This is a genomic window from Coleofasciculus sp. H7-1 (genome assembly GCF_057473865.1).
Map to the genome: position 1 here is coordinate 27774 of NZ_JBYCCT010000071.1, position 57671 is coordinate 85444.

Genomic DNA, 57671 nt, shown 5'->3' on the forward strand with positions numbered 1-57671 from the left:
AACAGATGTGTAGGCTGGGTTTCGTGAACTCAACCCAGCACTGGTGCAGTTTGTTGGGTTTCGCTATCGCTCTACCATTCCCTACGCTTTTTCAAGGGTTTCAGGAGTTTTGGATAGTCTTTCAGCGCTCTGAGGAGGGGAGAGGCAACAGATGTGTAGGCTGGGTTTCGTGAACTCAACCCAGCACTGGTGCAGTTTGTTGGGTTTCGCTATCGCTCTACCATTCCCTACGCTTTTTCAAGGGTTTCAGGAGTTTTGGATAGTCTTTCAGCGCTCCTACTCTCTTAGAGTTTCACTTTTCACTTTCTTCTACTTAGTCCTCAGTCCTCAGTCCTCAGTCCTCAGTCCTTACTCCTCAGTCCTCAGTCCTTACTCCTCAGTCCTCAGTCCTTACTCCTCAGTCCTCAGTCCTCAGTCCTGATTAAGCGGTTTTGAAAAAGCGGATAATTTCGCGGACGTGGTCGAGAAATTGTCCGTCTGCTGTAAGTTGAGCGATCGCATTTTTCGCTTCTCTGGATAAGCGCTCGTGATCGCCTTGGTTTGTGGCTCGCAGTTCTTCGATTGTGGCATTCAGGCGGGCTAATTCTTTGCGAGTCTCATCGAATGAGCGCTGTTGAGTGGCGACAAAAGAGTATGCTTCTTCAGGATTCATTTGCGCTTCTAATTGCCTGACGGCAGACTCTAAATTATCAAAGCGATTGCGGAGTTCCCAAATATCTTGGCGGGGATACTGGAATTCTTGGCGAATCATCGACAAGCGGGCGGCTAAATATTCGTAGGTTCGCACGGCGGGACGCAAAGCCGTTAATAGTAAAGCGGCACCGGAACTGACGTATCCAACGGCACTGATGCCCGTTGCGGCTAGAGTATAAAGACCGGCAGCAGAGAGAAAATGGAGGGCGATCGCTACCCAAAATGACCGATTTGCGATAACTTTGGCATACTTAACTTGCTTCTCGTCAATCGCAATTCCTTTTTCTGTTGACAGTGCTGCTTCTGCGATGACTTCTTTAGCGTCAAAATGGATATTCCACGGAACTGTCACAATCACCAGCAGCCACCAAAAACTCGCCGCACCAATTACCCAATCGATAAAGTTACCCGCTGGCACATTTACCCCTTGCAATACGCCAAAAGCCACCAGCACCAAAACCACCAGTCCCACGCTGAAACCAATAAAGTTGAAATACATCTCAGTCATCTCTGCTGTCGAGGAATTGCCTCAATCCTGGCTGGTGATAGCTGTGGCAATAGAGCGATTTGTGCTAGTTTGGCAACTTTCACATGAGGCTTGATTTTTAAACCGCAAAGACGCAAAGAACGCAAAGGAAAGAAAGAAAACGATGGGACAGGATAATAGAAATTTATTAAATATTAATGGCTCAAAATTGGTTTATTGAATCAACCAAGTGCGCCAAGTCGGTTCAGTGTTTGTGCTAGTAGATCGAGGAATCGCCAGACGCCAAGTTTTGCCTTCGATTTGGCGTTGCAAGTAGACATCAAAGTGGTTTTGTTGTTGAGTTATCTGATGGCTGGGACGTTGCAGGGTAAAGTTGTAGGTGCCTTGGATGTGGTAGGCGGGTAACTTTTGAATCAATAAAGGTTCCTCGTGAGTAACTCGTATTTGAGCGATTTCAAAGCTGGAGGGTTGCTGGAATAACTGCTGACTCAGCTGCTTTTGGGTTTGACTGACTTGAAGCGCGATCGCTTTCTGCACCAGTTGACCACTTGGTGCTGCTACACCAACGCCGCAAGCTGTCAGCAGTCCCAGCAAAATCACTATCAAAATAATTCGCAGCATAGCGTTTAACTTCTCCTCTATTTCCTACGGATCGCAGCCGGAACGATAGGATAGGCTGTGTGCGTTCTTCGAGTTCTAAATCCATCATGTCAAAAAAGACCCTTGGCTTAGATGACCAGCTTTACGATTACCTACTTTCTTCATCGTTGCGAGAACCAGAGATTCTGCGCCGTCTGCGGGAAGAAACTGCAAATCATCCCTACGCAATGATGCAGATTTCCCCAGAACAAGGGCAATTTATGGCGCTGTTGGTTCAGCTAATGGGGGCAAAGAAAACGCTGGAAGTGGGTGTCTTTACTGGCTACAGTTCTTTGTGCGTGGCTTTGGCACTTCCCCCAGATGGCAAGATTATTGCTTGCGATGTCAGTGAAGAGTTCACCTCGGTAGCGCGGCGCTATTGGCAGGAAGCTGGCGTGGCGGACAAGATCGATCTGCGATTAGCACCGGCGCTGGAAACGCTAGATCAATTGTTGGCACAAGGACAAGCAGAACCGTTTGACTTTGCCTTCATTGATGCCGATAAGGGCAATTATGACGGGTATTATGAGCGATCGCTCCAGCTACTTCGTCCCGGTGGCTTGATTGCAATTGATAATGTTTTGTGGAGTGGACGAGTTGCCGATCCTCAAGTTCAGGATAACAGCACCCAGGCAATTCGAGCTTTTAATCAAAAATTACACCATGATGAACGGGTTTCTCTGAGTCTTGTTCCCATAGCAGATGGATTGACCTTAGCGGTTAAGCGATAAGGAGATCGAAGATACTTCGCAAGAAGAATGCTGATGACAGATGAGAAACTTGCTCACTTTAGTGAGCAAGCTAATCTAGATAACTATTTCGCGTATCTACACCCATTTCAACGGTTTAAAATCAATATCCAGTTGAGCTAAAGCTAACTTTAAGCTCCCTGATTCTAATGTTTTGTCTTATTTCAAAACATTGAATTATTGTTTCTGTGGTACCTTCTTTCAATCCATTCCAGCATATCAACTTCACAACCAAAAGTTGCAGAGCTGCCGCTGAAAGGATCGTAGGCTTCCCACCAGATATTCCCAAAGCGGTCGGAACGCTTCCAAACTTTTAGTTCTGGCTCCTTAGTAAAGAATGTAACTAAATGCTGCCAAATACTATTCAGAATAGAAAATACTTTGGTTTCCTTGACAGGCTGCTCCTCTTGAATGTAAAGAGCTTCTAGCCTTTCTCTATCAAAACAATTTTCTGAAGTTTTCATAATAAATCTCTTCGGATTCAAGGTAGAATGAATTTCGGATTGTGCTGCACAAAAGTACGCTTGACAAACTTATTTGCTTAGCAAGGTTCTCGGCATTGATTCCGCCGCAACTGATGAATATTAATTTCAGAGTACAGTTGAAGATTAGAAGGTTACTTCCTCCAGTAGAATCACCTGAATGGGTGATGTGGAACTAGAGAAAAACCTGGAAAATACCGACCAAGCCAACCAAAAATTCTAGATTGCACAACCTAAATTCGCTGACAAATTAAATGTAACTTTTGGTTATTTGATAGACAAAGCAATATTTGCATAGCTTCTATGAATAAAATTCATATATAAAGATGAAATGATTTAACTGGGTTTGCGACAATGCATACACCGCTTGCATAACCGCCATGAATGAAATCAATAGAAGCCGGATGAAGCTTTCCCAGATTCGTGCTTTAGTCGCAGTGGCAGACTACGGCAACTTCAGCTTATCAGCCTTGCAGTTGGAGGTATCGCAGTCAGCAGTCAGTCATGCGATAGCGAGTCTTGAAGAAGAATTGGGAGTCGTATTACTGGCTCGCGGTCGTTATGGAGCGCGTCTCACCCCAGTCGGAGAGGGAGTTACGGCTCATGGTCGTAAATTGCTACAACTTTTAGAAGCAATGGAGAAGGAAGCCAATTTAGAAAAAGGCTTACAGGGTGGAAACGTGCGGGTTGCCTGTTTTCGGAGTGTGGCGACTCATATTCTCCCAACAGCGATCGCTCGATTTCGCAGTTGCTTCCCCAATATTACTGTGAGCATCGTTGATGGTGATGACTACTCGCGTGTAGGAGATGCTTTGCGTGCAGGTTATGCCGATATTGGCTTTATCTATTTACCTGCAGGCACATGAATTTGAAACTTGGGAAATTTTGCGGGATGATTATGTTCTCCTACTCCCGCCAAAAACTAATTTAAGAAGTGCCAAAATTACCTGGAAGCAGTTAGCCACTTATCCTTTAATTATTAGTTCTGGCATTCCCTGCAATGAGTGGATTCGCAAATATTTGTCAATTGCAGAATACCCGCTCAACATTGCTTATGAAATTAAAGAAGACTCCACCATCGTCAGCATGGTTTCCCAAGGTTTAGGGGCGGCAATTCTCCCTCGTCTGGCTGCCGAACCTGTACCCGCTGGGGTGCGCGTGTGCAGCTTGCCAGCACCTCTAGAGCGGGTAATTGGGGTAGCGCTTCTAGCAAATGCCCTTCATACTCCAGCCGTCTATGCATTTCTAGATGCTATCCGGAATACAGGACGCTTTGCGGCTAAAGCAGCGGTTTGATTTAAGTTAAGGGGAGAGTGCGAGCGAAGTTTAAGTGAGAACCATTTTAGGTGGCTCTGGTCTGATAGCCGACTCAAAGTGCTGCTTAGAATCCCTTACGATTTGCTGAGTGATAGGCATTTCATCCCATGTCCGGTCTTCAAGTAATCGCCCAGCTTTCTTTTTATTAGTTCCGCCCCATTGTTTGAAAAAGAAAGGCACTTCAGCCTTTTGACATTGATCGCGGATATCAATAACCCATGCTGGGTCTATATGTCTAGCTTTGGGTCCCGACTCACCTCCGACAATGACCCAATCTATTCCTGTCAAATTGAGGTCATGTAATGGTCCTAAAAGGGGTTCAAGAGAGAGAAACTTGATTTTTGCTCCACTTTGACGCAGGTGATCGATCCGAAATATGTAGTTCTGATTTTCAACACTCACTCCCATCCAAATATTAGGCATCCAAGGGAGTTCATCGCTTATTTCTATAAGTCGCTCTGATCTTTTAGTTAAAATTTGAAAACGATGCCAATGAGCTTTTTGCATCACTTCAAAAACTTTCCTAATAAACTCAATGGACACATCCCTATGAAATAAATCACTCATTGAGTTTACAAATATAGTTCTCGGCTTCTTCCAGTGTACTGGCAACTCCAATGTATGTTCATGTAATGTGACCTTAAAACCATTTTTATAATTGGGTTGCCCCATTGCTTGAAGACGCAACGCCATTCTCTCAGCGTAACAGTGACTGCACCCAGGACTTATCTTTGTACAGCCTGTTAGAGGATTCCAAGTAACCTCAGTCCATTCAATATGTGATTTTGTGTTCATTTATTCTCTCCTCAATATATCTTGAGCGATTTTAATGGCGGTCGGTGTTCCCCGTTGATTGCTAGATGCAAAACATAGAAGATATAGAGGGTTATTCTTAGAAGTAAATAAAAGTCTTGGATTATCTGCAACTCCCGCAAATATAGTCTTTAAGCGTTCAATAAAATAACTTTTTAACGAATCAAAATTTGCCTTTTTCACTATGACTGTTTCTTCTCCAAATAATCCTACTCTTCTTTCTTCTGCATAAAACAAGTTGTACCAATCGTCTGTACCAATTATTATATCTATTTTCTTGCGGCATGAATCATTAATTTTGCCGTCTTTTTTAAGAAGTCTATTGAGTGCTATACCTATTGGAAAAAGATACCAGAGATCAATAGCTTGTGTTCGGGCAATAGCTTCAACTGTCTGCCAAGGAACTTGCATCCCATAAGGATCTAAAAATAAAACAGCACGCTCACTTTTTTCAAGCCAATTCTGGCTATCACAAATTTCTCTGATAAACAAGTTTGCATCTGAATTCTTTAATAAAATATCTCTGTTGGGAAAGTCCAGTTTTAAGGTTTCTAGCTCTTCAAATCTTTTTTTATCTCTTTCCACAAAGATATATTTTGTAAATTCGGGATTGACTTGAAGCGCAATTCGTGCAGAACCTTGTAAGTTTTTCTTTGATTCTTCTTCAAAAGTCCCGGTGAATAGCGATAATTGTGATTGCTGTTCTGATTGCTCATTCTGCTTAAGCGTTAGCCATCCAGTTCCTGCAAAGGCATCTATGTACATATATTGCTTGAACTTCTGATTCCTCATAATTGTTGTATATGCTTTGAGGTATTTGCGTACACGTTCCAATTTGTCAGTTGTCCAATTACCACCAAACATCTCTAACTCCATCAATTAGTTTCTTTCTTAAATTAATGCTCTACTAAAGCAAAATAGTACAGCGATGTATTTGGCGAAACTCTGTTGTAGCCAGATGTCAATTGTAGATACTGGCAAAGACAGCTAAAGTGATCGCTTGAGCCATTCTATACCCAGAAAGTAGCGATCGCTTCCCAACCAAACACCTATTCCTACCGGAGGCTAAATAGCACCGCGACACCGCCTAGTGCAACTAAAACGCCTAAGATAGCTCGAAAACTGACAACATTACCCATCCAAATCGCTAGAGGTAAAATAAACAAAGGGCTAGTAGAACTTAGCGTTTGGGCAATTCCGGCGGGGGCGAATTTCAGAGAAGTTTGTTGCAGCCAGATGCCGAGATAGGTGCTGAATAAGGCGGTTATGGCGATGACTTCCACGATGCACCAAGATTGGAACGGTTTAAGCCAGCCGTTGACTTCTCATGCAAAAATTTGTAATCCAATTAAAAAAAATTGTTAAAAATAGCATCCCTGTTTTTTGAATTGGTCATCCTGATGTAAATTTTACCGAAAGGCATACCCCTAAGTTCAGGCTGCACACTTCTTTTGGCGGATATTTCTCGCTTAGCAAACATTGTATAGATTTACTTCAGCGGGATGCCAAAGATGTTAGCAATGTGACCATACTATTCTTTAACAATTGGTAGGATTCAGCAAGAAAGAAAATATTGAGGAGACTGCTATGAACTATACCTTTGAAATTTTAGGGGTATCTCCCATTCTTTATTTCTTCAACCATCAACAGGAAATTATTCAAGCAGAGCCACATAGAGCCGAATACTTAGGAAGCCCTAAATGCACGCTGGATGCTTTTCTGGAATCAGTCGAAACGGTTCCACCCAAGCGAGGCTGGAATTTAGAAGAGGTTTTGGATACGATCATAGACTTTTGGCTGAATAATTCTGACAATATCCAATATTGGAACAAGCGCCTTAAGGATGCTGGCAAAGAGAATTTGGTAGTCGCAAGAGTTGCCGATATAAAGGCATTACGGGCGGAGTTTGACTCCTTATTGGGTCAAAATTTTTAACTTATTCAGCATAATCGCACCTAGACGTAGGCGCGAGTCAGTATTACTCGCGCTAACTGCTTGCGGCAGCGCCAACAAAGGTCGCATCATTGAGGCATTCATGGGGAACAAACAGCGAAGAAAGCCCAGACGTTACGCTTGCCCGACAGGTCGGCGCTTCGCGATCGCACTCTAACATGGGGCACGATTGGTCAGTCCTTAAAAATTGCCACCCATCTACTATTTCTGAAATAATACAAGTGTACTAAACTAGGTTTTACCTAACCAAAGACAGAACCTGAGATACTCAAGTCTTGGAGACAGCCGTCACAAAAGGTTTTGAAGCAAGAGCGAAAGCAACTCACCTGCATGAAGTTTGCACCGCACGATTAACATCAAAACTACTTTTGTTGTATCAGTGCCAGAATTTTATCCACAAACAGTTGATGATCGACAACTGGTTTAGAAATGTATTCATCGGCACCACTTTGCTGGAGGAAATTTTCGCGATCGCCTTCCATTGCATTAGCTGTCACCAGAATAATCGGTAGATTGGCAGTTTGGGGGTCAGCTTTTAATATTTGGGTGATTTTTATGCCATCCACTGATTTACCTTGGTAAAAACTGTTTGTTAAGGAAACATCCATCAAAATAATGTCAGCCTCCTTAGATTGGGCAATTTGAATTACTTCTTCTACATTTTCAGTATGTTTGACTTGCAAACCGGCTCGCTTTGTCAGGATTTTAGAAAAAACCCGAACATTAATCGGCTCGTCTTCTACAATCAAAACGGTTTTCATCGAGTTTTTCCCTTCAATAGCGTTTTTTTGCAGAGTCGTGGTCGTGGCTTTTTGGTTCAAGCCTATTATGAAAAATTCTTTCTTACGTTGGCATTTATCGCCTAATTTGTCATCAATCGCAATATGCAATTTTTCTGTTGTCAATAAATGGAAATAGAACTTATGGCAAAACAACTGAACCGACTTTCGACTGGACAGTTTTTCTAGACAGGATTACACGCAAAGATGCAACCGTCATATTTTGAAGATGCCCTTGAATATGCCATGAGCGCGATCGCGCCCTCGTGCCTTACCAAAGTCCGCGACAGTTTAAATCCCAGTTCGTGGGATTAACGCCAGATCGTCCCTCCTGTAGGTTTGCCGGAGTTGTCGGGGGATGCGAGTCACGCCAGGTAAAGAAACCACCCCCCAGGATTCCTTAATTAATACAAATGTACTAAACTGGTGGCAACACAAGAGGGCAAAAGCTGAAAGGCAAGCAGCCACCAGAGAGCCTTCACAATAGAAATGGAAGACCTTGATTTCAACTCAGGGCGGTAAAAGCCCGCCCTATGCCTGCAACATAAAAGTATTATTGTGGCAACAATGCCTTGATTTGCTCCACAAACAGTTGATGATCGACAACTGGTTTAGAAATATAGCCATCGGCACCACTCTGTTTGAGGAAATTTTCGCGATCGCCCTCCATCGCGTGAGCCGTAACCAGGATAATAGGCAAACTAGCAGTTTGCGGGTCAGCCTTCAACATCTGCGTGATTTTTATGCCGTCAACCGACTTACCCTGGTAAACACTATGTGCCAGGGAAACATCCATCAAAATAATGTCAGCCTCACCGGATTGGGCAATTTGCATTACCTCTTCCACGTTTTCGGTATGCTTAACTGCCAAACCGCCCCGCTTGCTCAGAATCTTAGAAAAAACCCGAGCATTAATCGGATCGTCTTCTACAATCAAAACGGTTTTCATCAAGTTTTTCCTTTCAATGGCGCTCTTTGGAAGAGTCGTGGTCATAGCTGCGGTTCCATACTACTGTGAAAGGTTCTTTGTCACGTTGCCATTTGTGACGCTATCGGTCATCAATCTCCAGATGCAAAAAAATTTTACGTTTTCAGGAAATAGGGAATAAAACTCATGGCGAAACAACTGAACCTTTTGGCAACCGGACAGATCATCCCCACGCCTTTACACGCGGAGATGCAACGGTCTTATCTTGAATATGCCATGAGTGTGATCGTCGGGCGTGCATTACCCGATGTCCGCGACGGTTTAAAGCCGGTGCATCGGCGCATCTTGTATGCGATGCACGAACTCGGACTGACGCCAGACCGCCCCTACCGCAAGTGCGCTAGGGTGGTTGGGGATGTTTTGGGCAAATATCACCCACATGGCGACCAGGCGGTTTATGACGCCTTAGTGCGTCTGGTGCAAGAATTTTCCAGCCGCTATCCCCTCCTCGGCGGTCATGGCAACTTTGGGTCGGTGGATAATGACCCACCTGCGGCGATGCGTTACACGGAAACGCGACTGGCTGCAATTAGTCATGAAGCGCTTCTGAGTGAAATTGGCGAAGCCACAGTTGACTTCATCGGCAACTTTGACAATTCCCAACAGGAACCAACCGTACTGCCAGCTCAGCTGCCAGTGTTGTTACTCAACGGGTGCGCTGGAATTGCCGTCGGCATGGCAACGAATGTGCCGCCGCACAACTTGGGTGAGGTGGTGGATGGTTTAATTGCCCTGATCGAGCGACCCGATCTCCCAGACGAGAAGCTATGGAAGCTAGTTCCGGGGCCAGATTTCCCCACGGGAGGCGAAATTGTCGGGACAGAGGGAATTCGGGAAGCTTACAACACGGGTCGCGGTAGCATCACCGTGCGGGGAGTCGCCAAGATTGAGGAAATCGCGGCAAGTCGGGGACGACACAAGCGGACGGCAATTGTGGTGACGGAATTGCCTTTCCAGGTGAATAAGGCGGGTTGGATTGAGAAGGTAGCGGAACTGGTCAATCAGGGTCGAATCGAAGGGATCGCGGATCTACGGGATGAAAGCGATCGCGAAGGAATGCGCGTGGTGGTGGAACTGAAACGAGACACCAATCCTCACCATGTCCTCGATCAACTCTATAGACAAACAGCGCTGTGTACCAATTTTGGCGCGATCCTGTTGGCGTTGGTAGATGGGCAACCGCGTCAGCTCACGTTGCGCCAGCTGTTGGAGGAATTTCTCAAGTTCCGAGAACAGACGCTGACTCGGCAGTATACCTACGAATTGGGTGAGGCAGAACGACGCATTCACGTTGTGGAAGGGTTGCTGGCGTCTTTAACCGAGTTGGATGCGGTGATTGAAATTCTCCGGAATGCTCCTGATGGTAGCACCGCCAAGTTAAGGCTACAAGAACGGTTGAATATCAGTGAGGTTCAGGCGGATGCTATTTTGTCAATGCCCCTGCGACGCCTCACTGGCTTGGAACGGCAAAATTTACAAGCTGAGTTTAAGGAGTTGTCAGAGAGAATTCATCTGTTGCAACTCCTGCTGAGCGATCGCGGCGAACTCCTAAAAGCTTTGAAAAAAGATTTGCGATCGCTCAAACGCAAATTTACCGATCCGCGTCGCAGCAAGATCCTGACTGGGGCGAAAGAATTAAAGACTCAGCCACCAGAAAAAAAACCAGACTCAAAAGGCAAAACTCACAAGTCAGAAGCCAAAAACTCTACTCAACCCGCACTCCTCACTCCTGGGCACTTAGAAGAAGAGGCAGTTCTGGAGTTTACCCAGCGCGGATATGTCCGGCGCTTACCTAAAAATGGGAATAAATCCGCGTCTGGGAAAGGCGATGGCGGCAGTCGTCCGGATGATTTTGTCGTCAAAACTCAGCACACTTGCACCCAAGCCGAGTTAGTGGTAGTCAGCAGCGGCGGCAAAGCTTACCCTATCAAGGTTGGTGAGATTCCAGCAACCGGGAAGCAATCGCGGGGAACGCCGCTGATTGGCTTGCTGTCCAACTCAGCTCAAACTGCGGCAGAAACGATTGTCTCCAACTTTTTCCTGCCTGAAGATCCGCAAAGTGCCGATTTAATTTTGCTTAGCGAACAGGGGAGAATCAAGCGCCTGCCTCTGGTAGAACTGGCTAACCTCACCAGTCGCGGCATCACGCTCATGAAGCTGAAAGAAGACGATCGGTTAAAGTACGTCAATCTGGCTAGAACCGGCGAACAGCTCGTCTTGGCGACTGGGGGTGGGCGTTTGCTGCGGCTTCAAGTCAACGATGACCATCTACCCTTGATGGGACGCACGACGATGGGGGTGCAGGCGATGCGGCTGCGGCGTTCCGAGCAACTGGTAGGAGCTTTAACGCTGGGTGATGATGAAAACATTTTAATCGTTTCCCAGTTGGGGTATGCCAAACGCCTGCCGATGAGTACGATCCGACTGGCAAATCTCGGCGATCTTGGCACTCAGTCACTGCATTTTACAAGCAAAACCGATGCTATGGCAGCGATGGTCGCGGCTCCAGCAAAGTCGAAGATAATCTTGCTGACAAGCGCCCAGCGAAAGCCCGTGCAAATGCCGGTGGATTCGATGCAGTTGCGGGGTAAAGATGGGACGGGCGATCGCTTGATCGAACTCAACCCGGACGAAAAAATTATTACTGTCGTCCTTTGTTCGTAGTTCGGGGTTCGGGGTTTATGGGAAAGGGCGATGAATCCCGAACTCGGAGCAATTCAGGACTCGCCGCACATCACCACATCTATGAGGGCAACCACAGGGGGATTGAACCGACAAGAACGCTATATGTATAAGCTTTGCGTAAGTCCTGCAATTAATTCTTTTCCATCACAAAATTCCCTATTGCTTTGGTTCTCAGATTCTCCTGAGAGTGTTGTGCTGCAAGTCAGTGATTGAAAATAGATTCAGTAGTGGGTATTAATAGCCGTGGCACAAGTTGTTATAGAAAACGTTTACAAAAGCTTTTCCGCTCGTCAAGGGGAAGTTGTCGCAGCGATCGCGCCAGAACCTCTGCTGACGCCAGTGGATGACGGGTCCCTGGTTGTAGATGATAAACCTTCGCCTCCATCTGGAGCTACGAATGTCTTGCGACGGATTAACCTGACGGTGCAAGATGGCGAGTTTATGGTGTTGGTTGGTCCTTCCGGTTGTGGCAAAAGTACGCTGTTGCGGCTGATTGCGGGGCTGGAAGAATTGACGGGGGGCAATATCCGGGTGGGGGACACTCTAGTGAACGATTTGCCGCCAAAGGAACGAGACATCGCAATGGTGTTTCAAAACTACGCCCTCTATCCCCACATGACGGTGTATGACAATATTGCCTTTGGACTGCGGCGCACGGGGCGTACAGGAGTGGGGGCGCAGAGGAGTGGGGGCGCAGAGGAGGGGCATCCTGCACTCAACCCACAGTCCTCCTTGCCCATTTGGGCGGAGAATCTGTTAGTGGAAATGACGCGATCGCTTCCAAAAGGTCTTCGCTATCTGCCTGCGCGAGAAAAAGCGATTAATGAGCAGGTGCGAACGGTTGCTCAATTGTTGCAAATTGAGCCGCTCTTAAACAGGTTGCCAAAACAACTATCGGGAGGACAAAAGCAACGAGTCGCATTGGGACGAGCGATCGCTCGCAATCCTCAAGTATTTTTAATGGATGAACCCCTCTCAAACTTAGATGCCAAACTTCGGGCAGAAACTCGCGCCCAAATTGTTAAATTGCAGCGACAGCTTGGCACAACAACCATTTACGTCACCCATGACCAAACGGAAGCGATGACAATGGGCGATCGCATTGCTGTGATGAATCACGGGAAAATCCAGCAAATCGCTGCACCGTTGGAACTTTACAACCACCCAGCCAACCGTTTTGTCGCAGAATTCATTGGTTCGCCGCCAATGAATTTTTTGCCGGTGCAGGTGAAAGCACCGCTACTTATTACCCATTCTCAATTTCGGCTCACTCTCCCCGATATTTGGGCGTCAGCACTGCAAAAATACGATGGGCAATCCCTGACTTTAGGCATCCGTCCCGAACACTTAATCATTGGCGTTCCCGCCCCCAAAAATCTACAGGTGCGAGTAGATTTGGTGGAAGCACTAGGTAACGAAACTTATTTATCTGTCACTTTGCTGGAGTCAGCGATCGCGTATTCCTTACAAGTACGGATTCCACCAGACAAAGCGGTGCGAATAGGCGATCGCTTGTGGTTATCGCTGATGCCTGAGAAAATCCATTTCTTCGATCCGCAGACTGGCATCGCAATTCCCTCTTGTTAGTTAATTACCTGAAATAAAAGCATGACAACTCTCAATGCCCGCAATTTATCTCTAGATGATATTCATCGTCTTTTCGGCTTCCATAAACAGTACAACGGCTCCTTCACACCCTTATTATCTCTAGAACCACTAACAGAGTTTGAGCAGCAGGAACTTGTGCAAATTCGGAATGACTTTGAGCGATACCTGACAGCAGGAAAAGTTTCAGAAGGACAGGTAAAGCTTCTTACCGTTGCTCCATTACTGCGATTAGCTGGCTTCTATCGCTACCCTATTCAGATTACCTTAGAAGAAAACATCGCAGATATCAATATCACCGATGAAGACACCATCATTACAGGACGGTTTGATATTTTAGCAGTCAATAAAACTCCCCAGACAACAGCTAACGTATCTTTTTGGGTTTTGGTAATTGAAGCTAAAAATAGTCAGGTTGAGGCTTTCACTGGTTTACCTCAACTGCTTACCTATGCCTATAAAAGTTTAGAACATCAAACATCAGTTTGGGGGTTGACAACAAATGGACTGCGATATCAATGGGTGTATATCCAGCGGGGAAATCCCCCGACTTATCTGCTAATGCCAGAGTTGAACTTGATTGATTCTGAGCGTTTAATCCAATTACTACAAGTTCTCAAAGCTATCTGTAAGGTAATAGGCTAGTCAGTATTTATCTAATACTAGGACAGCAGAGCGGCGTGTCCTAACAATAACTTTAGAGAGCCGCATCCATCTTTACAATGGCTGTTTTTGTAAGCTTCCTATAACTTCTAACAGTTCGCTAGGTTTGTCAATCAAAAAATCTGGGTGATGTTTGGCTAAAACTTCTTTTGAATTAAAACCCCAACTGACTGAAATTACTTTTATCCGACTTTTTCTTGCCGCTTCGATATCTCTTGTTTCATCTCCAACATAAACCATATCACTAATTTGAATATTTTGTTTCTTTGAAAAATTATTAATTACTTTGTGCTTTCCAAAAATTGTTGGGGCTGAATAAATAAAATCAAATAATTCTATAAAATTATTCTCCTTCAAAAAAAGCGTAACATTCTCTTTAGAGTTAGACGTGATAATTCCTAATTGATTACCTTGAGCTTTAAGCTCGGTAAAAGTTTCTTTAATCCCTGGGAAAGGTTTTAAATCTTGAATCTGATTATTTAATCTTATTCTAACTTTCCTAAGTAAAAATGGTAATTTAAAGATGGAAACGCCAGAGAATTGAATAATTTCTCTAGAACTTAAATTTTTAATCTTTTCGATATCTTCTAGACTGGCTGGCTGATATCCGAATTCTACAGCTAAACGATTAGTAATATTCACGACGGCATCGAGGCTATCAGCAATTGTGCCATCAAAATCAAAAATTATGACTTTTAGGGTCATCGTTTTGGGTGTATCTCAACTTGGGATGAATTTTGTCTAGTGTAGTGCCTACTTGCTCACACTATTTCATGCATCAGGTGAAGCATTTGAATCCAAATTTGCCCTAGCATTGCGCCGCAACATCTCCGGTTTTATCCGCCGTAGCGCTGAGGCGGGAAACCGACGATCCCACTCTTCATCGGAAATTTCCGCTAATTCGGTCAGAATCGGAGCTACATTTCCAGAATAAGGCTGAAACTCGGCAACATCCGTAGGCTGAGAAAAACGCTGATTCCAAGGGCAAACATCCTGGCAGATATCGCAACCGGCAACCCAGCCTTGCATCGGAGATGGAATAGCCTGTACTCCGTCCCGCTTCGCTAACGGCATCGCTTCGCTTAGCGCATCTGGTAACTTTTCAGCCCGATTCTCAATTGTGTGGTAAGCGATGCACCGATTGGCGTCTACGACAAAGGGCTGGGTAATTGCACCCGTGGGACAAGCATCTATACAACGAGTACAAGTGCCACAGTGTTCAGTATGGGGCAAGTCAGGCGTTAAGTCGAGGTTGGTCAATACTTCCCCTAAAAATACCCAAGAACCATACTCTCGCGTAATGACATTTCCATTCTTGGCAATCCAGCCAATTCCAGCTTGCTGTGCCCAAACTTTATCTTGCACGGGGCCAGTATCAGCATAGTAACGCGCAGAGATGCCTTCTCCCTGCTCTTGCAGCCAAGTGGTGAGTGCTTTCAGCTTTTTATGGAGAATTTTGTGATAATCCCGTCCCCAGCCATAGCGGGAGATTTTGGCGTATTCGCTGCCATTCGGACGCTGGTGAGGCGTGTAATAGTTGAGGGCAATACAAATTAGCGATCGCACTTCTGGCATTACTAGATGGATATCTTGCCGCTTAGGATTCGCCATCCATTCCATATCCGCCTGATAGCCTTGTGCCAGCCACGCCTGCAACCGCTGTACTTCCACCTCTGCCCCATCTACAGCCGCGATTCCCGCCTTGTGGAATCCCAATTCCAAGGCTTTTTGTTTCACTTCGCTACTACTGACGGGTACTTTCACAGGCAACGATGGCGAACTGGCAAGTCAGCGCAACGCGCGATCGCATCTGACCCGAATCATTATAGTTTCTCGGATTTCGGTTTGGGAAAGTTTAATTAAAGTTTGTAAATCAATATTGAAACCAGTCAAGGCGCAAAACCGGGAAATTTCTGAAGAATCCCTCCATAAGCGCAGGTGTAAACCTGCTTTTTTGTTTAATATTGATCGGTGTGATTTGCCGGAAATGCCATGACACCAGCTGACGACCTACTTTTAACTTCCGAATCTGAATCCACCACCGAGCTGACAATTGCCGGAATAACAGAGCCTGTCGTGCTACGCTATTTTGAAACGATGAATGCAGGCGACTTTGAGGCAACTGCTGCTTTGTTTGCAGAGGATGGGGCAATGAATCCCCCGTTTGAGTCGCCCATTGTGGGGCATGATGCGATCGCATCCTACCTGCAAGCAGAAGCCAAGGGAATGACTCTCTCTCCCCGTGAAGGAATTAGCGCAACTTTAGAGGATGGTGACACGCAGATTCAGGTTAGCGGTAAAGTCCAGACTCCCGTTTTTGGAGTCAATGTCTCTTGGATATTTATCCTCAACCAAAAGCAGGAAATTGTCTACACCAAAATCAAACTTTTGGCATCTCCTCAAGAGTTACTAAATTTACGACGCTAAGCCTTTTAAAATAATCAAGCTTGCCTACAGCCCCCCAAACCACTCATAACCTTGGTCTTCCCAATAACCCTTAGCGGGTGACAAATTGCTGACTAGCATAATGTGAGTCACCCACTTACTCTGCTTGTAGCCAAGTTTAATTGGTGAAGCCAACCGTAGAGGCGCACCATTATCAACTGATAAAGGTTGACCATTTTTTTGATAAGCCATTAAGGTTTGGGGATGCAGGGCTGAAGCAATATCCCAGCTTTCGTAGTAGCCATCAGCAGACTTAAAGTAAACGTAGCGGACATTTGCTTTCGGTTGCACCAAAGCCACTAAATCCTGCAAGCGTATACCACCCCATTGTACAATTGCCGCCCAACCCTCGACGCAAATATGGCGAATTGTCATCGAAGTTAGGGGCATTTTTTGAATATCTGCCATGCTTAATTGCAGCGGGTTGTTAACATCACCGTCAATCGTTAAACTAAACTTTTCCGGGTCAATTTGTGGGGTTAAGTCAAACGTATTGATTAGCAGCGCATCTGGCTGAATTGCACTGGCAGGAAATTCAGGAACAGGCTTTTGAGGGTTTAATAGTAAAGTTTCAACACTTTGGTTGAGGGGTTCAAAGGTTTTACCGGCGATGTCTTCAAAAAGACTTGAACCGCAACTACTCAGAAGTAAACCCATGCCAGAAATTCCAGATAACTGAATCAGTTGGCGGCGGGTTAATAGGCGACGGGGAACTTGAATCGGATGCATAAAATACTTTACCAAAACATTGATTCGAGCAGACGGGAACCTCCTACTTTTAGCCCCAGTAAGGAGTGGGCGATCGCAAAAATCACCACCGTCGGTACTGTCATAAAGTGAACTACCCGCAGTGCCTGCCAACTACCAAATATATCAACAATCCAATGAAATTGTGCTGGCTTATACATCCCAAGACCGCTCAGTATGGCAAGCAGTAAGATAGGAATAATAGCAGTATAAACTAATCGATGCCATGCATAAGTCTGGCGTTTTGGGTTCTGACTTACTTGCAGCGCTTTCAGGTCATTGGAACCAATAAATCGACGCTTCCAACGCTTGGTGATAAAAATATATAATCCATACCAAAGCAAATTTAACGCAAATAGCCACATGGCAGCAAAATGCCAATGTCTACCTCCACCTAGCCAACCACCTAGTACAAACAAAGGCGGAAAATGCCAACCACTACGTCCACCAAAAACTGGATTCGCATTGTAAATTTGGAGTCCGCTGGTAATCATGAATAGCAAGCTAATGATATTAATCCAATGAAATATCTTGGCAAGAATTGCTTGATTTGGTAGGCGACGAGTTGGAGTTCGGGCGGGAGTAGAAGAAGTCATAGATATTAATCAGTTAGGATTTTTTGAATGATTTTATAGGGGTAGAGGTGGAAATAGAGGGGCTAGCCAAAGCTGTACCTGTACATCCCAACCAAGGAGAATAGCGATCGCACCCGCTGCCACCAATACGCCACCCACTCGCTGCAAAACTGTACTATAGGAGCGTAAGCTTAGCAATTTGCGGCTGAGATAGCGACCTCCGTAAGCGATCGCCAGCAGCGGTAACGCCGCCCCTACACCATAGGCAACCAGCATCGCAAAGGAACCTGCAACCTGATGTTTGACAGCCGCCAAAACTAGAATACTAGCCAGAACTGGTCCCGCACAGGGAGTCCAAAGCAGACCCAACTGGGTTCCCAGCCAGAATTCTCCGAATAATCCTACCCGTGCGGGTTCTGGCATCCAATTGCCCAGATGTAAGTAAGCAAACAGGCGGTAACTCCATTGGGGGAAAATAGATAGCACACCCATGACTAGGAGTAAAGCGATCGCTACATTGCGTAGTACGCTAGCTAATCCGGCAAACCAGCTTGCCGTCACCCCCAGTAAACTACCCGCTACCGCAAAACCCGCTATCAATCCAGCCATTAAAGCAACGGGACCGTAGCGATGTGAAAAGAGCGATCGCCCCAACAGCACTGGCAGAATCGGCAACACGCAGGGTGAAAGCACGGTCAAAATTCCCCCCAGCAAGGCAAGACCAATCGATAGGGTAGAAACACTCATCGATCTACCCTAATAGTTGGCGAATAGTCTGTTCAGTTTCCTCATAAGCGCCTTCCCCAATATGGTCGTAGCGCCCAAAACCCTGACGATCTGCCAAAAATAGGTGAGGCCAATATTGGTTGTTGTAAGCGTTCCAGGTTTTGAACTCGTTATCTAGGGGAACCGGATAAGCGATTTTGTGTTGCTTTAGCGCTCTTTTGACATTGTTTGCATCCCGTTCAAAGGGAAACTCAGGCGTATGAATGCCAATTACCTTGAGTCCTTGAGCTGCATATTCCTGATGCCAACGGGTAATATACGGTAGGGTGCGCTGGCAGTTGATGCAAGCAAAAGTCCAGAACTGCACCAGCACAACTTTGCCTTTGAGGTCTGAAGTTTTCACAGGATCAGAATTAATCCACTGACTAATTCCCTGAAACTCAGGTAAAGCCTTATCCGCTGTAGGTAAGGCAGCAACAGCATCGGGAGTTGACGCAGCGCTTCTCGTAGAAGTCAACAAGGTAGAGGTATCGGTTTTTCTGGAACTTTTGAGGGTTGTCGTTGCTAAACCCGCTCCCACAACTCCCAACCCAAAATACCAAAGTAACTGGCGTCGCCGTAGCAAGTTCTTGTCCATCAAACACTCTCCCCTAGTTACTATTGGAAAAAATGGGTAGAGTGCTACTAGGGCTTGCTGGTCTTGGATGCTTGCATCATCGCATCACCTTGTTTGATCATCGCGTCACCCTGTTTGAGCATGGCAGCATCATTTTTCATCATGCCCTCACCTTTTTTCATCATGCCCTCACCTTTTTTCACCATGCCTTCGCTTTCTTTTTTCATCATGGCGTTGGTATCGGTTTTTAGCATGGCGTTGCCTTTATTCATCATGGCTTTACCTTCTTTCATCATGGCATCGCCATCTTTTTTCATCATGGCGTCATCTTTTTTCATCATGGCATCGCCATCTTTTTTCATCATGGCGTCATCTTTTTTCATCATGGCATCGCCATCTTTTTTCATCATGGCATCACCAGGCTGACTGCTATCGGCAGCAGGAGAAGCACCAGGAGCAGCCTGATTGTTGCTGGCAGGAGTGCTGGAACAAGCAGTTAGGCTAGCAGTCAGGGTCAAACTAGCGATCGCGCAAAATACTTTCCAATTCATAGTTTTTTTCCAATTTTTAGGTAAGCTGACTTAGCGAAACATCACCACGCCATCAAGACTTTATTATGGTGATTGTATTTAGCTAAAATCTTAAAGCAACATGAGAGCAGCATTAGAACTTGGTTCTGGAATTGAATTTCCCTTGACGCTATCTAGCCCTTCAGATCCCCGACTTCTTGGAGAAGTCGGGGATCTCGACTTCTTGGAGAAGTCGGGGATCTCGACTTCAAGAATCATTTTGGACTGCTATATAACAATCGATTTGAACTGCGATCGCTTGGCTTAGGTAATGGATAATCGGTAATATAGCAATCCTTTTAGGATTTTTATAGCAATCCTAAATTATTCATGAAAATGATTGCTATAAAATCCTCTTCTTTCTCTTTTTCGCTTGTCTTTGGCAGTTCGTTTAAAAAATATCTACCTAATCAAATATTTAATTCAAATTTGTTTTAATCAATTATTATTAGTAATTAAGTAGGTAGACCTAATTAAACTAAAAATTTTATGTAGGTTGAACCTTGGGAACGTAGGCGCGTTCATGCCGTAAGGCTTTAGCCTTCAAGGGAGAGTAACCCAACCAAAACAAGGGAGGCGTTGGGTTGAGCCTTTAAGCTCTACCCAAGCTACAAATCTTACCCTCTACCCATCCTACAAATAATTAAGTCCGTCTACTTATTAATAATTTGTGTTTGAAATTATTAATATTAACTCCAGATCGCCCAGGCTAGCCTAGCTGAATTGCCTGTAACAGTTGAGAAACCCAGGCTATCTAGCTTAATCGGGAAAGCTCTATTGAAGACTGATGAATCTAACTTTTGGGCACCCTGATGGGATAAAAGACCATCAATCCCAACGTGCTATGCTTTTGTGGCTTCTGGCAAACTCGCTTCTAACTTCAAACAGTTGCGACCGTTTACTTGTAAGCGATACTCTACCCGATCCATTAACCTGTTCATAATCAGCCACCCATAACCGCTTTCCTGTTTATCATCAGGGTTGGGCGGGAGATAAGTTGATAAGTCAAATCCCTGACCGTGATCCCAAATTTCTAGAGCAATATCCCGATTTTTTAACTCTAGGCGAATTAGCACGGGCAAATTTGGTTGCTCCTTATGAGCATGACGCACCACGTTCGAGTATGCTTCCACCAAAGCCAATCGCAAGCGATTCGATTGACGAGGCCAATCCACCGAGTCGGTCAGTTCGACTTCCAAACATCCCAGAAGCCAGCTTTCAACAATTGTTAAAAACTTCAAATCACTTGGTACGTGCAGCTCCGTTTTCATGTACTTAAAGAACCTCCAGAGAGAGTATGGTTTGGTCGTCTTCCTGAACGTTATTGGTGTGTTCTCGAATCCGCGCTAGTAAGTTAGTCAAATCGAAAGGCACTGGCTCAAGGCATACGAGTTTCCAAAGCCCATCTTGTGTCAGCATACTACTCGTACCTTCAAAGCTGCCAGTGTTACCCTCTGCCGTCGGCGCGATTTGCGAAGCAGTATACCGAAGGCTACTTTCTTGGGTGACAGTCGCCTCGGTAATCCCGTCACTCGTCAGTAGCAGAATTTCACCTGAATTTAAGGTCAGTTGCCCCTGCTTGGCTTTCCAGATGGGTAAAATCCCCAAAGGGATGCCGCGAGTCTTGAGAAAATTCGGTTCCAGCGCCGAGTCTGAAGTAGGTGCCGCTCTTTGTTGCACGACTTCCCGATTCGACCAGACTAAGGGATAGATGTGACCGGCGTTGGCATACACTAGCTCTTGAGTGGCTGGGGTATAACGAGCCAGCACCATCGTGATAAAGCAGTTGGTACTGACTAGATCGTTGGACATAATGCTGTTAAGATTCCGCATGACGACATCTGGCTCCGGAGAAATTTCCTGAGCTAGTTCCCGACGCAGAATCGAAATTGCACTTGCCATAAATAGAGCCGCTGGGACGCCTTTACCAGAGACATCTCCGACTCCTATCCAAACATCGCCTTGGGGATGGACGTACACTTCAAAAAAATCACCCCCTACTTCTCTGGCGGCGACGCAGCAGGCTTGCACCTGCATCCCGTCTACTTCAGGCCAACTTTGGCGGAGGAGGTTGTTTTGAATTTGACGAGCAACTTCTAGTTCGGCACGCATTTGCTGAGCCTGCTGCTGCGTGCGCTGGTAGAGTTTCGCCTGAGAAAGTGCCAAAGCGGCTTGTTCGGCGACGCCTTCTATCAGCTGAACTTCTTCGGGTGCCCAGAGGCGATCGCTATTTTCTTGATAGAGGCAGAGAACCGATAGCACCTGCTGCTGGAAGATCAGCGGCACCCCCAACTGAGTGTAGCTTGTTCCCCCTTGTTCGCCTTGAGCGAGTTGGATCTTACGACTTTCCAGGGCTGCTTGCAGTAAAGAGTCTGAGTCGTGTTGGGGCAATGGGGGTTCCGGATTCTCGGCTTGGGCATTGGGATCTGGGTAGAAAAAAACTTCGCTTGTCAAGCGATCGCTCTCCACGGGTCGCAAAATGCAACAGCTAGCCTCAAAAGCTTGACCAATGGTATTGGCAACTGTTTGCAGCATACTCTGGTAATCCAGCGACTCCCGAATTGCCGTTGTCACTGCATTGAAGAGTTCTTCTCGGCGCAAGGCGCGGCGCAGTTCGTTCGTCCTTTGCTTTAGCACTCGGTAAGTTTCCGAGGCTTGTTGAACCACTGCTTTCAGGTTCTCCGGGTTCCAGGGTTTGGTGATGTATTTGAACACCTGACCGGAGTTAATCGCATCCACCAAATCTTCGACATCAGTGTAGCCGGTTAGGAGAATCCGAATGGTATCGGGAAAGCGCTCAACTGTTTTACTTAAGAATTCGGTTCCATTCATTTGGGGCATGCGCTGGTCGGAAATAATTACAGCCATTTCCCCTTCCGTGTCCAAAACTTGGATGGCGCTGAAGGCACTGTCGGCTTTGAAGACGCGAAAATCTCGCCGAAATGTCCGATAGAGTAAATCTAGGTTGTCATGCTCGTCATCAACCACCATCAGTTTGAGTTTGCTCCCTTCTGCCTGACTCATCGGCCCACTCCGCTTCCCGCTTAATTAGATCATCGACAGCTTGAGGGGAATTTCACCGCTCATCCCTTGCCTTGATACCGCCAACCGGATCAAACTCCGGTAATCGCTTTTATTTCTTGAGATGCTGTTGATTGATGATTCGATAGAATAACAGCTTTGAGGGCATTGTGAGGTACGCCCGTTAATAAGGTTATTACTCGATCAACTGACTGCGGGTAAAATCCCAGTGCCAGGATACAGAGGTGAGCATAGCTGCTTTTGTTGTGGCAGCTACAGAGGGTTCACCGATGTCAAGCAGAAGTCAACTCATAGCGATCGCCCGCTCCACAGAAGAGCGGTGTTTATCCGACTAAGCCAGAGCGTAGGGCACGCACCGCCGCTTGGGTGCGGTCATCGGCACACAGCTTGTTCAAAATATTCCGGACGTGGGTTTTGACGGTTCCTACAGTGATGTAGAGCTTTTCAGCGATCGCTGCATTGCTGCACCCTTCGACAATTAGTTGCAAAACTTCTAATTCCCGTTCCGTCAGCGGATAAGCTTCAATTAGCTGGCTGTATTCCGGTTCGGTGGCATTGATAATCACCGTTTTGGATACGGTTGCTTGATCCAATCCTGTCTGACTAGCTCTAGTCTGCTGCAAGACAACCCGGGCGATCGCTGGATCGATCCAGCCGTTGCCTTCGTGCGTCACTTGCAACGCTTCCAGCAACTTATCAAAACTAATGTTTTTCATGCAGTAGGAATCTGCACCCGCTGCAAATGCCGCCAGTACTGCTTCTTCGTCATCCTGTAAAGTCAACACCAATATCTTGGTGTGACCCCCATCCTCCGAAGCCGCCTGCCATTCCCTAAACGTCCTCGTCAATTCAATTCCGTCCATATCGGGCAGACCAATATCGACAATCGCCACATCTGGCTTGGTCGTTTCCAGTAATTTCAGACCTTCAGTGGCATTGGCAGCCTCGCCCACAAATTCAATTTCTCCACGCTGTTGCAGCGCTGTCCGGATGCCGACCCTAGTCAGGTCGTGGTCTTCAATTAAAGCGACGCGAATTTGACTCATCTTCTACTTCCACACTTTGCAATTCTATTGACTTTCTAAAAATAAAGATTTCCTAAAGATTTTGCAGCCGTCAATTTTATTCTATCCTTTGAGGGTTGTAGTATTAGTAATTTATACCCTCCTCCTCTCTTTGAGGTGATATTTTTACAAGCGGGCAGTTGGGAAACTTAACCATAAACTTAAGCCTGAGTGTGGCAGTCTTTTTTGATGACAGTTTGGCGACTGGTCAATTTTAGTACGAATGTACGCTTGATAACTGCAAGAAACTAGCACTCATCAGGATTTTACCTTGCTGGCGGAGGTCAAACAATGCGGTTTCTCACGATCGAGCCAGTTGGCTCTTGAGCCGGGGAAATGTCTTGATCGAAATCACCAGATGTGGTAAAAAGCAGAATCTCAGATTTTTGACTTGCCAATGGCAACACGAGCAGCACAGATTTCAACTACCGCTGGTATGAGTATACCGGGTTGGCAGCATGAGAATCATCCTGGCTGGGGATTTTTTAAAGGAATCCCTAGAGCCGAAGCAAGGCATTGACAGCACGCCCAAGTTGCACCAAAGATCGCAAGGACTGTACCTGTCAGTGAAGCGGATTGAGTCAGCTTTGGACTTGGCATGCGTTGGGCGATCGCTACCCCAACACAGACAGTAACTCGTTATCAGCCAAAATCTACACTTTCACTGGAACAGCGACCAAGTTAGTTAAGCTAAAAGCTAAAAGTCTTTCGCTCGCAATGGCTCCCTCTGGAAATCAATACTTACGCCTCCTCTGGTCCGATCTTCCCGTGCGTCGGCGGGGTGCCCTGATCATCGCCATCCCGATTATGTGTCTTTTAACGTCGGTGGTGGTATTTGCTGGGCTGCAACGCAGTACTGCAATGGCGCAAAATTATGTTGACAAAACTCAGAAGGTGCTATTCCAAGCCAATCGCTTGCTCACAGCGCTAGTGGATGCCGAAACAGGGGTTCGGGGTTATGCCTTGACTTATCGCCCGGAATATCTAGAACCTTATAACGCCGCGATCGCTACCCTTCCTAAATTCCTCAAAGAACTGGATAATTCCGTCAAAGATAAGCCGCAACAGCTGCAACGAATCCAGCAGATTCAAAAGCTGGCATGGCAAAAAGTCAGCATTATGAACATGAATGTGGCTAAGATAAGAGCCGTCAAACAGGGAAGCGCTGGCTCTTTCCGATTGGAGTCTCAAGGCAAAACCACGATGGATGCCATTCGTCGGCAAATTGCCCTGCTCTCCGCCGAGGAAACTCGCCTGCTTGACCAGCGTAGCCGAGAATTAAAGCACCAGCAGCGAATTACGATTGGCGTACTCAGCGCTACAGCAACACTTGGTCTTCTGGGATCGCTGGCAGCAGTGTATCTGTTCGATCAGCTCGATCGAGAACTGGCGGGACAACAAACGGGTTTGCGCGAAACTAATATTCGCATCCGCGCCATTTTGGACAATGTGGTAGATGGGATTATCACCATCAACGAGCAGGGTCATATTGAGTCTTTTAATCAAGCTGCCGCCTTGATGTTTGGGTATGAACCCGCCGAAGCGATCGGCAAGAACCTGAAACTATTGGTAGCGCATCCGTTCAGCGGTAATAGCATCCAAACTCTCAACCACTTTGTCGGCAAAAACCCCATGCAAATGCGACGACTGCAAGAAACGGTGGGACGCCGCAAGAATGGCACCACGTTCCCAATGGAGTTAGCGTTTAGCGAAATGCACTCTTACAATCAGCGCTTGTTAATTGGGATTATGCGTGACATTACGGAGCGCCAGCAATCTGAGGAAATGCTGCGAAAACAAGCGACGCTGCTGGATCTGGCAAATGACGCGATTTTGGTGCGCGATCGCTACGATCGGATTACTTATTGGAATCTGGGAGCAGAACGGCTGTACGGCTGGACGAACAAAGAAGCCCTCGGTCACTATGCCCACAAACTCCTGAAAACCGAATTTCCCCCAAATATCGAAGAAATCGACGAAAAGTTTCTTGACGACGGGTACTGGAAAGGCGAACTGCTCGACACCAAGCGCGACGGTACCCAGATTCGCGTTTCTAGCCGATGGACATTGCAGACAGATGATGAGGGTGAACCCTTAGCTACCCTGGAAATCAACAGCGACATCACCAAACGCAAACAAGCAGAAGAAGATTTGCGATCGCGGGCGGGGGAATTAGTCCGTTTGAGCGCCATCCTTGCCCAAACCAATATTTCCCTAGAGAAACGCAACCAAGAACTCGACCAGTTTGCCTATATTGTCTCCCACGACCTCAAAGCACCCCTAAGAGCGATCGCCAATCTCTGCAATTGGATTGAAGAAGACATCTCCAACCAACTGACTGAAGAAACCAGGCACAATATGGACTTAATGCGATCGCGCGTCCATCGCATGGAAGCGCTGATCAATGGCGTCCTTCAATATTCCCGCGTTGGACGAATCAAGGCGTCTGTGGAATTGGTGGATGTCGAAAAACTACTCGCAGAGGTCATTGACACCCTCGCACCGCCACCCACCTTCACCATCGCCGTCAACCCTGGAATGCCTACCCTACGCACCGAACGCTTGCCCCTGCAACAGGTGTTTGCCAATCTGATTAGCAACGCGATTAAACACAATCACCAAGCAGATGGACAAGTGACGATATCTGTTCAAGACCAAGGCAACTTCTATGAGTTTGCTGTAGCAGATAACGGGCCGGGAATTGCCCCAGAATATCACGAGAAAGTTTTTGCCATCTTTGAGACTTTACAAGCCCGCGATACCGTCGAAAACACTGGCATTGGTCTAACCCTCGTCAAAAAAATTGTTGAAACCCAAGGTGGAACCATCTGGGTAGAATCTCAAGCAGGTCAAGGAGCAACCTTTCGCTTTACCTGGTCTAAATCAGTTCTGAGTGCGTAGGGGTATACGGCAATACTTTTCGGTTAAGTCACCTTTGTAGGTTGGACCCTGGGCACGGATGCTGTTACCTTTGGTAGTTTAGATGGGCGTGATAGATCATCTCAATTGTAGGTTGGGTAGAGGCACGAAACCCAACACGCATAAGCATTTGTTGGGTTTCGTGCCTCTACCCAACCTACCTTTGTTACCGTATTGGGTTGGCTCCTTGACACGAAACCCAACACTCTATTCTGTTATTTTGGGTAAGCTATGAACGCGACTTGGAATTAGTTGTTTTTACTTTGACCAAAGGTTAAACCTTTTTATTGGGATTGAACCCTTAGCAATAATTCCTTAATCTAGGTTCGATGGAGTAACCGTGCAAATTGTGGATGCCGAATCTGTTTAATCGCTCCTATGGCTGATGCTAAGCCAGGGTTGATTCTACTAAACAGAGACTCCAGAAAACTCGTGCGCGAACTGACTTTTTCTACGCTTCGCGATCGCTACGACACCTGAATTGCGCGGACTTTCTGGAGCGATTCTATAATACTGGATGCAAATCCTCCTTAACACAGCCGAAAACCCTTTACAATCGATCACCTTCCTAGTGGTTGATGACTGAGGAAGTGCTTTTATGGCAATTTGTGTTTAGAAGGATGAAACTTTTGCCGGTGGTAGGCTCCCAGCTAATGCGTTACGGTATCGCTCTATTAGCGGTGACACTGGCACTGCTAATTAAACTGATTCTAAACATTCTAACTGGCGGAAAAGAAACTCCTTTTCTAATCCTTTTTGCTGCCATATTGATTGGCACCTGGTATAGTGGCACGAAACTGGGTCTGTGGAGTGCTGTTTTAGCGGCTTTCGCCCAAGCCAAGAAGTATCCAGAAGCTGGAGGCTCAAGCGATTCCGTTTTGGAAACGAGGCTGGGCAGTGCTGTTAGCAATTATCTCCAAATGTCTCTAAGAACGCCAGACCGAAGCCGCGATCGCTCCTGGGAGCAGATGCTACGCGGTCGCGGCTTCTTACAGCCAACTCCAACGGCATCGGGAGATGAACTGCACAAACTCAACTTCCATCTGGAAAACTCACCCCTGGCACTGATCGAGTGGGACAGCAACTTTCGAGTGGTGAGGTGGTCGCGGGAAGCTGAAGCGCTCTTTGGATGGCGAAGCGCCGAAGTAACGGGTAAACATCCTCAGGAATGGCAATTTATCTGCGCCGAAGATGCAGCGGTAGTCAATGATGCGATCGCTCGCTTGCTCAAAGGCAGCGAACCGCGCAGCGTCTCCCAAAACCGTAACTATACAAAAGATGGCTCGATTGTCTACTGCGAGTGGTACAACTCGGCTTTGCTAGATGAATCGGGTCACTTGGTGTCAGTGCTATCTCTGGTTCTGGATGTTACCAGTCGGCAGCAAACGCAAGCAGCGCTGCAAAAGAGCGAAGAGCGACTGCGATTGTCCCTGAAGGCAGGACAGATGGGGATCTGGGACTGGAATATCCTCACGGGCGAACTGACGTGGTCGGATACCCTGGAACGCCTGCACGGTCTTGTTCCAGGAACTTTTGCCGGTACCTTTGCCGCCTTCGTAGAATTCGTTCATCCGGAGGATCGGGATTCCTTAAACAGGGCGATCGCTCAGTCGCTGGAGCAGAAGACTGACTTTGAGCTGGAATTCCGCGTCGTTTGGCCTGACAGTAGCACCCACTGGATCTCTGGAAAAGGTCAGGTTTTTGGCGACGAAACCGGCAACGCGGTACGGACGATCGGGGTGGGTACGGACATTAGCGCTCGCCAGCAAATTGACGAACAACAGCGCTTTTTGGGCGAAGCGACAACCCTCCTGACTAGCTCTCTTGACTATCAAACTACCTTGGAAACCCTGGCTCAGCTGGCAGTCCCTCAGCTGGCTGACTGGTGTTCCATCGATATTCTGGACGAAAATCAAACGATTCGCCGACTGGCAGTTGTCCATCAAGACCCATCGAAGGTAGATTGGGCTTACAAATTGCAGGAGCGCTACCCGCCCGATCCCCATGAACCTTATGGTCTTCCCAACGTTTTACGCACAGGTCAGGCGGAATTATACTCTGAGGTTCCCGACTCCCTACTGGTACAGGTGGCTCGTGACGCCGAACACCTGGAAATCTTGAGGAAGATAGGCTTTACATCGGCAATGGTGGTGCCCTTGGTAGCTCGCTCCCGCACCTTGGGGGCAATTACCTTTACCTCAGCCGAGTCGGGTCGTCATTACGGTCAAGCTGACCTTACCTTTGCTTGCGAACTTGCCCGTCGCGCCGCTTTAGCCGTTGATAACGCTGGTTTGTTTAAAACGGTTCAACAAGAACTCGCAGAGCGTCAGCGCACGGAGGCGGCATTGCGAGAGAGCGAAGAACGCTTCCGCACGATGGCAGATAGTGCGCCCGTCTTGTTATGGGTGGCAGGTACGGATGGACGGTGTAATTTCTTCAATCAGCGTTGGCTGACCTTCCGGGGGCGTAACTTCGAGGAAGAACTAGACAAAGGTTGGGCAGAAGGCGTGCATCCAGAGGATTTACAGCGCTGCTTGGATATTTATATGGCGGCTTTTCATGTCCGCCAAAATTTCCAAATGGAGTACCGTCTGTTGCGGGCAGATGGGGAGTATCGCTGGGTTTTGGATACGGGAACGCCGCGATTTTTGGCGGATGGCAGTTTTGCGGGTTATATTGGCTCGTGTATTGACATTACCGAGCGAAAAATCGCCGAAGAAGCTTTGCGCGATCGCGCGGCGGAATTAGCCCGTCTGAGTACCATCCTTGCCAAAACCAACGCCGCTTTAGAAAAACGTAACGCCGAACTCGACCACTTCGCTTATATTGTCTCCCACGATCTCAAGGCACCCCTGAGAGCGATCGCTAACCTCTCCACTTGGATTGAAGAAGACCTACTCGACTTGCTAAATCCGGAAACCCAGCGGAATATGAATCTACTGCGGGGGCGCGTTCATCGGATGGAAGCTCTCATCAACGGTCTTTTGCAGTATTCTCGTGTGGGGCGGGTCAAGACCATCGTGGATCTTGTGAACGTTGACGCCTTACTCTCAGAGATCGTCAACTCGCTTGCACCTCCACCCACCTTCACCATCACCATCCAGCCCGGAATGCCTACTTTCCTCACCGAGCGTTTGCCCCTAGAACAGGTGTTTGCGAATCTGCTGGGTAACTGCCTCAAACACCACCCTCGGTCGGATGGAAACGCGACCATATCGGTACAAGATAAAGAAGCATTCTATGAATTTGCCGTGGCAGATGATGGGTGTGGGATCGCTCCCCAATATCATGAAAAAATTTTTGTCATGTTTCAAACTCTGGAGGCACGAGATAAGGTAGAAAACACCGGCGTGGGACTCGCCATTGTTAAGAAAATTATCGAAAACAAAGGAGGAACCATTCGCCTAGAATCTCAAATCAATCAAGGGTCAACTTTCTACTTTACATGGCCCAAACAACCAATCAGTAGCAATTAGCTTTTTGTCTGGTATTTCTAGTGAATAATTGATAAAAAATGAATTAAAAAACGCTAATTGCTAATTTTTTTAATCATGGGAGATAAGATGACAAACCTTTTGCTAGTTGATGACGACGAAGTTGATGTGATGACCGTGCAACGGGCGTTCAAAAAAAACAATATTCAAAATCCCTTTTATGTCGCCAACAATGGGCTAGAAGCACTGGCTATGTTGCGGGGTACTGACGATTCAACAAAGGTGCCGCGAGAGCGTCGGCTCGTCTTACTTGATTTAAATATGCCCAAAATGGGTGGAATTGAATTTTTGCGGGAATTGCGGGCAGACCCGGAACTCAGAGCAATTCCAGTGATTGTACTGACGACTTCCAATGAAGACAAAGACAAGGTGGAAGCCTACAATCTCAATGTAGCGGGGTATATTGTCAAACCCGTAACATTTGCTAAATTCGTGGAGGTAGTGGCAACACTCAATCAATATTGGATGCTCAGTGAGATGCCCTGATTTTGGAGAATGGGTAATGGGTAGTGATTATGAGTGTTGAGTTAGAAAAGAGTGTTTTAATTCAAAACTCAGACGCGATTAATCGCTTAAAACTTTTTACCAATTACCTCCTTTAATAGTTATGGAAGAAAAGTTAAAAATACTTGTAGTCGATGATGATGAAGTAGACCGGATGGCGGTTCGCCGGTCGCTCAAAACGGCTGGCGTACAAATGGAATTGGTGGAAGCCAGCGACTGCCAAGGAGCGATCGCTACTTTACATAGCGACAATTTTGACTGTGTCTTCCTCGACTATCGCCTGCCTGACGGGGATGGACTCACCCTAGTTCAGGAAATCCGCTCGTCCGGGTTTAAAATACCCTTGGTCGTATTGACGGGTCAGGGAGACGAGCAAACCGCTGTCGAACTGATGAAAGCGGGAGCGTCCGACTATATTTCTAAAGGCAAAGTCTCTCCAGAGAGTCTCTCTCGCAGCCTGTACAATGCGATTCGCCTCTATCGAGCGGAAAGGCAGGCATCAGAGGCGAACCAATTACTCAAAGAAAGCGAAGAACGCTATCGATTTGTTCTAGAGGGATCGAACGACGGGATTTGGGACTGGGATATCGCCACTAACACAGTTTATTGGAATGACCGCTGTTTTGAAATCAGCGGCTTGTCCCACGAAGAATTTGTGGGCAATTACCAGGCATTGTGCCAACTTTTGCATCCAGAAGATCGATACCGCATCATCCAGGCAGTCCGCGCTCACCTGGAGCATCAAGTTGAATGTAATGTGGAATTTCAGCTGTTGCACGCTTCTGGGCATTATCGTTACTGCATCGCTAGAGGCAAAGCGCAACGAGATGGGAACGGCAAGCCTTTCCGGATGTCTGGAATTATTAGCGACATTACGGAGCGCAAGCGGGCATTAGAAAACCAGCGATTCCTGGCAGAAGCCAGTGGTATCCTTTCTACTTCCCTAGATTACAAAACTACCTTGGAAAATCTGGCTCAACTGGCAGTGCCTCACTTAGCCGATTTATGCATGGTAGATATTCTGGCAGCAGACGGTTCAATTCAGCGGCTGGGAACAGCTCATGGAAACCCCACTCAAGAGAAGTTGGTGCAGGAGATGCTGCATCTGTTCCCCCCCGACCCGAATGGAGAACACCCCGCCAGCGTTGTATTACGCACGGGCAAATCAAAACTTGCCGATGAAATTGACGACGAAATGCTAGTAGCTGTGACCCGCAGTCCCGAACATCTGCAAATGATTCGGGAGATCGGCTTTCAGTCTTATATGGTAGTGCCGCTGTTGGTGCGCGGACAGACGCTGGGGGCAATTTTGTTGGTATCCACTCAAGAAAAACGCCGCTACGACGCAATGGACTTGGCGCTGGCAGAGGAACTTGCCCGTCGCGCTGCCTTATCGGTAGAAAATGGAAAATTGTACCGGGAGGCGCAGGCGGCGAGCGAGAACTTACGCAAGGCGATCATCATTCTGGGCGAACAACAGCAACAACTCCGGACACTCCAGCAGCTGACGAATTTACTGAACCAGCGCCTGAGTGACTTACCCGGTTTGTTACGGGTGATGGTTCAAGCTGTTTGCGATGCGATCGCAGGTGCCCAGTTTTGCTTTATCATGCTGCAAAACCCCCAGTGCGATCGCCTGGTGTTGACGGTGACGGCGGGAATCGGTACGGAAAAATTGCGGCTGGAAGATGGTTTTGCTTCGGGGGAAGGATTGCTTTCCCAGGTATTTTTGACAGGGAATTCCCAGTTTATCGAAGGGGAAGAAGCCGCTTTCCTCCACTCGACACCCGACACTGTAAACTCCTCAGAGTTGCCTGCTTCGCTTTATGTGGTGGCGATTGAGTCCGCGCAAGCTGGACGGTTGGGCGTGCTGGCAATCGGCAATTGGGAAAATTCCCATGCGTTTGACGAGGAAGACCGATATCTACTGACGGCGGTGGGGGAACAAGCAGCGATCGCTATTAACAATGCCCGTTTGATCAATGCTTTAGAGGAACGCGAAGAACGCTTAGCCTTACAAAACGAAATCTTGGCTCAGCAAAACAAGGAACTAGAAAATCTTTCCACGCAGATTCAACTTCAGAATCTGCAATTGCTGGAAGCCGCGCGGTTGAAATCGCAGTTTCTCGCCACCATGTCCCACGAACTGCGAACGCCGATGAATGCCGTGATCGGCTTTTCTCAACTGCTGTTGCGCCAGCGGCAAAATCAGCTCAGTCCCCAGCAATTGGATATGGTAGATCGCATTCTCAGCAATGGGAAACACCTGCTAACGCTGATTAATGACATCCTTGACCTCTCCAAAATTGAAGCCGGAAGATTGGAACTCAAACCGGAAGAATTTAATCTGCCAGTGCTGGTGAGAACAACCGCAGAAGAACTGCGATCGCTTGCTTCCGAAAAGCATTTGGAGCTGCAAGTCCAGGCAGATTTACAAAACTCTCAGATATTCAACGAGAGCGCCCGCGTGCGGCAGATTTTGGTGAATCTTCTCTCCAATGCCATTAAATTCACCGACGCCGGAACCGTGTGCGTGAAGGTGCAAGAACTTTCCCCGGATCAATTGGTACTCACCGTTCAAGATACCGGAATTGGGATTGCCAAGGAAAACTTAAAGCATATTTTTGAAGAATTTCGGCAAGTCGATCAGTCCCTCGCCAAAAGATATCCCGGTACGGGTTTGGGACTTGCCATCACTCACTCATTGGTGCAATTAATGCATGGAAAAATATCAGTGGAAAGTCATTTAGGTCACGGATCTACCTTCCAAGTAGAATTTCCCCGCCGGGTGAGTGCTTAGTTCGTTTTCATCTGTCAGTTGTGTCGGGACGGTTCTTTATCAAGATATAGGGATTGGCGATGGGGCAATACGGTTCACTACCGAATAGTTGTAGGTTGGGTTGAGGAACGAAACCCAACACCCATAAGCATTTTAGGACTTACGCAAAGCTTATGCATATAGCGTTTTTTCGGGTTCAATCCCTGTGTGGTTGCCCCAGATGTGGTGATGTTGCGTAAGTCCTGATTTGTTGGGTTTCGTTCCTCAACCCAACCTACGCAGATTTTGGATTTTTATCTCTAAATGGGCTTGCTCCCCCTTCCCTCGTAGGGAAGGGGGCTGGGGGGTTAGGTCTTGTATTTGAGCTTTGTGATGCGACACATTTGCTCCCCCCAACTCCCCTTAAAAAGGGGGGCAATAGAAGCTAAAATGTAGCGGTAAAAAAGTAAATTGGTATGAGATGCTATCTGCGAGTAATAACTTTACTGATAAACCTACCTCTACACTCAGTTATTGCTTTCATGCCAACGATTGATGACGAGTGACAGCTGTTAGCTTAGAGTAAGCAATGCGGGATCTCGAAGCGTATGCGGCGATGATTCAGCTACTGGCTCGATTGGGGAGAGTCGTGAGGATTCGGTCTTCGCTATCTTTGGTAATCTAATTCACCCGCTGCATTGAGAAAATAAATGCCTGGTCACGATATTATCGTCCTCGGTGCCTCTGCTGGTGGGGTAGAAGCGCTGACTCAACTGGTGAAGGCTTTGCCGCCGGACTTGCCAGCTGCAATCTTTGTAGTCATACACTTTCCTGCCCACAGCACCAGCGTCATGCCAAGTATTCTGAACCGCTGCGGCTCCTTGAAAGCGTGTCACCCTTCTGACGGTGAAGCAATTCAGCATGGGCGGATTTATGTGGCACCCCCAAATTACCACTTATTAGTTAAACGCGGATACATTCACCTGGCTCGCGGTCCCAGGGAGAACGGTCACAGACCCGCCATCGATCCCCTGCTTCGTACGGCAGCGCAGTTCTATGGGCGGCGCGTGGTGGGTGTGGTGCTTTCAGGCAATCTCGACGACGGAACGGCTGGACTCGCAGCTGTGAAGCAGCGAGGCGGTGTAGCAGTGGTTCAAGATCCCAACGACGCCTTGTTTGCCGGAATGCCCCGCAGCGCCATTGAGAACGTAGAAGTAGATTATATTTTGCCTTTGTCAGCGATCGCTCCTACCCTGGTAAGCTTGGCTCAGGAGCCAGTGGTAGAGGAAGGAGAAGACTCCGTAACTGACGAGATAGAAATCGAATCCGAGATCGCGGAATTAGATATGGCGGCTCTACACAAAGATGATAGACCCGGAACTCCCTCAGGCTTTGGCTGTCCAGATTGCGGGGGTACCCTGTGGGAACTGCGCGACGGTCAGTTGATTCGGTTCCGCTGCCGCACGGGTCACGCCTTTTCCGCCGAGACTCTGCTGGCAGAGCAATCTGAGGCACTAGAGACGGCACTGTGGAATGCGTTTAGGGCACTGGAAGAACGTGCCGCTTTGTCCCGTCGGATGCATCAAGGGGCACGCGATCGCAACCAAACTCGATCGGCGGCACGCTTTGAAGAGCAGGCGCACCAAGCCCAGCACAACGCCACTGTGATTCGGCAACTGCTTTTAGGCAATGGGGATAAAGACACGGACGCAGACCGGGAGAACGGGAGACAGGTAGAAGAAAAGAAAAACGGAAAAAAAGAAATATCGAACCAAGAGACAGAAGAAAAATCTCACTCCTTGATGCCCTTTCCCGTAGTGGCAGTGGCGGCGTCTGCGGGTGGGATAAAAGCTATCAGCGAGTTGCTTTCTGCCTTGCCAGAAGACTTTCCGGCAGCGATCGCCATCGTACAGCACCTAGATCCCAAACACCCCAGCCTACTCGCAGAAATCCTGAATCGTCGCACGTCTCTAGCGGTCAAGCAGGCAGAAGTGGGAGAGCAAATGCGTCCGGGGACAATCTATATCGCTCCTCCTAATCATCACCTACTGATCGACCCAGACGCGACCCTCTCCCTCACCCAGACCAAACTGGTGCATTTTGTCCGTCCCTCCGCTGACCTATTATTTGAATCAGTCGCGGCGAGTTTTAAAGAACGGGCGATCGCTGTCGTCCTCACCGGGACGGGTAGCGATGGTGCAACCGGCGTGAGAGCGATTAAAGAAATGGGCGGGATAGCGATCGCGCAAGATCGGGAATCTTCGGAGTGTTTTGGGATGCCGGGAGCCGCTATTGAAACTGGAACAGTTGATTGGATACTCCCATTAAATAAAATTGCCGCTACTTTGGTGAATCTGCTAAATTGTTAATAGCGAATGGCGAATTGTTGTCACCGATTGCCAATCATTTACAGATAAAATTGGGTAATAAAAATAAGGTAAAAAGCTAGCAATTTACCAAAAGTCGCTAATCAAAGCGGGGTACTCAATGTAACTTTGTTGAAAACTGGTAATTTGGAAAAAGTCAGTAGTTATGGGTTCTCAGTCCTTGGTTTGCTGCTAATGACTACTGACCTTTTTACCACTCCCAAAGCGTGATATTTAATTACGATCATGTACTTAATAAATTGATGTTCTGTAAAAAAAATATTCAATTAAGCGAATAGCTATTAACTTACAGTTATTATAGCTATTTTCAATTGGGTGAGGTATGCAAACGAGACCTACCCCCCCTTCCCGACGCGGTTGTGGGTGAATAATTCCAAGCCTCGCTCCCAACCTCTGGAGGCGGAATGGAAGCGAGGTTAAAACTGTACCGCACCTACCGAGAACTGCTATAACTAACAGCTACTTATGAATTCCTCAACCATCAACCCCGAATTTGAAGCGCTGCTGGAGTATCTTAAACGCAGCCGTGGCTTTGATTTTACTGGCTACAAACGCTCCACTCTAATGCGTCGCGTCCTCAAAAGGATGCAGACGGTAGGAACGGAAAGCTACAACGATTATATGGATTACCTAGAAGTATATCCAGAAGAATTTATTCACCTATTCAACACGTTGTTGATTAATGTAACTGCCTTCTTCCGCGATCGCTCAGCTTGGGACTACATCATTGAAGAAATTATTCCTCTAATTGCCGCCCGCAAACACATCAACGAACCCATCCGCATCTGGAGTGCTGGCTGTGCTTCTGGAGAAGAAGCTTATACGATAGCGATGGCGTTCGCCGAAGCGCTGGGAGTAGAACAATTCAAAGAACGGGTGAAAATTTATGCCACCGAGTTAGACGAGGAAGCCCTAAATCAAGCCCGCCAAGCCACTTATTCAGCAAAGGATGTCGCGGATCTGGCTCCCGAAATGCTAGAGAAATACTTCGAGGAATGCGATCGCTGCTATAACTTTCGTAAGGATCTGCGCCGCTCGGTGATTTTTGGGCGTCACAACTTGACGATTGATGCTCCCATCTCCCGCATTGACTTGCTGGTGTGCCGCAACACTTTGATGTATTTCAATGCCGAAACCCAATCCAAAATCCTCGCCCGTTTTCACTTCGCCCTGAATGAGGATGGCTTTATCTTCTTAGGTAAGGCGGAGATGTTGCTCAGTCACAGCCATACTTTTACACCTGCGGATTTGAAGCGGCGTGTCTTTACCAAAGTCCCTAGAATAGGAATACGCGAACGGTTGTTGCTTATGGCTCAATCTGGCAGCGAGGAAGCAGCGGACAATCTAGCCACTCATGTACGCATCCGGGAAGTCGCTTTCGACAGCAGTCCAACATCCCAGATAGTGATAGATGTCAATGGCTTTCTAGCGCTGGTGAATGAACAAGCGAGGGCAATGTTTCCCTTGAGTCCGAGGGATCAGGGTCGCCCCTTGCAAGATTTGGAAATTTCTTATCGTCCGCTGGAATTACGCTCTTGTATCGATCAAGCCTACGCGGAGGGGCGACAGATTACTGTCAGGGATGTGCAGTGGCAAACCCCAAAAGGGGAAACGATCTCTCTAGACGTGCTAGTGGTACCGCTAGTGGATGTCACCAGCAGTCTTTTGGGCGTCAGTATTTCCTTCATTGATGTCAGCCGCTACAAACGGCTACAGGATGATCTGCAACAATCCAACCAAGAACTGGAAATGGCTTATGAGGAACTCCAGTCTACGAATGAAGAGTTGGAGACGACAAACGAGGAACTCCAATCCTCCAATGAAGAGTTAGAGACGACAAACGAGGAACTCCAATCTTCTAATGAAGAGCTGGAAACGATGAACGAAGAGCTGCAATCCACGAATGAGGAATTGCAGACGCTCAACGATGAAATGCGCCGCCGCAGCGAAGAACTCAACGACGCGAACGCTTTTTTAGAGTCGATTTTGGGCAGTCTTCGGGGTGGCGTCGTCGTAGTTGGGCGAGATTTGCATATCCAGAGTTGGGATCGCAAAGCCGAAGATATGTGGGGACTGCGAAGCGATGAAGTCCAAGGACAGCACTTTCTAAATTTGGAGATTGGCTTGTCGATGGAGCAACTCAAACAGCCGATTCGCAACTGCCTAGCCGGAGACTGCAACTTTCAAGATATTATTCTAAATGCCACTAACCGACGCGGCAAGGCAATTGAGTGTAAATTCACTTGTAAACCTCTGTTGGCAAAGGATGGAGAGATTCGGGGAGTGCTTTTATTCATGGAGGAACAGGACGGCGCTACTACATGAATCAGGACAGGGAAGACTTACTGGTGGAACACGAGGAGCTATCTCAATACAACGAGTATCTAACGATCCCGTCGTATTCAGGGACTCGCCAGAGCGATCGCCAAAACAGGAACCAGTTTCAACAGTTGCAACAGATAGAATACTCCAAGCAGACGCTCGAAGTCATCAATGAGCAACTGCAAGGCGCGTAACGAGGAATTCCAAATAACATCGGAACTATTAGACACGAGCAACAAAGAGCTACAGACAGCAACGGAAGAACTGCGACTATGCAGCGACGACCTCAACCAAGCCAACGCCTTTCTAAAGTCTATCTTGACCAGTCTACCGGGCGGCATCGTCGTGTTAAACCAAGAGCTAAACATCCAAATCTGGAATTCTCAAGCTGAAAATTTCTGGGGATTGCAAAGCGATGAAGTCCAAGGACAACACTTTCTAAATTTGGAGATTGGCTTGTCGGTACAACTCAGACAGCCGCTTCAAAGCTGTTTAACCGGGGAGTCCGAATCCTACGAAGAAACGCTAGATTCTATCAACCGGCGCGGCAGGACAATTCAGTGTAAAGTCACCTGTATGCCTCTATTTAGCTTAAAAAAAGATATTCAAGGGGTGATTGTGTTAATGCAAGAATTGCACAGCATCATGCCAACGTTATAAACATCTCAAAGCTACAGTTTGTCTTGCTATAGCAATCCTAAGTGATTTCTAAAATTCTCTTCTTTCTCTCTCTTGGCGTTCTTGGCGTTCTTGGCGGTTCGTCAAAAAAATATATTACAAATCAAATAGAATTGCTATATATATTTTCTAAGTACGTGTAAAAATTAAACCTACTGGTAATAAAACCAACCACTTTCCGCACCTCGATCCGACAAGATGAAGAAAGTTAAAGTTAGCCTTCTTCTCCTTAAAAGAAGCTAAAATATTTTAACTATTTTTTCTTCTAACCAGAAGAGGCTTAGCGCGAAGTGGGAAAAAGGCTGGGGGAGCGGGCTTTTCCGGGTTCAAGAAGGCTATGAAGGTTATGTGGATTAGGCTCCGGTTACATCTGATTGATGTCCACCTAACTTATCAGTCTCAAAGAGGATTTACAAATAAATTTCTTACAGTTAACTCAAGGTGTGTGCCTAATGTTTTGCTGAGATTTTGCACACCCTTCGAGTTACTGGAATTTATTCATTGAATAAATTCCACAGCAATTGTTGCCAAAAGCGAAAAGCTAGGTGCGATTTGTCTAGTCATTTAGGGCACTTTCAGCTAATCTGATTTTCAAATTGCTCAAAAAGCAAAATGGGTGCTTCAATAGCTTAACAAAAGTTTAAAAAAGGTATTTATCAATAATTTCATGAGTTTTCACCTAAAAGGAGAGCGGTTTACCCAGAAAATAGAAACTGCACGCCACCGCGCAGCGGCGTTACAGCAGCGTGTCAGCGAATCGCCCCGGCAACAACCAGAGCTGCTAGCGGTATCGCTGGAGGAATTAAAAACCGCCTTAGAAGAATTGCACGTAGCCGAAGAAGAACTGCGCCAACAGAATGAGACTTTGCTAGCGACGAGGGGGGCATTGGAAGCGGAACGCCAACGCTACCAAGACCTATTCGAGTTGGCTCCAGACGGCTATCTGGTGACAGATACAGCTGGAACGATTCGGGAAGCCAACCGTGCCGCCACCGAGCTTCTCGGTGTCTCCCACACTTACCTGGTGGGCAAACCGCTAATCATATTTGTGCCTGAAGAAGCTCGTCGAGCCTTTCGTTCCCAACTGAATCAGCTCCCTAAAATCGGCTTACTTCAGGAGTGGGAGGTGCGACTAAAATCGCGTCAAGGCAATCTCTTTGATGCTGCTTTGACTGTCGCTAACGTCCAAGATAAGCAAGGTAAGGCGTCTTCTCTACGCTGGATGCTACGCGATATTACCGCCCGCAAGCAAGGGGAGGAAAAAATTCGCTTTTATCATCTGCAAAATTTGCAACTTCAAGAAGAAGTCCGGCTGAAGTCGCAGTTTTTGGCGCTGATGTCCCACGAACTGCGGACTCCGATGAACGCGATTCTAGGCTTTTCGCAACTGTTGATGCGCCAAGCTCAGCATCAGCTGGGTCAAAACCAACTAAATATGCTAGAACGCATTTTTAATAGTGGCAAACACCTGCTCAAGCTGATTGAGGATATTCTGGACTTCTCTAAGCTGGAGGCGGGACGCCTGGATTTAAACTTGGAAGAATTTAACTTAGCCGAGCTAGTCGAGCAAACAGTGGAAGAACTCCAGAGTTTGGCTCAGCAGAAGCACTTATCAGTGCATATTCACGCTTGTCTCGATAACCCTTGTGTTGTGAATGACAGTAATCGCCTGCGGCAGGTATTAGTCAATCTTCTTTCCAATGCGATTAAGTTTACCGATTCGGGTAGCATAACCGTGGACGCTTGCGAACCGGCACCCGACCAAATAGCGATCGCCATCAGCGATACTGGTATTGGTATCGATCCGTCGGAAATCCAACAAATTTTTCAGGAATTTCGGCAACTCAGTCAAAGCCTGACGCGCACTTATGGTGGTACGGGTTTGGGGCTTGCCATTACTGATCGATTGGTTCGCATGATGCACGGAAAAATTCAAGTAGAAAGTCAGCCAGGAGAGGGTTCAACTTTCCGGCTAGAGTTGCCCCGTGAAGTCACATCAAGTGCCAATAATTCTACGATAATCTCAACCTAACTCCCCAGCCCCCTTCCCTACTAGGGAAGCTACGGTGTACACACATCTTTGGTTAAGTTGCAGAACGTTGATTGATCTTCAATTGCATCCCCCGATAAATTGGGGGACTTTGAATTCCATTTCCCCCCTTTTTACTAGCGTTAGCGTTCGCGTAGCGGCGCGGATGCGCGAGAGGGATGCGCTCTCTTCGCGGGGGCTAGGGGGGATCTCGAGACGATTCATCAGGAACAGAGATGTGCGTACACGGTAGCTCCGATTCCGGGGAGGGGTTGGGGAGCGAACAGCGAATCCTTACCGTTGATTCCACGCTAAAGCTGCATCCGCAACTGCTTTCTCCACTGTCTTTTCCCCCAACATCGCTGCTTGCAAATTTTCATAAATTGCCTTCTGCAACTTGTTGAGATCCTTCATCGCCGGGACTAAAACCTCTGCCGCTGTCAATTGGCTGGCACTAATGACGCGAGCTTGTTCCACTGGCGACACCTTAGCACTACTGGCTATCTGGCGTTGGTACTCTTGCACTGCCTGAACTGTAGACGGCAACACGTTCGCCGCCTTGGCAAAAGCCAGCTGATTTTCATCGTTCGTGACAAATAAAGCAAATTTGAGGGCGTCATCCGGCTTCTGAGTGTCGCGGGGAATCACCAGATTCATCACTGCTACATTCTTTTTACCAGTTTCGCCAGTAATCTGGGGTGCCGCAGCGGAGACTTGCGCGATCGCTGGTGCATTCTTCTCAATCGTCGCCATAAACTCTGCACCCGAAGCCAGCACAGCCGTTTCACCCGCTTGGTACAGTTCTATTGCACGTCGATGTCCTTGTGTCAATACCTCCTGGGGTAACAGCTTCTTCTGGTAAAGGTCTACCCAATATTGAAACGCCGCTTTCCCTGCGGGTGTATTAAAAGCCGCCTCTCCTTTGGCATCCACCAATTGAACCCCCATCTGTACCATAGATTCCAGCACCTCAGCCGAATCTTCTGGAACCAAGGTCACAAAAAACGCATACTTGCCGGTTTTTTCCTTAATTTGCTGAGCGACTTGTGCTAATTCAGCATAAGTCGCCGGGGGTTTGCTCACACCTGCTACTTTAAACAAATCCTGGTTGTAAATCGTCACCCGCGTCGTTAAATACCAAGGAATGCCAAAACTTTGGTCGCTGAGCGTGCTAGCCTTCCATATATTAGGGAGATATTGCTGGCGCACCGCTTGGGGAACTTTAGTATCTAAATCCAACCAGGCATTGCGCGACGCCAACTGGGAGGCAAAGTCCGGATTCAGGTTCACGACATCGGGTGCCGTTTTCGCTGAAACCGCCGTCAGGATTTTGCTTTCCATCGCACTCCAGGGTACATCTACCCAGCGCACTTTGACGCCGGTATTTTCGGCTTCAAAGTTGGCAATCAGTTTGTTGAAATAGTCAGTAAACTGCGGTTGCAGCTGCATCGTCCAGAACTCAATTTCCCCTTTTCCAGATGGGGTAGAGCCTGGGCTACAGCTGATAACCCAGCTGAGAATGAACCCCAACAGGGTACATACGCCCAATCGTCTCCAGGTTTTCCTACGGATCATGTAAATTGCAATTCCACTTTCAGCGCTAGCAGTAACCCAGCTAGCAGTAACTCATCCTACCTGATGAGGTATATCTAATGGTACGGAATCTACCAGGGTGTATTTTTGTCTCTACCGATGTGTTTGTCAGCTAGATTGGGTACCATAAATCTGTCTCTATCTCCCTACACGCAATCTCTCTTACCTAACTAAACTTTCTTTTTTCTGCTTCCCTCAGCAAACCTAAAGATATGTTCACCCGGTTTAAAGGATTATTAGCTAAACGTACCAAAGGAATTGGTATAGAAATTGCCCCTGAACGGATTAATATTGCTCAACTACGCAAGCAGGGTCAAGGATTCAAATTAACAACGCTATCCTCTAAAGAAGTTCCGGAAGGGGTCTTTCAAGAAGGCAAGATTATGGATGCCCCGACTTTAGCCGAACTGATTAAGGAAGCGATCGCTGAAAGTAAGATAAAAGTCCAGAACGTCGCCACTGCCGTATCGGGGCGCGAAGCCGTGGTGCGCGTTATCCCAGTGCCTGCGGAACTTGATGACAAAGAGTTGCGGGAAATGGTGTTGGATCACGAAGCCGGTCTCTACTTGCCATTTCCACGGGAAGAAGCAGATGTAGACTACCAGAAGCTGGGATTTTTCACCGATGAAGATGGAATTGAGAAGGTGCAGGTGCTGCTGGTCGCTACCCGCAAGGAAGTGACAGACACCTATATTGAAACCTTCCGGGAAGCTGGATTAAAAATCGATGTATTGGAGATTAGTAGTTTTTCTCTGATTCGGACGATTAGAGAGCAGTTGCGGCAATTTGGCCCTCAAGAAGCTGCCGTTCTGGTGGACATTGAGTTCGACAGCACCGAGATTGCCATCATCGTGGATGGGGTGCCCCAATTCTCCCGTACCGTACCGATTGGGACGTATCAGCTACAGAGTGCCCTGAATCGGGCGATGAATTTACCGACATCGAGAAACACGGAAATCCTGCAAGGGATGACAATTCCCAACACCCCCGTCGATAATGTCCGCACGGGTGCAACGGGGATCAATCCCGGTATGGGAGCTTTAGTTAGAGTATTGGGAGAGCTTGCCGATGAACTGCGTCGCTCTATCGATTTTTATCTAAATCAGAGCGAAAATTTGGAAGTGGCGCAGCTGCTACTCGCTGGGCCAGGAGGAGGAATTGGACAACTGGATGAATTCTTCACGCAACGGTTGAGCTTGCCGACGACGCAAGTAGACCCAGTTGCAGCCCTTTCCTTGGAGATGATAGAGGAAATTTCACCAGTGCAAAGACCGGGATTGGGAGTTGTATTGGGATTAGGACTACGAGAGGTTTAAAGGGATGTATAGCCTAGATATTAATTTTCTTAAGGATCGCCCGGACATCATACGACGCGATGTCCCCGGTGCCAAAGCGCCCTCTGGTAATAAAAACATGACGCCGCTGTTGGCGGGATTGGCAGTCGGTCTGCTGTTGCCAGCAGGGGTTGGGGCGTTGTGGTTTTTGCTGCAAAACCAAACCGAACAATTGACGGCAAAAAAAGCTCAATTGGAACAGCGCTTGAATGAAGGCAAAGCCAAAGAACAGCAGATTCAAGCAATCAACAACGAAACCCAGACAGTTAAAGGAGAAACGCAGGCACTCGCCAGTGTGTTTAATCAATTGGCTCCTTGGTCAGCGATTTTGCAGGATATACGCGATCGCGTCCCACCCGGTCTGCAAATTACCAGCATTGAACAAACCGCTCCAGATCCAGCTACCACCACGGCAGCCCCTAGCCCCACTGCTGCCGCTGCCCCTCCCAGCTCTAACGTGGCAATTAAAGGGTACGCTCGCTCCTTTGATGAAGTGAACGACTTTTTGCTAACGCTACAGCGATCTAAATTATTCGATAGCGAAGATACCCAAATCGTGACTGCCGAGTTGAAAGACAATCAAACCCAGGTGCAACAGCCCCAGGATCAAGGAAATTCCAACGCTAAAGTAGAAATTAAATTGCCAAAAGTGGTGGAATACACCATTAAAACGAGCCTGAGCGATGCCCCGGCTTCCCAATTACTCAGAGAGTGGGAGCGCAAAGGTGCAGTGGGATTGGCGACTCGGCTTAGAAACCTTCAGAACACAGGAGCGCTGCCAAAATGACGGTGAGTCAAGACTTTATACCATCCAATGAAGGCCAAGAGGAGGCTGCCTATCCCAGTGCCTTTGGTATTACGTTCACACCAACAGTCAGCGGTGCCTTGCTGGCAGTGTTGGGTTTAGCAGGAGCAGCTTATTTGGTGGTTAACCTATTGCTGCCTGCGTGGAATTCTTATCAACAACTGCAAACTGAGGTAGAAAACACCCAGGAGCAAATTAATCAACAGGCACAACTCCAGAAAAAAATTGATGAGGCGAAAGTAAACCTAAATAAGGCAAAACAGCAAAAAGCTGCTGTCCTTTCCATGTTTGGTAGCGCGAAAACCCTGGACACCTTAATGCTGGATATCAATCGTTTTGTTAAGGCAAGACAAGGCAAATTGACCAAGTATGAGCCAAGAAGAAACGATGCCGCTGATGCCAACAGTAATGACATTATTAATGATGGCTCTTTAGGACCAGAAGTCAATGGTAAGCTCAAACGTAAGGTATACAATGTAAGTTTTGAAGGCGACTACGGACAAACCCAATCCATTCTGAGAAGTCTAGAGCGACTCCAGCAACTGCTAGTAGTAAAAGACTTGAAATCAGAGTTGAAAGAGGCGGCGACCAGTCAGAAAATTACGGTAAACCGGCAGGGTCAAATTGTCCCCAGTGGCAAACCAAAAGAGCGAACCTTGATTAACACCTCTTTTAAGTTAGAGGTGCTGCTGCCATTATCGGAGCAGGAAGCGAAAGAGGCGGCGGCAGCGGCAGCGGCAGCGGCGGCGGCAGCTCAACCAGCCCAGTAGGAGACAGCGAGTAGGTGACGAGAATTCGACCTGAAAGCTGTTATTCAGGTGCAAAAATTGCTTTTGTGTGAGGAGGAAACGGTGAAACAGCTATCAATATTGGGTGGAATCTTGCTCGGTTCAGCACTGGTTCTACCCGGAACACAACGGGTCTTAGCAGCTGCCACGCAAGTAACCGCTGTGCAACTCAATCCCACGGATAACGGTGTTGAAGTGATGTTAAAGACATCTGAGGGCGATACCCCCGGTCAGGACTCTGTCCTACGCCCTCAGATGTTCACACTCAGCCGTGGTAATGAGTTAATGGCAGATGTACGGAATGTCAAGCTGAGCTTACCTGAGGGAGACAGCTTCCGTCAGGAAAACCCAGCTCCTGGCATTAAGTCAGTCGTCGTGAGCCAGCGGGATGACAATAGCGTCCGAGTAACGGTCAGCGCTGCTAACAGCACACCGACCGGGCAGATTAGCCAGAACAAGGAGGGGGGAATAACCTTAAACGTTAACTCTGTTGTGCCGCCGACCGGAGTAACCCCGGCGACGCTCTCCTCCCAGACACCTGTTAATTCTTCTCCTACTGCACCTGCACCTACGGCCCAGACGCCACCGGCTCCAAACCGACTCGCTCAAACGCCAATTCCGGGCGGTGTATTCCCCCAAACGCCAGCTGGTCAAATCCCACAGGCTCCAACACCCAGTGGCATAACCCCTACCCTAGGGCTACCAGGAGTTCCTTCGCAAACGCCTCAACCAGTCATAAACCCGCCAAACCCAGACGTTCTGGTACCCAACCCGCGCATTACCATTGACGGAGTTCCGGCTCCAGCGGCTGGGACAGTGCAACCCGTCAGTCCGGCACCACCTTTCTTGCCGAGAGCGATCGCGCCCCCAGTCGGCGATATTACCACCTCCAACACCAATGCTGCCCCCGCTGTCATCGATCTCGGTACATCTGAGCGCGTACCCCGCTTAGTGTTGCGGGATGCCCCAGTCAGAGAAGTTTTAGGGCTACTTGCCCGTTCTGCTGGTCTCAACCTTGCCTTTACGGGAGGCTCGGCAGCTGGTACTCCTGGGCAACCAGCCCCCGCTCCGGGTGGTGCAACTACCGAGGGGGGACCTACCATTTCCCTCGATATCGAAAACGAACCAGTTCAAGATGTCTTCAACTACGTCCTTCAGTTGAGCGGCTTGGAAGCCAACCGAGTTGGACGAACAATTTTTGTGGGTGCCAGACTGCCCGACGATGCTCGAAATATCATCACGCGCAGCCTGCGACTCAATCAAGTCCCGGTCACGGCGGCTGCAAACTTCTTGACGACCCAAGGGGCAGAGACTCAAATCCCTACAGAGCAAATTCAAATTCAGACCATTGGAGAGGGAGCCGCCGCTCGAACCGTAGAAATCAGAACGCCAAGCATTCTAGCACTCAGAGCCACCGAGGGAAATGCCCCCTTACTACTCAAAGGGTTAGCAGTGTCAGCCGACGAGCGACTCAATGCCATCACTCTGGTTGGCTCTCCTCGCAAAGTTGAAATTGCGACAAACCTTCTGACCCAGCTAGATGCCCGCCGTCGTCAGGTGGCGGTGAATGTCAAGGTCGTTGATGTCAACCTATTAAACACCAAGGACTTTAATACTAGCTTCTCCTTCGGGATCGGGGATAGTTTCTTCAACGTTGACCGGGGAGCAGCCGTCTTTAACTATGGCGGTGTCAGACCACCTACGGCAGCGCAGACACAGGGGAGTCAGGTTTCTCCAACAGTGATTGCGAACCCCTTTGCAGGTGGAAATACTTTCCTAGATTTCAACAATTCCGTACCTGTTCCCGGAACTGGAACAGGCACCAGAAGCGTGATTATCAATCCGGGCAATAATCCTGCTGTGACGGTTAACGAGACACCAGGAGCGGCTTTATCATTTCCTCAACCTAGCGCGGGAGTTTCAGGAAATCCATTCCGAGCCGGTATAACCGACTTTACACGGGGAACGCCAAACGAAAGTACTGTCACTACAACTCCTGGTACTCCAGGCACTGCTGCTCAATTCATTCCTGCTCCTGCTGGTTCTCCTCCAGGAACCCCTGGGACAATTATTCCTGGTACTGCTGGTACTCCTGCTACTACTACTGCTACCTTCACAGCGGGAACTCTGGGGACAGTTACTACAGCTCTTCCCAGCTTTTTCCAATTCCCCAGCCGGTTTCTATCGTCATTACAGGCGCAGATTCAAAGTGGCAATGCTAAGATTTTGACTGACCCGACTCTGGTTGTCCAGGAAGGACAGTCGGCTACCGTCAATCTGACTCAAGAGGTCGTCGGCAATATTAGGCGGGAAACGGAAACAACCGACAATACTACGAATACAACAGTCACCGCAGAAATTAAGCAGGCAGGTTTAATACTCAATATCAGAGTCGAGCGGATTGACGATAATGGTTTTGTCACTTTAGCTGTAAATCCCACAGTAACTGCGATTGGGGGTCAGCAAAATATAGTCGTTGGTGATGATGTCAACCAAATCGCTTTGCTGACGGTGCGTAACCTGAACTCTGGACAACTTCGCCTGCGAGATGGTCAGACGCTGATTTTGTCAGGCATTATTCAAGATTCAGAGCGAACGACAGTATCTAAAGTGCCAATTTTGGGTGATATTCCTCTGCTGGGTGCCCTGTTTAGAAGTACCAATAAGGTAAATCAGCGACAAGAGGTAATCGTGTTGCTGACGCCTCAGATTATCGATGACTCGTCGCGTGCCGCATTTGGCTACAGCTACACCCCAGGACAAAATGCGCGTCAGATATTGGAGCGTCAGTAACAGGTAGCGCTAGAGTCTTGAGGAGACAAAATACAACTTCCCCCTGTTCGACTTCCGACAGGGGGCTTATTTGTGTCGTAGATGGAGTTTTTGGCTAGGAAATTAGGCTGTGCGACTCTCGAAAAGTGCCCGTTGTCGTAAAATTAGTCAAAAAAATCCTCAAATCTACATAACTTAAAGCTTTCGACGATCCATATCCAGCACGCAGACTTTAGAATAATGCAGTGAAACTTCGAGACAGCGAGAGTTTCAGCTTTTTTGAGGCTAAATTACCCTCGAAGGCTGGTGTCTATAGCCCCTATTTGGGACTTTAGCGCTGTGATAATCACGCCCGTGTAATCCATTTGGAGTGACTAAACATGAATAAAGGTGAATTGGTTGATGCAGTGGCAGACAAGGCTTCTGTCACTAAGAAGCAAGCAGATGCTGTTTTGACGGCTGCCTTGGAAGCTATCATGGAAGCTGTTTCTTCTGGCGATAAGGTGACTTTGGTGGGATTCGGCTCTTTTGAATCGCGGGAACGCAAAGCCCGCGAGGGTCGCAACCCTAAAACTGGGGACAAGATGGAAATCCCAGCAACGAAGGTTCCTGCATTTTCTGCGGGTAAGTTGTTTAAAGAAAAAGTCGCGCCCGAAGAGTAACTACTCATCCAAAGCGGCAATCATCCTTGACTCGGCCTGTTCACGGGGGTAACTTAGCCTGGGCAGCTGCACTGGCAGGCTGTTCCCCCGACCTCATTGTTGATTTTTCTGCCAGTATTAACCCGTTGGGGCCTCCCCAGTCAGCACTCGCAGCGATTGGGGCACATCTGGAGCGCTTACGTGCCTATCCTGACCCAGATTACGGGGAGTTGCGGGTGTCTCTGGGTCAGCTGCACCAACTCCCGCCAGACTGGATTCTGCCTGGGAACGGCTCGGCAGAGTTACTAACCTGGGCAAGTTGGGATTTATCAGAACTGACGGGAACGTGTCTGGTGACACCAGCATTTGGCGACTACTGGCGGGCACTCCGGACGTTTAGCGCCAACGTACTTGAGTGCCCGCTTGCCGATTTTCGATCTTCGATTTTGGATTTGCGATTCCCAATCCAATATCCCAAATCCCACATCCAAAATCGCATGGGTTTACTGGTGAATAATCCACACAATCCCACGGGTCAGATGTTTTTGCGGGAGACTCTGATACCTTATCTGGAGCAATTTGCTCTGGTGGTGATGGACGAAGCCTTTATGGATTTTCTGCCGCCAGACCAGCAGCAAAGCCTAATTCCAGTGGTGCAAGAGTACCCGAATTTGGTGATTTTGCGATCGCTCACCAAGTTCTACAGTCTGCCAGGGCTGCGCTTAGGTTATGCTATAGCTCACCCAGACCGCCTGCGGCGCTGGCAACAGTGGCGCGATCCTTGGCCCGTAAACACCTTGGCTGCTGCCGCTGGTGTCGCTGTGGTAAAGGATACACAATTTCAACAGCAAACCTGGGATTGGTTGGAACCGGCAAAGTCCCACCTGTTTCAAGGTTTGGCGCAAATACCGGGATTGCAACCGCTACCGAGTGCCGCTAACTTTTTACTGGTTGAGTCAGAACAACCCAGTAGCGAAGTACAGGAAAAACTTCTCAAGCAGAGTAAAATTCTGATTCGTGACTGCTTGAGCTTTCCAGAATTGGGCGATCGCTACTTCCGAGTCGCCGTGCGTTCCGAAGTTGATAACCAGCGCCTAATCGACGGTCTAGCTGCAATCTTGTAATCGCTAATGGCTAATTGTTCATTTTTCCCATTAGCCATTAGCCATAAATAATTAGCAATCAGCAATTAACAACTGACAAAGAACAAATCATGGCAGTTGAGTACGACTTAGTCGTAATAGGCGGCACAGAGGCAGGGCGTCATGCCGCAGTTGCTGCTGCCAACCTGCAAGCCCGCGTCGCCTTAGTCGAACCCCAGCCGCCTCCTGAGGGGCAACGCTGGCGATCGTCCCTACAGTTAGGGTCTATCTATAGCAAAGCTTTGACTCAGGTTAGGCGAGTTATTCACCCCCTGAGTGACGCCGATCGATTCGGTGTCCCCTGGGATCTAGCTGATTCCACAGAACAGCGAACCGTTCCAGGGGTGCGATTCACCGAGGCAATCCAGTGGGCGGATAGCGTCGTCTCCACTTTAGAAGAACAACATTCTCCAGCGATTTTGGCTTCTTTGGGCGTTGATGTGATTGTTGGAGAGGGAGAATTTTGCCGAAAACCTTACCTCGCCTTTGTCGTCAACGGACGGAGATTGCGATCGCGTGCCTACCTGATTGCCACGGGTTCTCGTCCTGGGATTGCAGAAATTGACGGACTCCAAGCCACCGGCTATCTGACGCCGACAGATATTTGGCAGCAATCCCCCGAACAGCTACCTGTAGATGCATCTCGCCGCCCCTGCTGGGTGGTGATTGGCGGTGGCGCATCTGGCACCGAACTGGCGCAGACTTTATCTCGGTTGGGCGCAGATGTCACCCTGGTGGTACGCAGTTCCCACATTCTGCCGAAAGAAGACCCAGAGGCGGCGAGAGTGGTGCATTCCCAGCTAGAAATTGAGGGCGTCCGGGTTCTGACTCAAACAGAGGTGACACAAGTCAAACGAATTGACGGCAAAAAGTGGGTTCTAGCTGGCAACAAAGCTATCGAAGCTGATGAAATTTTGCTGTGTACGCGATCGCAACCGAATGTCACATCTTTAAACTTGCAAGGAGTTGGCGTCAAGATGAATCGCCGTGGCATGGAGTTGAACGAGAAACTGCAAACAACGAACCCCCGCATCTACGCTTGTGGTGACGTTGCTGGGGGTTATCAAGCTGCCCACATTGCCCAGTACGAAGCCTGCATCGCCCTAAAAAATGCTTTGTTTGCGCCCATTTTCAAAGTAGACTATCGCGGCATTCCTACAGGCGTTTTTTCGGAACCGATGCTGGCGCGGGTTGGCTTAACCGAGGTGCAAGCGAGACGCCAGTACGGTAAAGATGTCTTAGTGTTGCGACAATATTTCAAGACAGTGGCAGCAGCCCAGATATTAGGGGAAATCACGGGATTTTGTAAAATTCTGGTGCGTCGCAATGGAGAAATTCTGGGCGCAACGCTAGTGGGAATGGAAGCGGGTGAGTTAATGGGAGCGATCGCGATCGCCATGCGGCAGAAAATCAAAGTGGATGCTCTGTGCCAACTGCCTGCCATTTCTCCCACCCTATCAGAAATTATTCAGCTAACCGCTAACGAGTGGCACCAACAACGATTAAGCAATAACACCCGCCTGCAAGACTTCTTAGAAGGCTTTTTTAACCTGCGGCGGTCATGGTCTTCATAAGCATATAAAGCTTATTTTAGCAAGCTATGGAGCTAACTTTGCCTTTTTTGCTCGGTTTTCCAAATACCATTGAGCGATCGCCGGAGTCCATTGTTCAAAATGACGATAGAGCAACTCGCAAAACTTTTGCGCCTCTAATTGGGCATCTTTTTTCCATCTTAGGTCTAAAAGATGCATGAGCGATCGCACATTACAACTCAGCACAAAATGCTGTCTGGCATCAAAAGGAATCATCCCTCTAGCGTGTTCTTCTGAAAGTCCTTCATCTATACGTTTCTTATAATGTTTGCAGGCCGAAACGCACCATTGCAAATCATCCTGACGTTGTTCTTCCGAATACAAATAGCGTTTTCCTTGACGGTTCGTATAGTTACCAACGGGACGTAAATAGAAAGCTTCTTCTATATCTAATTTGCCCTCCGTTACATCAACAATTCTTTGCCCTGTATAGCGAAAAGAATTGTGAACTACAACTCCATTACCTACAAAATTATGCCATTTTCCAGCAACTTCTAAATCGTAAGTTCTTTGTAGTCCGAGGTATCGCACCTGGACAACTTTCATCGGGTGAGCTTTTAGCTTGTGGCCTATCGGTTTAGGTTTTTCGGGAAGCTCTTGGATCGGAAGAAAGTTTTGGGCAAACTTTAGTTCTAATCCTTGATTGTGGATTTGTCGATGACAATTTTGACAATCAAGGATTAGATTGTCAAAATCATAAGCTTGTTCTGGGTGTGAGTAAACTGGAAGTAAGTGATGTGCATGAAGTTGACCCCCACGAACACCACACTGCTGACAAGTAAAGTCAAACTTCTCGTGAATTTGAGGTGCAATCGTACGAGTCCAGGCTCCGATAGCAACTCGTTCTTCAGTTACTCCACCTTTCCAAAAATGACTGTCCGCACCTCGACGTGTAAATAGCTTTGCTCTTTCCCTTCTTTGCTGTCGCTGTTCAGAAGTTAGGTTTAAAACGTAAGCTCCCCGAAATCCTTTATTCCAAGGGTTTTTCGTTCCAGGCTTGCACTTATTTAGATTTAGCTTGTGGTTATAAACCCACTTTTTGATAGCCTCAACCGAACACCCAGCCTTCTCAGCCATCTGTTGAGCAGTTAATCCGGCTGATAGTTGCTCAATGAGCCAACTTCTTTCTCGATACAATCCTTCGCCAACAATTACTCCATTTGTCATTAAGTAGCAATCAGGCTGATAAGAAAGAACTTCTTGGTTCGTGTTAGTAATTAATCCAATCGCTTCTTTCATCTTCTGCCAACCTTGTTTGGTGAGAAGACGATGCTCAGCAGTACAGTCTAATGTCCTACCATCTTCAAGAGTTAACCGATAAACAGGCTGTATTCCTTGATCGAACACTTCCTGAACATGACCAATTTCAAAAACCCCAGTATCTTCATTAAGAACTCTGAGGTTCATGTTCCTAAGACGGGATTTAGAATCTCTTCGATATTCTCCCGGTAGTTCTCCGTGGCGACCCTTAATTTTTCTTTCGCGGATAGCCTTTTCACCATTTGCCCATAAATCGTAAAGCTCGGCAATTTTTATCTTTCTCAAACCACCTGAAGCCTTGACAAATGTTACCTCAGTATCTCCGCTCAGACATTGGACATCAAAGCTCACGCCGACGCGATGAGTGCGGAGTTGCTGCATCATTGAGTGCGGGAAATAACCCACATTCACTGTAATTTGAGGATGTTCCAGAGGGCCGTAATGTCCGCGATCGCCTGATAATAAATGTTTAATAATCAGTTCGCCACTTCGCTCCTCATCAGGCCAGCGATCGCAACTATCCCAAACCAACTCTTCGGAGTAATCTTGATGCATTGCTGCCCAAATAACTTGTTGGGGATTCGGCGTGGCAGCAACTACCTCAACACGAAAGTATTTCACCTGAGTATTTCCTTATATTCGTGCTATAACAATTTTTTCCGGCTGATCTTGATATTTACCCTGCCGAGATTCATAGCTCACCTCGCAAGGTTTACCCTCAAAAAATAACAGTTGCACAATTCCTTCATTGGGGTAAATACGGCAATCTGCATTTGATGAATTGGAAACCTCTAGGGTTAAATGTCCTCTCCAACCAGCCTCAGCAGGCGTTAGATTGCAGATAATCCCGCATCGCGCATACGTGCTTTTCCCAATGCACAATACAGTAATATTTTCAGGCACTTCTAGTCTTTCTAATGCCACGCCTAATCCATAGGTATGAGCGGGCAGAATGAAATAGCTACCATTGGCATCGGTATGGAGTTTTGTCTGCTCCAAATTTTCAGGATTAAAGTTTTTGGGATCGACGACTGTGCCGGGAATATGCCTGAAAATGCGGAATTCCACAGGCGAAAGCCTGATATCGTAACCAAAACTGCTCAGACCAAATGAGATAACAGGTAAATCGTCCACACGACGAACTAATTTAGGCTCAAAGGGCGAAATCATACCCTTTTGAGCCATTTCAGTAATCCAGATATCGTTCTTAATCACAGGTTCACAAGTAATCCCAACCGGAATACTAGGATAGCGTGAAGTGAGCGCATTCCTTAAGGTCTGTGACTGCGACGTATTTCAGTAATTTGATCGGCGACATCCAGAAGCGCTTGGGGCATTTCTGGGCCAGTCAAAATGATATCTACATGAGCGGGGCGTTTTTCGAGCAGCGCCAGTACCTCAGATTCCGGAATTAAGCCAAAGTTAATCGCTAAGCTCAATTCATCCAGAACGACGAGGGAATATTTGCCGTCGTAGATTACTTTTTGGGTATGTTGCCAAAGCTGGAGTAAAGAGTGAGTTTCCGCCTCGTCGAGGTGCGGGGTATCAATGCAACGGGGTAAGTCGCAGCGAACCCAATCTAGATTTTGCCCTAAGCGCATGGGATGCTCGTGTCCCTGATTAATTCCGCCTTTGAGGAACTGAATCACTAAAACTGGGGTTCCTTGACCGGCAATTCGCAGCGCTTGGGCTATCACGCCGGTAAAAAAGCTGCGGTGAGCGCCGGTAAAAACTTGCACCAGTCCTTCAATAGTGGGGATCAGGCGACGATCTGAATGAAGCGCTGGAGTTTCTAGCTGGGCAACCATAAGGCGAAGTTTAATCGTGAGGAATCTTGAAGAGCGAATCGCTTGCCCCAGAAAGGTTTGGTTAGCAAACGATATGTAGTGTATTTTTTTATTTTGCCTCATAATCAAACACTAGATATATCCATCCGTCAAGAGTTGACTATCCTGAATGGCTTCTTGGCTTTGTCAGTCTCGCGCGATCGCCCGATCAATGGCAAAATAGCCAGCATAGGCTTGGTTGAAAGCTGGATCAAAATTCAGCGTCTAAACAGTGCTTAATTCAATCACACTTCTGAGCAAGGTGCCGTGAGACTGATAATTCTGGGAGGGCCTGGGGCAGGTAAGGGAACGCAGACTGCACTGCTATGTAGTCACCTGGGGATTCCTGGAATTGCCACGGGCGACATTTTGCGGCAAGCGATCGCATCCCAAACTCCCCTCGGTATCCAAGCACAGACCTATGTAGAAAAGGGTGAATTAGTACCCGATCCCGTCATGATCGAATTCATGCGCCAGCGTCTCCAACAGCCGGATGTCAAAGGCGGTTGGCTGTTAGATGGCTATCCTCGCACTGCTTTTCAAGCAGAGGAATTAGACTTTTTGTTGGAAGGTTTGGGGCAACATCTAGATTGGGCAATTTGGCTGGAGGTGCCAGAATCAATGTTGATGAGCCGTTCCAGAGAGCGATCGCGTTCAGACGATCAACCAGAAATCGTACAACGCCGCCTCCAATTATTCCAAGAACGCACGATTCCCATTTTGGAATACTACGAACATCGCCAACGCTTGTTGACTGTCAACGGAAACCAAACCCCAGAGCAAGTGCAGCACGACATTTTGTGCAAAAACTTGGCAGCGAGTGCTGAGTAATACAGGGGCAATACAGCGTTTTCTTTCTGGATGAGGTACAGTCAAGCTTCCAAAATCAAAGGTTTTAGGCGATCCTCGTACCTCACTAGCTTCAAAAGTGCTGTATTATCTGTCTTTTTACAAATAGAGAGGTTCTCATTTGACTCAAAAAAACCTAACCCCCAGCCCCTTCCCTAGCAGGAGAGGGGTTGGGGAGAGGTCACAATGTATGGCAAAGGTAGAACAGAAGGATTTTTGTTCCTCTGCGTTCCTTTGCGCTTACCTTGGCGTTACTTTGCGTTAAAAATAAGCAGGACTCGCCGCACATCACCACATAGTAAGGGCAACCACAGGGGGATTGAACCCGAAAAAACGCTATATGTATAAGCTTTGCGTAAGTCCTGTTTGCGTTAAAAATAAGATTATGTAGGTGCAGCAAAGCGGTTTTGTTTCAGAAAATGACCCAGTAAATAAAGTGAACCGCACAGAACCAATAAACTTTCTGGGGAGATGGCAGCTTCTAATCCAGTGGTGAGATCCGGGTAGGTGCGACAATCAGCTAATTCTGGGCAGATATTTTGAGCAATGGTAGCTAAATATTCTGGATCGGCGGAACTATGATCCGGGACAGGGACTAAGTACAAGCGATCGCCCTTTCTGAGTAATGCACTAAAAATATCAGCATGATCTTTAGTAGAAAGCATCCCCATCACCCAATGAATCGGCGATTTATCCAGGGTATCGACATATTGGCGCAGAGCGATCGCGGCGGCTGGATTATGGGCACCATCGATCAATAACGGATGATTTTGCCAACTTGTCCACTGAAGACGCCCCAGCCATTGAGTTTTTGCCATACCAGAAGCGATCGCTGCTTCGGAAATTTCCCAACCTTGTGAGGAGAGAATTTGCACAGATGCGATCGCTAATGCCGAATTACTCAGCTGAAAATCTCCCAACAAAGGCAAAGGATACTTTATCCCCTGATACTCCACCCTTCTTTCTTCCCTTTGCGTCTTCGCGGTTCCTAACTCCACCGCCGGTTCAGCCCAAACAACCGGACACCCTAACTCAATAATCCGCTGTTGTACCACCGCCCTCGCCTCCTCTGGCAACTGTCCCACGACAGCAGGACATCCCGCCTTGAGGATACCGGCTTTTTCTCTGGCAATATCCGCTAAAGTAGGGCCAAGGTTCTGCCAGTGTTCTCGACTGAGAGAAGTAATAATTGTGACGAGGGGGTTAGGGCATACATTCGTCGCATCCAAACGCCCTCCTAAACCCACTTCCACCACCGCCACATCTACCTGCTGCTGGGCAAAATACAACCAAGCGGCGGCGGTGATGACTTCAAATTGCGTGGGTGACTCTTCACCGGGTGGAATTGCCGCTTGGACTTGTAGCAGCAATTTTTCTAGCGTTTCCAGAGAGATCGCCTGTTCCTTTAGACAGATGCGCTCATTCCAATCCACTAAATGAGGGGAAGTATATCGCCCGACGCGATAACCTGCCTCAGTCAGCACTGCACAGAGGTAAGCACAAACCGATCCTTTGCCATTCGTGCCAGCGACATGAATCATTGGCACTTTGTGGTGCGGGTTGCCCAAGTTTGCCAATAATTTTTGAATGCGCTCTAAACCGAGATGAACGCCAAAGCGCTGAAATGGTTGAAGAATTGAGTCGATATCCACAAGCAACCAGATACTAACTTTTTTTTAATTAAACTTAATGTTTTAGTAAATTGGCTTTTTTACCGTGTCTCATCGCAATTTGCTTGAGAGTGACGGGAACCCTAACTTTGGCTAGATTGAATGGGAATACTAATTGTAGATCGCAATTATCTGGAATTACTGAAATGACAACCAAAGAGAAATCAAAAGATACAGCTAAAGGGTTAAGAGGTACGGAAGCTCAAGCTAAAACTCGCGTGCTTCTTGCTTTGTGGGATATGAAGGGAGCCGATGAGGAAGTTAAAAAAGGTGATTTAACCGAAAGAGTTAAACGGACGCACGAAAAATCAGGGGATTATCAGGGCGTTTTTGAACAGTTGCAAACATCTGGAGCGATCGCTATCTCCAAAAACAAAATATCCCTGTCTGGCAAAGGCGTTGAGATGCTTGGGGAGGGATTGAAAAACGCTGATTTCGAGTTTGACAGCCAAATTGGGGCAAAAACTGCTAATGCTTTGTTGAAGTGGCTTAGAGAGACGGGAACGCTAGCAAATGGGGCGACTGCTACATCGAATCAGGTAACAGGGAAAGCGATCGCGTCCTACGACGAGTTTAAGCCAGTGGCGTTAGAAGTGTACGACCAGCTTAACCGGGATTATAACCTGGACAATCTGGTACCGATTTACCGGATTCGGCGTGAGATTGGGGAA

At 47.6% G+C, this 57671-nt stretch carries 50 protein-coding genes and 2 pseudogenes (1 of these 52 only partly in view); 29 read left to right on the forward strand and 23 right to left on the reverse strand.

The window, feature by feature from the left end:
* Window positions 1-169: 169 nt before the first annotated feature.
* A complete protein-coding gene (locus AC2VDX_RS19845) occupies window positions 170-421 on the forward strand; it encodes a hypothetical protein (RefSeq protein WP_378184935.1) in 252 nt (83 codons plus the stop codon).
* On the opposite strand, the gene AC2VDX_RS19850 is transcribed toward AC2VDX_RS19845, so the two are convergent.
* Both AC2VDX_RS19850 and AC2VDX_RS19855 read right to left on the reverse strand, forming a co-directional pair.
* A complete protein-coding gene (locus AC2VDX_RS19850; protein ID WP_378184983.1) occupies window positions 422-1192 on the reverse strand; it encodes a hypothetical protein in 771 nt (256 codons plus the stop codon).
* 201 nt (window positions 1193-1393) lie between these two features.
* A complete protein-coding gene (locus tag AC2VDX_RS19855) occupies window positions 1394-1801 on the reverse strand; it encodes a hypothetical protein (protein WP_378184933.1) in 408 nt (135 codons plus the stop codon).
* Between the two features lie 86 nt (window positions 1802-1887).
* On the opposite strand from AC2VDX_RS19855, the gene AC2VDX_RS19860 reads away from it, so the two are divergent.
* Window positions 1888-2550: a class I SAM-dependent methyltransferase gene (locus AC2VDX_RS19860; protein ID WP_378184931.1), complete on the forward strand. Its 663-nt coding sequence runs from the start codon at window positions 1888-1890 to the stop codon at window positions 2548-2550.
* A 182-nt stretch (window positions 2551-2732) separates the two neighbouring features.
* On the opposite strand, the gene AC2VDX_RS19865 is transcribed toward AC2VDX_RS19860, so the two are convergent.
* Window positions 2733-3032, reverse strand: coding sequence for a hypothetical protein (locus AC2VDX_RS19865; protein ID WP_378184929.1), 300 nt, complete (start codon window positions 3030-3032; stop codon window positions 2733-2735).
* Window positions 3033-3454: 422 nt separating this feature from the next.
* On the opposite strand from AC2VDX_RS19865, the pseudogene AC2VDX_RS19870 reads away from it, so the two are divergent.
* Window positions 3455-4346, forward strand: a pseudogene (locus AC2VDX_RS19870) (LysR family transcriptional regulator).
* A gap of 30 nt (window positions 4347-4376) precedes the next feature.
* Here AC2VDX_RS19870 and AC2VDX_RS19875 read toward each other — a convergent pair.
* The 3 genes and pseudogenes from AC2VDX_RS19875 to AC2VDX_RS19885 form a co-directional block, all read right to left on the reverse strand.
* Window positions 4377-5162, reverse strand: coding sequence for a DUF5131 family protein (locus AC2VDX_RS19875; protein WP_378184927.1), 786 nt, complete (start codon window positions 5160-5162; stop codon window positions 4377-4379).
* Entirely contained in the window at window positions 5163-6056 is an 894-nt protein-coding gene (tcmP, locus tag AC2VDX_RS19880) for a three-Cys-motif partner protein TcmP (RefSeq protein WP_378184925.1), read from the reverse strand.
* 179 nt (window positions 6057-6235) lie between these two features.
* Window positions 6236-6454 (reverse strand): annotated as a pseudogene (locus AC2VDX_RS19885) (EamA family transporter); the annotation flags it as partial.
* A gap of 313 nt (window positions 6455-6767) precedes the next feature.
* Between AC2VDX_RS19885 and AC2VDX_RS19890 the strand changes: the two are divergent.
* On the forward strand, window positions 6768-7115 hold the full coding sequence (locus tag AC2VDX_RS19890; RefSeq protein WP_378184923.1) for a hypothetical protein: 348 nt from the start codon (window positions 6768-6770) through the stop codon (window positions 7113-7115).
* 380 nt (window positions 7116-7495) lie between these two features.
* On the opposite strand, the gene AC2VDX_RS19895 is transcribed toward AC2VDX_RS19890, so the two are convergent.
* Both AC2VDX_RS19895 and AC2VDX_RS19900 read right to left on the reverse strand, forming a co-directional pair.
* The gene (locus tag AC2VDX_RS19895; protein WP_378184921.1) at window positions 7496-7894 is read right to left on the reverse strand and encodes a response regulator; all 399 of its coding nucleotides are present in this window, start codon (window positions 7892-7894) and stop codon (window positions 7496-7498) included.
* 571 nt (window positions 7895-8465) lie between these two features.
* Entirely contained in the window at window positions 8466-8861 is a 396-nt protein-coding gene (locus tag AC2VDX_RS19900; protein ID WP_378184981.1) for a response regulator, read from the reverse strand.
* A 165-nt stretch (window positions 8862-9026) separates the two neighbouring features.
* Here AC2VDX_RS19900 and AC2VDX_RS19905 point away from each other — a divergent pair, with 165 nt between their 5' ends.
* The 4 genes from AC2VDX_RS19905 to AC2VDX_RS19920 are packed head-to-tail and all read left to right on the forward strand — an operon-like array spanning window position 9027 to window position 13835.
* The gene (locus AC2VDX_RS19905) at window positions 9027-11564 is read left to right on the forward strand and encodes a DNA gyrase/topoisomerase IV subunit A (protein WP_378184919.1); all 2538 of its coding nucleotides are present in this window, start codon (window positions 9027-9029) and stop codon (window positions 11562-11564) included.
* Between the two features lie 30 nt (window positions 11565-11594).
* Window positions 11595-11798: a hypothetical protein gene (locus AC2VDX_RS19910; protein ID WP_378184917.1), complete on the forward strand. Its 204-nt coding sequence runs from the start codon at window positions 11595-11597 to the stop codon at window positions 11796-11798.
* A gap of 30 nt (window positions 11799-11828) precedes the next feature.
* Window positions 11829-13172 carry an ABC transporter ATP-binding protein gene (locus AC2VDX_RS19915; protein WP_378184915.1) on the forward strand — a complete coding sequence of 448 codons (1344 nt, stop codon included), beginning with the start codon at window positions 11829-11831 and terminating at the stop codon, window positions 13170-13172.
* 21 nt (window positions 13173-13193) lie between these two features.
* Window positions 13194-13835, forward strand: a complete 642-nt coding sequence (locus AC2VDX_RS19920) for a restriction endonuclease subunit R (RefSeq protein WP_378184913.1) — start codon at window positions 13194-13196, stop codon at window positions 13833-13835.
* Window positions 13836-13907: 72 nt separating this feature from the next.
* On the opposite strand, the gene AC2VDX_RS19925 is transcribed toward AC2VDX_RS19920, so the two are convergent.
* Both AC2VDX_RS19925 and queG read right to left on the reverse strand, forming a co-directional pair.
* Complete coding sequence (locus AC2VDX_RS19925; protein WP_378184911.1) at window positions 13908-14558, reverse strand: HAD-IA family hydrolase; 651 nt, start codon at window positions 14556-14558, stop codon at window positions 13908-13910.
* A 66-nt stretch (window positions 14559-14624) separates the two neighbouring features.
* A complete protein-coding gene (gene queG / locus AC2VDX_RS19930) occupies window positions 14625-15617 on the reverse strand; it encodes a tRNA epoxyqueuosine(34) reductase QueG (protein WP_378184909.1) in 993 nt (330 codons plus the stop codon).
* Window positions 15618-15845: 228 nt separating this feature from the next.
* On the opposite strand from queG, the gene AC2VDX_RS19935 reads away from it, so the two are divergent.
* Entirely contained in the window at window positions 15846-16280 is a 435-nt protein-coding gene (locus AC2VDX_RS19935) for a ketosteroid isomerase family protein (RefSeq protein ID WP_378184907.1), read from the forward strand.
* 24 nt (window positions 16281-16304) lie between these two features.
* Here the strand turns inward: AC2VDX_RS19935 and AC2VDX_RS19940 are convergent, their stop codons facing one another.
* The 5 genes from AC2VDX_RS19940 to AC2VDX_RS19960 are packed head-to-tail and all read right to left on the reverse strand — an operon-like array spanning window position 16305 to window position 19513.
* Window positions 16305-17027, reverse strand: a complete 723-nt coding sequence (locus tag AC2VDX_RS19940; RefSeq protein WP_378184905.1) for a molybdopterin-dependent oxidoreductase — start codon at window positions 17025-17027, stop codon at window positions 16305-16307.
* An 8-nt stretch (window positions 17028-17035) separates the two neighbouring features.
* Entirely contained in the window at window positions 17036-17641 is a 606-nt protein-coding gene (locus AC2VDX_RS19945; protein ID WP_378184903.1) for a cytochrome b/b6 domain-containing protein, read from the reverse strand.
* Between the two features lie 33 nt (window positions 17642-17674).
* On the reverse strand, window positions 17675-18367 hold the full coding sequence (locus AC2VDX_RS19950; RefSeq protein WP_378184901.1) for a cytochrome c biogenesis CcdA family protein: 693 nt from the start codon (window positions 18365-18367) through the stop codon (window positions 17675-17677).
* Window positions 18368-18371: 4 nt separating this feature from the next.
* Window positions 18372-18983 carry a thioredoxin family protein gene (locus tag AC2VDX_RS19955; protein WP_378184898.1) on the reverse strand — a complete coding sequence of 204 codons (612 nt, stop codon included), beginning with the start codon at window positions 18981-18983 and terminating at the stop codon, window positions 18372-18374.
* 47 nt (window positions 18984-19030) lie between these two features.
* Window positions 19031-19513: a hypothetical protein gene (locus tag AC2VDX_RS19960; protein WP_378184896.1), complete on the reverse strand. Its 483-nt coding sequence runs from the start codon at window positions 19511-19513 to the stop codon at window positions 19031-19033.
* A 100-nt stretch (window positions 19514-19613) separates the two neighbouring features.
* On the opposite strand from AC2VDX_RS19960, the gene AC2VDX_RS19965 reads away from it, so the two are divergent.
* On the forward strand, window positions 19614-19799 hold the full coding sequence (locus tag AC2VDX_RS19965; RefSeq protein ID WP_378184893.1) for a hypothetical protein: 186 nt from the start codon (window positions 19614-19616) through the stop codon (window positions 19797-19799).
* 574 nt (window positions 19800-20373) lie between these two features.
* On the opposite strand, the gene AC2VDX_RS19970 is transcribed toward AC2VDX_RS19965, so the two are convergent.
* From AC2VDX_RS19970 to AC2VDX_RS19980, 3 genes are all read right to left on the reverse strand, one after another.
* Window positions 20374-20802: an ATP-binding protein gene (locus tag AC2VDX_RS19970; protein ID WP_378184891.1), complete on the reverse strand. Its 429-nt coding sequence runs from the start codon at window positions 20800-20802 to the stop codon at window positions 20374-20376.
* 4 nt (window positions 20803-20806) lie between these two features.
* Complete coding sequence (locus AC2VDX_RS19975) at window positions 20807-22555, reverse strand: SpoIIE family protein phosphatase (protein WP_378184889.1); 1749 nt, start codon at window positions 22553-22555, stop codon at window positions 20807-20809.
* Window positions 22556-22896: 341 nt separating this feature from the next.
* The gene (locus AC2VDX_RS19980; protein WP_378184887.1) at window positions 22897-23619 is read right to left on the reverse strand and encodes a response regulator transcription factor; all 723 of its coding nucleotides are present in this window, start codon (window positions 23617-23619) and stop codon (window positions 22897-22899) included.
* Window positions 23620-24095: 476 nt separating this feature from the next.
* Here AC2VDX_RS19980 and AC2VDX_RS19985 point away from each other — a divergent pair, with 476 nt between their 5' ends.
* From AC2VDX_RS19985 to AC2VDX_RS20030, 10 genes are all read left to right on the forward strand, one after another.
* A complete protein-coding gene (locus tag AC2VDX_RS19985) occupies window positions 24096-24272 on the forward strand; it encodes a hypothetical protein (RefSeq protein ID WP_378184885.1) in 177 nt (58 codons plus the stop codon).
* Between the two features lie 82 nt (window positions 24273-24354).
* Window positions 24355-26538, forward strand: a complete 2184-nt coding sequence (locus AC2VDX_RS19990) for a PAS domain S-box protein (RefSeq protein WP_378184883.1) — start codon at window positions 24355-24357, stop codon at window positions 26536-26538.
* Between the two features lie 638 nt (window positions 26539-27176).
* The gene (locus AC2VDX_RS19995; RefSeq protein WP_378184881.1) at window positions 27177-30032 is read left to right on the forward strand and encodes a PAS domain-containing sensor histidine kinase; all 2856 of its coding nucleotides are present in this window, start codon (window positions 27177-27179) and stop codon (window positions 30030-30032) included.
* 75 nt (window positions 30033-30107) lie between these two features.
* Window positions 30108-30536 (forward strand): response regulator, encoded by a 429-nt coding sequence (locus AC2VDX_RS20000; RefSeq protein ID WP_378184879.1) that lies wholly within the window; start codon window positions 30108-30110, stop codon window positions 30534-30536.
* 121 nt (window positions 30537-30657) lie between these two features.
* A complete protein-coding gene (locus AC2VDX_RS20005) occupies window positions 30658-33354 on the forward strand; it encodes an ATP-binding protein (RefSeq protein WP_378184877.1) in 2697 nt (898 codons plus the stop codon).
* A 668-nt stretch (window positions 33355-34022) separates the two neighbouring features.
* On the forward strand, window positions 34023-35681 hold the full coding sequence (locus AC2VDX_RS20010) for a chemotaxis protein CheB (RefSeq protein WP_378184875.1): 1659 nt from the start codon (window positions 34023-34025) through the stop codon (window positions 35679-35681).
* 483 nt (window positions 35682-36164) lie between these two features.
* Complete coding sequence (locus tag AC2VDX_RS20015) at window positions 36165-38024, forward strand: CheR family methyltransferase (protein ID WP_378184873.1); 1860 nt, start codon at window positions 36165-36167, stop codon at window positions 38022-38024.
* The gene (locus AC2VDX_RS20020; protein WP_378184870.1) at window positions 38021-38215 is read left to right on the forward strand and encodes a hypothetical protein; all 195 of its coding nucleotides are present in this window, start codon (window positions 38021-38023) and stop codon (window positions 38213-38215) included. Before AC2VDX_RS20015 ends, AC2VDX_RS20020 begins: the two co-directional genes overlap by 4 nt.
* Window positions 38193-38681, forward strand: coding sequence for a PAS domain-containing protein (locus tag AC2VDX_RS20025; protein WP_378184868.1), 489 nt, complete (start codon window positions 38193-38195; stop codon window positions 38679-38681). The genes AC2VDX_RS20020 and AC2VDX_RS20025 overlap by 23 nt, the downstream gene beginning before the upstream one ends.
* 685 nt (window positions 38682-39366) lie before the next feature.
* On the forward strand, window positions 39367-40731 hold the full coding sequence (locus tag AC2VDX_RS20030) for a PAS domain-containing sensor histidine kinase (protein WP_378184866.1): 1365 nt from the start codon (window positions 39367-39369) through the stop codon (window positions 40729-40731).
* Between the two features lie 291 nt (window positions 40732-41022).
* Here AC2VDX_RS20030 and AC2VDX_RS20035 read toward each other — a convergent pair whose 3' ends face one another.
* Window positions 41023-42303: an ABC transporter substrate-binding protein gene (locus AC2VDX_RS20035; protein ID WP_378184863.1), complete on the reverse strand. Its 1281-nt coding sequence runs from the start codon at window positions 42301-42303 to the stop codon at window positions 41023-41025.
* Between the two features lie 230 nt (window positions 42304-42533).
* Here AC2VDX_RS20035 and pilM point away from each other — a divergent pair, with 230 nt between their 5' ends.
* From pilM to AC2VDX_RS20070, 7 genes are all read left to right on the forward strand, one after another.
* Window positions 42534-43637 carry a type IV pilus assembly protein PilM gene (gene pilM / locus AC2VDX_RS20040; RefSeq protein ID WP_378184861.1) on the forward strand — a complete coding sequence of 368 codons (1104 nt, stop codon included), beginning with the start codon at window positions 42534-42536 and terminating at the stop codon, window positions 43635-43637.
* A 4-nt stretch (window positions 43638-43641) separates the two neighbouring features.
* The gene (locus AC2VDX_RS20045; protein WP_378184859.1) at window positions 43642-44442 is read left to right on the forward strand and encodes a PilN domain-containing protein; all 801 of its coding nucleotides are present in this window, start codon (window positions 43642-43644) and stop codon (window positions 44440-44442) included.
* On the forward strand, window positions 44439-45230 hold the full coding sequence (locus tag AC2VDX_RS20050) for a pilus assembly protein (protein ID WP_378184857.1): 792 nt from the start codon (window positions 44439-44441) through the stop codon (window positions 45228-45230). The genes AC2VDX_RS20045 and AC2VDX_RS20050 overlap by 4 nt, the downstream gene beginning before the upstream one ends.
* An 81-nt stretch (window positions 45231-45311) precedes the next feature.
* Window positions 45312-48041, forward strand: coding sequence for an AMIN domain-containing protein (locus AC2VDX_RS20055; RefSeq protein ID WP_378184855.1), 2730 nt, complete (start codon window positions 45312-45314; stop codon window positions 48039-48041).
* Window positions 48042-48400: 359 nt separating this feature from the next.
* Window positions 48401-48682: an HU family DNA-binding protein gene (locus AC2VDX_RS20060; RefSeq protein WP_378184853.1), complete on the forward strand. Its 282-nt coding sequence runs from the start codon at window positions 48401-48403 to the stop codon at window positions 48680-48682.
* 26 nt (window positions 48683-48708) lie between these two features.
* Window positions 48709-49785: a threonine-phosphate decarboxylase CobD gene (gene cobD / locus AC2VDX_RS20065; protein WP_378184851.1), complete on the forward strand. Its 1077-nt coding sequence runs from the start codon at window positions 48709-48711 to the stop codon at window positions 49783-49785.
* Window positions 49786-49874: 89 nt separating this feature from the next.
* Complete coding sequence (locus AC2VDX_RS20070; RefSeq protein WP_378184849.1) at window positions 49875-51377, forward strand: dihydrolipoyl dehydrogenase family protein; 1503 nt, start codon at window positions 49875-49877, stop codon at window positions 51375-51377.
* A gap of 24 nt (window positions 51378-51401) precedes the next feature.
* Here the strand turns inward: AC2VDX_RS20070 and AC2VDX_RS20075 are convergent, their stop codons facing one another.
* From AC2VDX_RS20075 to AC2VDX_RS20085, 3 genes are read right to left on the reverse strand one after another with little or no spacing between them, the layout of a single operon-like run.
* Window positions 51402-53276 (reverse strand): FAD-dependent thymidylate synthase, encoded by a 1875-nt coding sequence (locus AC2VDX_RS20075; RefSeq protein ID WP_378184847.1) that lies wholly within the window; start codon window positions 53274-53276, stop codon window positions 51402-51404.
* A gap of 12 nt (window positions 53277-53288) precedes the next feature.
* On the reverse strand, window positions 53289-53870 hold the full coding sequence (dcd, locus tag AC2VDX_RS20080; RefSeq protein WP_378184846.1) for a dCTP deaminase: 582 nt from the start codon (window positions 53868-53870) through the stop codon (window positions 53289-53291).
* Window positions 53871-53926: 56 nt separating this feature from the next.
* Entirely contained in the window at window positions 53927-54463 is a 537-nt protein-coding gene (locus AC2VDX_RS20085) for a P-loop NTPase family protein (protein WP_378184979.1), read from the reverse strand.
* A gap of 285 nt (window positions 54464-54748) precedes the next feature.
* On the opposite strand from AC2VDX_RS20085, the gene AC2VDX_RS20090 reads away from it, so the two are divergent.
* Entirely contained in the window at window positions 54749-55312 is a 564-nt protein-coding gene (locus AC2VDX_RS20090; protein WP_378184844.1) for an adenylate kinase, read from the forward strand.
* A gap of 401 nt (window positions 55313-55713) precedes the next feature.
* On the opposite strand, the gene AC2VDX_RS20095 is transcribed toward AC2VDX_RS20090, so the two are convergent.
* On the reverse strand, window positions 55714-56982 hold the full coding sequence (locus tag AC2VDX_RS20095; RefSeq protein WP_378184842.1) for a bifunctional folylpolyglutamate synthase/dihydrofolate synthase: 1269 nt from the start codon (window positions 56980-56982) through the stop codon (window positions 55714-55716).
* Window positions 56983-57146: 164 nt separating this feature from the next.
* On the opposite strand from AC2VDX_RS20095, the gene AC2VDX_RS20100 reads away from it, so the two are divergent.
* On the forward strand, window positions 57147-57671 hold the 5' portion of the coding sequence (locus AC2VDX_RS20100; protein WP_378184840.1) for a hypothetical protein. It continues 168 nt past the right edge of the window; only the first 525 of its 693 coding nucleotides appear in the window; the start codon lies at window positions 57147-57149; the stop codon falls past the right edge of the window.

Excerpts from the sequence above, each read along its gene's own strand:
- AC2VDX_RS19950 (WP_378184901.1), bottom strand. The coding sequence starts at position 18,367 with ATGAGTGTTTCTACCCTATCGATTGGTCTTGCCTTGCTGGGGGGAATT.
- AC2VDX_RS19970 (WP_378184891.1), bottom strand. The coding sequence starts at position 20,802 with ATGAAAACGGAGCTGCACGTACCAAGTGATTTGAAGTTTTTAACAATT.
- AC2VDX_RS19920 (WP_378184913.1), top strand. The coding sequence starts at position 13,194 with ATGACAACTCTCAATGCCCGCAATTTATCTCTAGATGATATTCATCGT.
- AC2VDX_RS19940 (WP_378184905.1), bottom strand. The coding sequence starts at position 17,027 with ATGCATCCGATTCAAGTTCCCCGTCGCCTATTAACCCGCCGCCAACTG.
- AC2VDX_RS19990 (WP_378184883.1), top strand. The coding sequence starts at position 24,355 with ATGGCTCCCTCTGGAAATCAATACTTACGCCTCCTCTGGTCCGATCTT.
- AC2VDX_RS19965 (WP_378184893.1), top strand. The coding sequence starts at position 19,614 with ATGAGAGCAGCATTAGAACTTGGTTCTGGAATTGAATTTCCCTTGACG.
- AC2VDX_RS19895 (WP_378184921.1), bottom strand. The coding sequence starts at position 7,894 with ATGAAAACCGTTTTGATTGTAGAAGACGAGCCGATTAATGTTCGGGTT.
- AC2VDX_RS19955 (WP_378184898.1), bottom strand. The coding sequence starts at position 18,983 with ATGGACAAGAACTTGCTACGGCGACGCCAGTTACTTTGGTATTTTGGG.
- AC2VDX_RS19900 (WP_378184981.1), bottom strand. The coding sequence starts at position 8,861 with ATGAAAACCGTTTTGATTGTAGAAGACGATCCGATTAATGCTCGGGTT.
- AC2VDX_RS19980 (WP_378184887.1), bottom strand. The coding sequence starts at position 23,619 with ATGAGTCAAATTCGCGTCGCTTTAATTGAAGACCACGACCTGACTAGG.
- AC2VDX_RS19945 (WP_378184903.1), bottom strand. The coding sequence starts at position 17,641 with ATGACTTCTTCTACTCCCGCCCGAACTCCAACTCGTCGCCTACCAAAT.
- AC2VDX_RS20015 (WP_378184873.1), top strand. The coding sequence starts at position 36,165 with ATGAATTCCTCAACCATCAACCCCGAATTTGAAGCGCTGCTGGAGTAT.
- AC2VDX_RS19855 (WP_378184933.1), bottom strand. The coding sequence starts at position 1,801 with ATGCTGCGAATTATTTTGATAGTGATTTTGCTGGGACTGCTGACAGCT.
- AC2VDX_RS19960 (WP_378184896.1), bottom strand. The coding sequence starts at position 19,513 with ATGAATTGGAAAGTATTTTGCGCGATCGCTAGTTTGACCCTGACTGCT.
- AC2VDX_RS19910 (WP_378184917.1), top strand. The coding sequence starts at position 11,595 with ATGAATCCCGAACTCGGAGCAATTCAGGACTCGCCGCACATCACCACA.
- pilM (WP_378184861.1), top strand. The coding sequence starts at position 42,534 with ATGTTCACCCGGTTTAAAGGATTATTAGCTAAACGTACCAAAGGAATT.
- AC2VDX_RS20045 (WP_378184859.1), top strand. The coding sequence starts at position 43,642 with ATGTATAGCCTAGATATTAATTTTCTTAAGGATCGCCCGGACATCATA.
- AC2VDX_RS19905 (WP_378184919.1), top strand. The coding sequence starts at position 9,027 with ATGGCGAAACAACTGAACCTTTTGGCAACCGGACAGATCATCCCCACG.
- AC2VDX_RS19985 (WP_378184885.1), top strand. The coding sequence starts at position 24,096 with ATGAGAATCATCCTGGCTGGGGATTTTTTAAAGGAATCCCTAGAGCCG.
- AC2VDX_RS20050 (WP_378184857.1), top strand. The coding sequence starts at position 44,439 with ATGACGGTGAGTCAAGACTTTATACCATCCAATGAAGGCCAAGAGGAG.
- AC2VDX_RS19975 (WP_378184889.1), bottom strand. The coding sequence starts at position 22,555 with ATGAGTCAGGCAGAAGGGAGCAAACTCAAACTGATGGTGGTTGATGAC.
- AC2VDX_RS19995 (WP_378184881.1), top strand. The coding sequence starts at position 27,177 with ATGAAACTTTTGCCGGTGGTAGGCTCCCAGCTAATGCGTTACGGTATC.
- AC2VDX_RS20035 (WP_378184863.1), bottom strand. The coding sequence starts at position 42,303 with ATGATCCGTAGGAAAACCTGGAGACGATTGGGCGTATGTACCCTGTTG.
- AC2VDX_RS20025 (WP_378184868.1), top strand. The coding sequence starts at position 38,193 with ATGAGCAACTGCAAGGCGCGTAACGAGGAATTCCAAATAACATCGGAA.
- AC2VDX_RS19850 (WP_378184983.1), bottom strand. The coding sequence starts at position 1,192 with ATGTATTTCAACTTTATTGGTTTCAGCGTGGGACTGGTGGTTTTGGTG.
- AC2VDX_RS20010 (WP_378184875.1), top strand. The coding sequence starts at position 34,023 with ATGCCTGGTCACGATATTATCGTCCTCGGTGCCTCTGCTGGTGGGGTA.
- AC2VDX_RS20070 (WP_378184849.1), top strand. The coding sequence starts at position 49,875 with ATGGCAGTTGAGTACGACTTAGTCGTAATAGGCGGCACAGAGGCAGGG.
- AC2VDX_RS19925 (WP_378184911.1), bottom strand. The coding sequence starts at position 14,558 with ATGACCCTAAAAGTCATAATTTTTGATTTTGATGGCACAATTGCTGAT.
- AC2VDX_RS20005 (WP_378184877.1), top strand. The coding sequence starts at position 30,658 with ATGGAAGAAAAGTTAAAAATACTTGTAGTCGATGATGATGAAGTAGAC.
- AC2VDX_RS19890 (WP_378184923.1), top strand. The coding sequence starts at position 6,768 with ATGAACTATACCTTTGAAATTTTAGGGGTATCTCCCATTCTTTATTTC.
- AC2VDX_RS20020 (WP_378184870.1), top strand. The coding sequence starts at position 38,021 with ATGAATCAGGACAGGGAAGACTTACTGGTGGAACACGAGGAGCTATCT.
- AC2VDX_RS20030 (WP_378184866.1), top strand. The coding sequence starts at position 39,367 with ATGAGTTTTCACCTAAAAGGAGAGCGGTTTACCCAGAAAATAGAAACT.
- AC2VDX_RS20000 (WP_378184879.1), top strand. The coding sequence starts at position 30,108 with ATGGGAGATAAGATGACAAACCTTTTGCTAGTTGATGACGACGAAGTT.
- AC2VDX_RS20060 (WP_378184853.1), top strand. The coding sequence starts at position 48,401 with ATGAATAAAGGTGAATTGGTTGATGCAGTGGCAGACAAGGCTTCTGTC.
- tcmP (WP_378184925.1), bottom strand. The coding sequence starts at position 6,056 with ATGGAGTTAGAGATGTTTGGTGGTAATTGGACAACTGACAAATTGGAA.
- AC2VDX_RS19860 (WP_378184931.1), top strand. The coding sequence starts at position 1,888 with ATGTCAAAAAAGACCCTTGGCTTAGATGACCAGCTTTACGATTACCTA.
- AC2VDX_RS19935 (WP_378184907.1), top strand. The coding sequence starts at position 15,846 with ATGACACCAGCTGACGACCTACTTTTAACTTCCGAATCTGAATCCACC.
- AC2VDX_RS19875 (WP_378184927.1), bottom strand. The coding sequence starts at position 5,162 with ATGAACACAAAATCACATATTGAATGGACTGAGGTTACTTGGAATCCT.
- AC2VDX_RS20085 (WP_378184979.1), bottom strand. The coding sequence starts at position 54,463 with ATGGTTGCCCAGCTAGAAACTCCAGCGCTTCATTCAGATCGTCGCCTG.
- AC2VDX_RS19865 (WP_378184929.1), bottom strand. The coding sequence starts at position 3,032 with ATGAAAACTTCAGAAAATTGTTTTGATAGAGAAAGGCTAGAAGCTCTT.